General features: G+C 74.0%; 51 protein-coding genes (2 of these 51 cut by a window edge). 24 read left to right on the forward strand and 27 right to left on the reverse strand.

Annotated elements, in window-relative coordinates:
- Positions 1-30, forward strand: partial view of an esterase/lipase family protein gene (locus ACIGFK_RS30190; RefSeq protein ID WP_400054355.1) — the 3' end only. 831 nt of this gene lie to the left of the window's left edge; the window shows 30 of its 861 coding nt (coding positions 832-861); the start codon falls outside the window, past its left edge; its stop codon occupies positions 28-30.
- A gap of 57 nt (positions 31-87) precedes the next feature.
- Here ACIGFK_RS30190 and ACIGFK_RS30195 read toward each other — a convergent pair whose 3' ends face one another.
- Positions 88-1,116: a lytic polysaccharide monooxygenase gene (locus ACIGFK_RS30195; RefSeq protein WP_400054357.1), complete on the reverse strand. Its 1,029-nt coding sequence runs from the start codon at positions 1,114-1,116 to the stop codon at positions 88-90.
- Between the two features lie 279 nt (positions 1,117-1,395).
- Between ACIGFK_RS30195 and ACIGFK_RS30200 the strand changes: the two genes are divergently transcribed.
- From ACIGFK_RS30200 to ACIGFK_RS30210, 3 genes are read left to right on the forward strand one after another with little or no spacing between them, the layout of a single operon-like run.
- Positions 1,396-2,289 (forward strand): serine/threonine protein kinase, encoded by an 894-nt coding sequence (locus tag ACIGFK_RS30200; protein ID WP_376655956.1) that lies wholly within the window; start codon positions 1,396-1,398, stop codon positions 2,287-2,289.
- Positions 2,290-2,295: 6 nt separating this feature from the next.
- The gene (locus ACIGFK_RS30205; RefSeq protein WP_400054360.1) at positions 2,296-4,506 is read left to right on the forward strand and encodes a PQQ-binding-like beta-propeller repeat protein; all 2,211 of its coding nucleotides are present in this window, start codon (positions 2,296-2,298) and stop codon (positions 4,504-4,506) included.
- A gap of 23 nt (positions 4,507-4,529) precedes the next feature.
- Positions 4,530-6,620, forward strand: coding sequence for a protein kinase (locus tag ACIGFK_RS30210; RefSeq protein WP_400054362.1), 2,091 nt, complete (start codon positions 4,530-4,532; stop codon positions 6,618-6,620).
- A gap of 15 nt (positions 6,621-6,635) precedes the next feature.
- Here ACIGFK_RS30210 and ACIGFK_RS30215 read toward each other — a convergent pair whose 3' ends face one another.
- Positions 6,636-7,121 (reverse strand): DUF402 domain-containing protein, encoded by a 486-nt coding sequence (locus ACIGFK_RS30215; protein ID WP_386465713.1) that lies wholly within the window; start codon positions 7,119-7,121, stop codon positions 6,636-6,638.
- Positions 7,118-7,834, reverse strand: a complete 717-nt coding sequence (locus ACIGFK_RS30220; protein WP_400054365.1) for a GNAT family N-acetyltransferase — start codon at positions 7,832-7,834, stop codon at positions 7,118-7,120. The genes ACIGFK_RS30215 and ACIGFK_RS30220 overlap by 4 nt, the downstream gene beginning before the upstream one ends.
- 70 nt (positions 7,835-7,904) lie before the next feature.
- On the opposite strand from ACIGFK_RS30220, the gene ACIGFK_RS30225 reads away from it, so the two are divergent.
- Positions 7,905-8,294: a GntR family transcriptional regulator gene (locus ACIGFK_RS30225; protein ID WP_386465719.1), complete on the forward strand. Its 390-nt coding sequence runs from the start codon at positions 7,905-7,907 to the stop codon at positions 8,292-8,294.
- Positions 8,295-8,503: 209 nt separating this feature from the next.
- Here ACIGFK_RS30225 and ACIGFK_RS30230 read toward each other — a convergent pair whose 3' ends face one another.
- Positions 8,504-9,595: a DUF5925 domain-containing protein gene (locus tag ACIGFK_RS30230; RefSeq protein ID WP_400054367.1), complete on the reverse strand. Its 1,092-nt coding sequence runs from the start codon at positions 9,593-9,595 to the stop codon at positions 8,504-8,506.
- A gap of 242 nt (positions 9,596-9,837) precedes the next feature.
- Between ACIGFK_RS30230 and ACIGFK_RS30235 the strand changes: the two genes are divergently transcribed.
- Positions 9,838-10,638: an SGNH/GDSL hydrolase family protein gene (locus ACIGFK_RS30235; protein ID WP_376655970.1), complete on the forward strand. Its 801-nt coding sequence runs from the start codon at positions 9,838-9,840 to the stop codon at positions 10,636-10,638.
- On the opposite strand, the gene ACIGFK_RS30240 is transcribed toward ACIGFK_RS30235, so the two are convergent.
- On the reverse strand, positions 10,608-12,359 hold the full coding sequence (locus tag ACIGFK_RS30240; protein WP_400054369.1) for a serine/threonine-protein kinase: 1,752 nt from the start codon (positions 12,357-12,359) through the stop codon (positions 10,608-10,610). The two genes, ACIGFK_RS30235 and ACIGFK_RS30240, sit on opposite strands and share 31 nt — an antisense overlap.
- Positions 12,360-12,620: 261 nt before the next feature.
- Between ACIGFK_RS30240 and ACIGFK_RS30245 the strand changes: the two genes are divergently transcribed.
- Positions 12,621-12,890 carry a hypothetical protein gene (locus tag ACIGFK_RS30245; RefSeq protein WP_376655948.1) on the forward strand — a complete coding sequence of 90 codons (270 nt, stop codon included), beginning with the start codon at positions 12,621-12,623 and terminating at the stop codon, positions 12,888-12,890.
- Between the two features lie 57 nt (positions 12,891-12,947).
- Here ACIGFK_RS30245 and ACIGFK_RS30250 read toward each other — a convergent pair whose 3' ends face one another.
- The 3 genes from ACIGFK_RS30250 to ACIGFK_RS30260 all read right to left on the reverse strand — a co-directional run bounded on the left by ACIGFK_RS30250 (position 12,948) and on the right by ACIGFK_RS30260 (position 15,995).
- On the reverse strand, positions 12,948-14,168 hold the full coding sequence (locus ACIGFK_RS30250; RefSeq protein WP_376655947.1) for a CaiB/BaiF CoA transferase family protein: 1,221 nt from the start codon (positions 14,166-14,168) through the stop codon (positions 12,948-12,950).
- Between the two features lie 70 nt (positions 14,169-14,238).
- Complete coding sequence (locus ACIGFK_RS30255) at positions 14,239-15,030, reverse strand: ABC transporter permease (RefSeq protein ID WP_400054372.1); 792 nt, start codon at positions 15,028-15,030, stop codon at positions 14,239-14,241.
- On the reverse strand, positions 15,027-15,995 hold the full coding sequence (locus ACIGFK_RS30260; protein WP_376655945.1) for an ATP-binding cassette domain-containing protein: 969 nt from the start codon (positions 15,993-15,995) through the stop codon (positions 15,027-15,029). Before ACIGFK_RS30260 ends, ACIGFK_RS30255 begins: the two co-directional genes overlap by 4 nt.
- A gap of 73 nt (positions 15,996-16,068) precedes the next feature.
- Between ACIGFK_RS30260 and ACIGFK_RS30265 the strand changes: the two genes are divergently transcribed.
- The gene (locus ACIGFK_RS30265; RefSeq protein WP_376655944.1) at positions 16,069-16,797 is read left to right on the forward strand and encodes a TetR/AcrR family transcriptional regulator; all 729 of its coding nucleotides are present in this window, start codon (positions 16,069-16,071) and stop codon (positions 16,795-16,797) included.
- 122 nt (positions 16,798-16,919) lie between these two features.
- On the opposite strand, the gene ACIGFK_RS30270 is transcribed toward ACIGFK_RS30265, so the two are convergent.
- Positions 16,920-18,044: a type ISP restriction/modification enzyme gene (locus ACIGFK_RS30270; RefSeq protein ID WP_400054450.1), complete on the reverse strand. Its 1,125-nt coding sequence runs from the start codon at positions 18,042-18,044 to the stop codon at positions 16,920-16,922.
- A gap of 144 nt (positions 18,045-18,188) precedes the next feature.
- On the opposite strand from ACIGFK_RS30270, the gene ACIGFK_RS30275 reads away from it, so the two are divergent.
- Positions 18,189-18,356 carry a hypothetical protein gene (locus ACIGFK_RS30275; protein ID WP_400054375.1) on the forward strand — a complete coding sequence of 56 codons (168 nt, stop codon included), beginning with the start codon at positions 18,189-18,191 and terminating at the stop codon, positions 18,354-18,356.
- A 58-nt stretch (positions 18,357-18,414) separates the two neighbouring features.
- Here the strand turns inward: ACIGFK_RS30275 and ACIGFK_RS30280 are convergent, their stop codons facing one another.
- Together ACIGFK_RS30280 and hmgA are read right to left on the reverse strand one after the other, a co-directional pair.
- Positions 18,415-19,164: a GntR family transcriptional regulator gene (locus tag ACIGFK_RS30280; protein ID WP_376655942.1), complete on the reverse strand. Its 750-nt coding sequence runs from the start codon at positions 19,162-19,164 to the stop codon at positions 18,415-18,417.
- A gap of 48 nt (positions 19,165-19,212) precedes the next feature.
- On the reverse strand, positions 19,213-20,526 hold the full coding sequence (gene hmgA, locus ACIGFK_RS30285; RefSeq protein ID WP_400054377.1) for a homogentisate 1,2-dioxygenase: 1,314 nt from the start codon (positions 20,524-20,526) through the stop codon (positions 19,213-19,215).
- Between the two features lie 147 nt (positions 20,527-20,673).
- Here hmgA and ACIGFK_RS30290 point away from each other — a divergent pair, with 147 nt between their 5' ends.
- The 8 genes from ACIGFK_RS30290 to ACIGFK_RS30325 all read left to right on the forward strand — a co-directional run bounded on the left by ACIGFK_RS30290 (position 20,674) and on the right by ACIGFK_RS30325 (position 32,653).
- A complete protein-coding gene (locus tag ACIGFK_RS30290; RefSeq protein WP_400054379.1) occupies positions 20,674-22,812 on the forward strand; it encodes a right-handed parallel beta-helix repeat-containing protein in 2,139 nt (712 codons plus the stop codon).
- Entirely contained in the window at positions 22,809-23,747 is a 939-nt protein-coding gene (locus ACIGFK_RS30295; RefSeq protein ID WP_400054381.1) for a hypothetical protein, read from the forward strand. The genes ACIGFK_RS30290 and ACIGFK_RS30295 overlap by 4 nt, the downstream gene beginning before the upstream one ends.
- 334 nt (positions 23,748-24,081) lie before the next feature.
- Positions 24,082-25,383, forward strand: coding sequence for a hypothetical protein (locus ACIGFK_RS30300; RefSeq protein WP_400054452.1), 1,302 nt, complete (start codon positions 24,082-24,084; stop codon positions 25,381-25,383).
- Between the two features lie 54 nt (positions 25,384-25,437).
- Entirely contained in the window at positions 25,438-26,058 is a 621-nt protein-coding gene (locus ACIGFK_RS30305) for a TetR family transcriptional regulator (protein WP_386470915.1), read from the forward strand.
- Between the two features lie 206 nt (positions 26,059-26,264).
- Complete coding sequence (locus tag ACIGFK_RS30310; RefSeq protein ID WP_376655938.1) at positions 26,265-28,499, forward strand: molybdopterin oxidoreductase family protein; 2,235 nt, start codon at positions 26,265-26,267, stop codon at positions 28,497-28,499.
- A 73-nt stretch (positions 28,500-28,572) separates the two neighbouring features.
- A complete protein-coding gene (locus tag ACIGFK_RS30315) occupies positions 28,573-30,045 on the forward strand; it encodes a CitMHS family transporter (protein WP_376655937.1) in 1,473 nt (490 codons plus the stop codon).
- A 98-nt stretch (positions 30,046-30,143) separates the two neighbouring features.
- Positions 30,144-31,556 (forward strand): aldehyde dehydrogenase family protein, encoded by a 1,413-nt coding sequence (locus ACIGFK_RS30320; protein ID WP_376655936.1) that lies wholly within the window; start codon positions 30,144-30,146, stop codon positions 31,554-31,556.
- A gap of 17 nt (positions 31,557-31,573) precedes the next feature.
- Entirely contained in the window at positions 31,574-32,653 is a 1,080-nt protein-coding gene (locus tag ACIGFK_RS30325) for a Zn-dependent alcohol dehydrogenase (RefSeq protein WP_376655935.1), read from the forward strand.
- A 74-nt stretch (positions 32,654-32,727) separates the two neighbouring features.
- On the opposite strand, the gene ACIGFK_RS30330 is transcribed toward ACIGFK_RS30325, so the two are convergent.
- The 4 genes from ACIGFK_RS30330 to ACIGFK_RS30345 all read right to left on the reverse strand — a co-directional run bounded on the left by ACIGFK_RS30330 (position 32,728) and on the right by ACIGFK_RS30345 (position 38,806).
- Positions 32,728-33,930, reverse strand: coding sequence for an FAD-dependent monooxygenase (locus ACIGFK_RS30330; RefSeq protein ID WP_386470843.1), 1,203 nt, complete (start codon positions 33,928-33,930; stop codon positions 32,728-32,730).
- A 147-nt stretch (positions 33,931-34,077) separates the two neighbouring features.
- Positions 34,078-37,050, reverse strand: coding sequence for a BTAD domain-containing putative transcriptional regulator (locus ACIGFK_RS30335; protein WP_400054385.1), 2,973 nt, complete (start codon positions 37,048-37,050; stop codon positions 34,078-34,080).
- Between the two features lie 93 nt (positions 37,051-37,143).
- A complete protein-coding gene (locus ACIGFK_RS30340; RefSeq protein WP_400054388.1) occupies positions 37,144-37,938 on the reverse strand; it encodes an SDR family oxidoreductase in 795 nt (264 codons plus the stop codon).
- A 214-nt stretch (positions 37,939-38,152) separates the two neighbouring features.
- Positions 38,153-38,806 carry a TetR/AcrR family transcriptional regulator gene (locus ACIGFK_RS30345; protein ID WP_400054390.1) on the reverse strand — a complete coding sequence of 218 codons (654 nt, stop codon included), beginning with the start codon at positions 38,804-38,806 and terminating at the stop codon, positions 38,153-38,155.
- 90 nt (positions 38,807-38,896) lie between these two features.
- Between ACIGFK_RS30345 and ACIGFK_RS30350 the strand changes: the two genes are divergently transcribed.
- Genes ACIGFK_RS30350 through ACIGFK_RS30360 form a run of 3 tightly spaced genes read left to right on the forward strand, consistent with a single transcriptional unit; the run spans position 38,897 to position 41,112 of the window.
- Positions 38,897-40,048, forward strand: a complete 1,152-nt coding sequence (locus ACIGFK_RS30350) for an acyl-CoA dehydrogenase family protein (RefSeq protein WP_400054392.1) — start codon at positions 38,897-38,899, stop codon at positions 40,046-40,048.
- A 59-nt stretch (positions 40,049-40,107) separates the two neighbouring features.
- Positions 40,108-40,416 (forward strand): YiaA/YiaB family inner membrane protein, encoded by a 309-nt coding sequence (locus ACIGFK_RS30355; protein ID WP_376655929.1) that lies wholly within the window; start codon positions 40,108-40,110, stop codon positions 40,414-40,416.
- 60 nt (positions 40,417-40,476) lie between these two features.
- A complete protein-coding gene (locus tag ACIGFK_RS30360) occupies positions 40,477-41,112 on the forward strand; it encodes a TetR/AcrR family transcriptional regulator (protein WP_376655928.1) in 636 nt (211 codons plus the stop codon).
- Here the strand turns inward: ACIGFK_RS30360 and ACIGFK_RS30365 are convergent.
- A complete protein-coding gene (locus tag ACIGFK_RS30365; protein WP_376655927.1) occupies positions 41,103-41,564 on the reverse strand; it encodes a MaoC family dehydratase in 462 nt (153 codons plus the stop codon). The genes ACIGFK_RS30360 and ACIGFK_RS30365 overlap by 10 nt on opposite strands.
- A gap of 105 nt (positions 41,565-41,669) precedes the next feature.
- Here ACIGFK_RS30365 and soxR point away from each other — a divergent pair, with 105 nt between their 5' ends.
- Complete coding sequence (gene soxR, locus ACIGFK_RS30370) at positions 41,670-42,113, forward strand: redox-sensitive transcriptional activator SoxR (RefSeq protein WP_376655926.1); 444 nt, start codon at positions 41,670-41,672, stop codon at positions 42,111-42,113.
- On the opposite strand, the gene ACIGFK_RS30375 is transcribed toward soxR, so the two are convergent.
- The 4 genes from ACIGFK_RS30375 to ACIGFK_RS30390 all read right to left on the reverse strand — a co-directional run bounded on the left by ACIGFK_RS30375 (position 42,110) and on the right by ACIGFK_RS30390 (position 46,214).
- Positions 42,110-42,856: a 3-keto-5-aminohexanoate cleavage protein gene (locus ACIGFK_RS30375; protein ID WP_400054396.1), complete on the reverse strand. Its 747-nt coding sequence runs from the start codon at positions 42,854-42,856 to the stop codon at positions 42,110-42,112. The genes soxR and ACIGFK_RS30375 overlap by 4 nt on opposite strands.
- On the reverse strand, positions 42,853-43,473 hold the full coding sequence (locus ACIGFK_RS30380; RefSeq protein WP_376655924.1) for a hypothetical protein: 621 nt from the start codon (positions 43,471-43,473) through the stop codon (positions 42,853-42,855). The genes ACIGFK_RS30375 and ACIGFK_RS30380 overlap by 4 nt, the downstream gene beginning before the upstream one ends.
- Before the next feature lie 100 nt (positions 43,474-43,573).
- On the reverse strand, positions 43,574-44,887 hold the full coding sequence (locus ACIGFK_RS30385; RefSeq protein ID WP_376655923.1) for a serine-threonine protein kinase: 1,314 nt from the start codon (positions 44,885-44,887) through the stop codon (positions 43,574-43,576).
- Positions 44,888-44,978: 91 nt separating this feature from the next.
- The gene (locus ACIGFK_RS30390; RefSeq protein ID WP_386470856.1) at positions 44,979-46,214 is read right to left on the reverse strand and encodes an exo-beta-N-acetylmuramidase NamZ domain-containing protein; all 1,236 of its coding nucleotides are present in this window, start codon (positions 46,212-46,214) and stop codon (positions 44,979-44,981) included.
- Between the two features lie 98 nt (positions 46,215-46,312).
- On the opposite strand from ACIGFK_RS30390, the gene ACIGFK_RS30395 reads away from it, so the two are divergent.
- Genes ACIGFK_RS30395 through ACIGFK_RS30405 form a run of 3 tightly spaced genes read left to right on the forward strand, consistent with a single transcriptional unit; the run spans position 46,313 to position 49,500 of the window.
- The gene (locus ACIGFK_RS30395) at positions 46,313-47,077 is read left to right on the forward strand and encodes an SDR family oxidoreductase (protein WP_400054398.1); all 765 of its coding nucleotides are present in this window, start codon (positions 46,313-46,315) and stop codon (positions 47,075-47,077) included.
- Complete coding sequence (locus ACIGFK_RS30400; protein WP_376655920.1) at positions 47,062-48,843, forward strand: class I adenylate-forming enzyme family protein; 1,782 nt, start codon at positions 47,062-47,064, stop codon at positions 48,841-48,843. The genes ACIGFK_RS30395 and ACIGFK_RS30400 overlap by 16 nt, the downstream gene beginning before the upstream one ends.
- A 48-nt stretch (positions 48,844-48,891) precedes the next feature.
- Positions 48,892-49,500, forward strand: a complete 609-nt coding sequence (locus tag ACIGFK_RS30405; RefSeq protein WP_376655919.1) for a TetR/AcrR family transcriptional regulator — start codon at positions 48,892-48,894, stop codon at positions 49,498-49,500.
- Positions 49,501-49,823: 323 nt separating this feature from the next.
- Here ACIGFK_RS30405 and ACIGFK_RS30410 read toward each other — a convergent pair whose 3' ends face one another.
- The 7 genes from ACIGFK_RS30410 to ACIGFK_RS30440 all read right to left on the reverse strand — a co-directional run.
- On the reverse strand, positions 49,824-51,044 hold the full coding sequence (locus ACIGFK_RS30410; RefSeq protein WP_386470866.1) for an acyl-CoA dehydrogenase family protein: 1,221 nt from the start codon (positions 51,042-51,044) through the stop codon (positions 49,824-49,826).
- A 13-nt stretch (positions 51,045-51,057) separates the two neighbouring features.
- On the reverse strand, positions 51,058-52,110 hold the full coding sequence (locus ACIGFK_RS30415) for a phosphotransferase family protein (protein WP_400054402.1): 1,053 nt from the start codon (positions 52,108-52,110) through the stop codon (positions 51,058-51,060).
- A gap of 191 nt (positions 52,111-52,301) precedes the next feature.
- Positions 52,302-53,213, reverse strand: coding sequence for an MBL fold metallo-hydrolase (locus tag ACIGFK_RS30420; RefSeq protein ID WP_376655916.1), 912 nt, complete (start codon positions 53,211-53,213; stop codon positions 52,302-52,304).
- Positions 53,214-53,291: 78 nt separating this feature from the next.
- Positions 53,292-53,588, reverse strand: coding sequence for a hypothetical protein (locus ACIGFK_RS30425; RefSeq protein WP_376655915.1), 297 nt, complete (start codon positions 53,586-53,588; stop codon positions 53,292-53,294).
- Between the two features lie 101 nt (positions 53,589-53,689).
- Positions 53,690-54,007, reverse strand: coding sequence for a DUF202 domain-containing protein (locus tag ACIGFK_RS30430; protein ID WP_376655914.1), 318 nt, complete (start codon positions 54,005-54,007; stop codon positions 53,690-53,692).
- Between the two features lie 4 nt (positions 54,008-54,011).
- On the reverse strand, positions 54,012-54,407 hold the full coding sequence (locus ACIGFK_RS30435) for a YidH family protein (protein WP_376655913.1): 396 nt from the start codon (positions 54,405-54,407) through the stop codon (positions 54,012-54,014).
- A gap of 21 nt (positions 54,408-54,428) precedes the next feature.
- Positions 54,429-54,858: the 3' portion of an NUDIX domain-containing protein gene (locus ACIGFK_RS30440; RefSeq protein WP_400054405.1), read on the reverse strand. 101 nt of this gene lie beyond the right edge of the window; the window shows 430 of its 531 coding nt (coding positions 102-531); the start codon falls outside the window, past its right edge; it ends in the stop codon at positions 54,429-54,431.

The following is a 54,858-nucleotide window of genomic DNA, read 5'->3' on the forward strand; positions in this document are numbered from 1 at the left end:
CGGACCACCTGCGCCTCGGTCTTCGACTGACGGAAGACGGCGGCCGGCCGGCGACAGACCGGCGGCGGACCGTCGGCCGGCGGCCGGCTAGCGCCCGTGGCGGCCCGTCGCCGAGGAAGTGCGGCGGCGGGCCAGCCCGAACAGCACGGCCGCACCCACCGCGAGGACACCGGCCCCGGCGGCGGCGATCGCCGGGGTCGCGCCGTTGCCGCCGGTCTCCGCGAGGTTGTGGGCGGCGGAGGGCGTCGCGGCCGGCGCGGCGGTGGTGGGAAGCGCGCTCGCGTTCCCGTTCGTCTTCGGGTCGTTGTCGCCGTGCCCGTTGTGCTCCACCGTGGACTTGTCCGCCCCTTCGGCGATCTGCCGGTCCGTCGGCGCCGACGGGGCCGCACCGGCGCTCGCACCGGTCTGGGCGGTGGCCTTGGAGGTGGGCGTGGCCGTGGCCGTGGCCGTGCCGCCACCCGCGCCGGTGCCACCGCTGTCCTTCCCGAAGACGACGTCCGAGCAGGTGTAGAAGGCCTCCGGGCTGTCCGAGCGCTGCCAGATGCTGTAGATGAGGTGGCGGCCGGACTTCTTCGGGACGGTACCGGTGAACACGTAGTCACCGTTCTGCATGCCCGGGTCGGTGACCTTCGCGAACGGGGCCGGCTCCAGGTCGGACCACTTCAGCGGCTGCGAGGGGTCGTACCCGTCCTTCGTCACGTACAGCTCGAAGGAACCCTTGTGCGGGGCGGTCCCCTTGTAGCGGAAGGTGTGCGCGCCCGCCGTCATCGGGCTGGCCGGCCAGTCGGCGCGCGCCAGGTCCAGGCCCTGGTACTTGTCGTTGCCGGCGGAGCACAGCTGGCCGTTGGGGATCAACGCCCGGTGGTTCCCGGCCGCGTTGGCGATGTTCACCGCGTTCCAGTCGTAGAACGCCTGGGCCCCGCTCGCCGCGACGGCCGCCTTGCACGCCGCCGACTTCGGGGCCTCGGGCCCTTCCGCGTAGCACGCCGCCACCCGGCTGACCGGGTCCGTCATCGAGCCGTGCGCGGCCGCGGGAACGGCCGAGTACGCCGCCACCGCGAGCGGGACGAGGGCGACGCTGGCGATGCGGGTCACGGTACGGCTGCGTGCGGGCATGGCTGGGCTCCTTAGGGCACAAGGCAGGGATGCGCCGGCGGAATCGGGCTCAGCGGCGCCGCCCCCCGGCGGCGCCGCATCGGGCCCTTCCTGTCCTGGCCCAGCCAAGCTAGCCCCCCGGACCACGCCTTTCGCCGGATCCGGGCGCCCGGCGAGGATCCTTAGGCTCCGCTTAAGGAAGGGGTAAGCGGGGGCCAAGGAAACGCGTTTGCGGAGCCCGCGCGGCCCTTGAGTAGGCTGCTCCTGGATCATCACGGGCCGGGGGAGGGGAGAACGGGAATGGAGCGGCTGCGCCATGACGACCCCCTGCGGACCGGGCCCCACGTCAATCTGGGCCGTGTCGACGAGGATCGCGAACAGGCCGTCCCCGCACGCCGGTTCATCGCCCGCAGCGCGGACGGCGACCGTACGTTCCTCGCCTTCCTTCCGCGCGCCGACGCCGATCCGACCCGGTGGGCCGTCGAGGCGGAGGGCGCCCGGCGGCTCTCGGTGCCCGGGTTCCTGCCGGTCGGGGAGGCGGGCGGCACGGCGGAGCTCCCCTGGTGCACGGCGCCGTACGTCCCCGTCCTTCCGCTACCCGCCGCCCTGCGGGCCCACGGGGGGCCGCTGCCCGAGCGGTTCGTACGGACTCTGGGCGCCGCCCTCGCCCGGACGCTGGCCGGCGCCCACGCCCTCGGCGTGACGCACGCGGGGCTGTCCCCGGAAGCCGTACTGCTCACCCTCGAAGGCCCCCGCCTGAGCTGCTTCGGCGCGGTGCGGGCCGCGGCCCCGGACGGCGAGCGGCGCAGCGGCCTGCCGGGCCTCGACCCGGGCAGTCTCGCCCCGGAACAGGCGGCCGGCGGACGGCCGCGCCCGCTCGGCGACGTGTACGGCCTGGGGGCGGTGCTCGCGTACGCGGCAACCGGGCACACCGTCCCCGAGAGCGGCGAACTCCCCGATGCTCTGCGTGCACCGGTCACCGCGTGCCTCTCCCGGGATCCCGAGAGGCGACCGCAGGCCCACGAGGTCCTCGGCCGGCTGGAGTCGGCCGGGGGCGCGGCGGCGGCACATCGGGCCACCGTGCTCGACGCGGCCGCGCCGGTCCCCCTCCCGGCACCCGTGCTCGCCGCGCTCGCGCGCCAGTCGGCGCAGGTCCTCGAGACCGAACTCCCCGTTCCCGTTTCCCTGGACTGACGGCTGATGCTCTCCCCGCTCACCCACGACGACCCACACCGGCTCGGCACCTACCGCCTCATCGCCCGCCTGGGCAGCGGCGGCATGGGCACCGTCTACCTCGCCCGCTCGGCCACGGGCCGTACGGCCGCGCTGAAGACGGTGCACGCCCACATCGCCACCGACCCCGCCGTCCGCACCCGCTTCCGCCTGGAGGTGGACGCGGCCCGCGTCATCGGCCCCGTGCACGGCGCCCGTGTCTTCGACGCCGACCCGGTCGCCGAAACCCCCTGGCTGGCCACCGAGTACGTGCTCGGCCCGCCCCTCGACGACGCCGTCTCCGCCGTGGGACCGCTCCCCGAGCCCGCGGTACGCGCGCTGGGGGCCCTGCTCTGCGCGGCCCTGGCCCAGCTCCACGCCTCGGACGTCGTCCACCGCGACCTCAAGCCCTCCAACATCATGCTCACGGCGGACGGGCCCAAGGTCATCGACTTCGGCATCGCCCGCGCCATCGGCGACGACCGGCTCACCCGCACCGGTACCGCGGCGGGCACACCCGCCTTCATGTCCCCGGAGCAGGCGACCGGCCGGGAACACACCTCCGCCGGGGACGTCTTCGCCCTCGCCGGCGTCCTCACCTACGCGGCCACCGGCCACGGGCCCTTCGGCAGCGGACAGCACGCGGACCTCCTCTACCGCGTCCGCTACGCCGACCCCGACCTCACCGGAGTCCCCCCGGCCCTGCTGCCGGTCCTGGCCCGCTGCCTCGCCAAGAACCCCGCCGACCGCCCCACCACCGCGGAACTCGCCGCCCGGCTGGACGCGGGGCAGGACGGTTTCGCCGGACACCTCCCCGAGCCCCTCCTCATGGAGATCGCCCGCCGCGCCGGGGGCGTCTGGCACACCCCGCCCCACCGGCTCCCGGCCCCGCCGGAACACGGACTCGCCGAAACGCTCCCGAGCGGGGCCCCGACGGCACCCACCACCCCGGCAGGCCCGGCCGGCCTGTCCCGCCGCAGGCTCCTCGCCCTCGGCGGCGGTGCCGTACTCGGCGCGGCAGCGGTCGGAGCCGGCGCCTGGGCATGGTCGGGCCGCCACGGCACCGCAGCCCCGAAGCCGCCCGCCGCCGCGAAGGAACCCGCGTGGGACCTGCTCTGGCAGGTGCAGACCAGCTCCGCCGACCCCGTCGTCCCGCCCGCGGCGCTCGTCCTGGACGGACTGGTCGTCGTGGGCCAGTACGGCGCACAGGGCCTGGACCCCGCGACCGGAGCGGTCAAGTGGGGCGGCCCCGGCGGCTACTTCATGCACCGGACGGCCACGGACGGCAAGCAGATCCACACCGTCGGCCACACGATCCAGGAAGCCGATCCGCTCAGGGTCTCCACGGTCGATCCGGCCACGGGGGAGTCCGGGGCCCCGTTCAGCGAGCTGGCGGACCTGAGGGGGATCCTCTACGGAACCCAGCTGCTCTGCGCGACGGCCGATGCCGTCTACCTGGCGGGCGGCCGGGGCACGCATGCGCAGGGTGCCTTCCGCAAGGACCAGGCCTGGTTCCTGCTGGCCGTCGACGTCCGCTCCGGGCGCAGGCTGTGGGAGGTCCCGCTCCCAGCCCGCCCGGACAAGTCCACCCGCCTGCACTTCCTGTCCGCCCGGGCCGTCGGCGGCCACCTGGTCCTCGTCCGGCAGTCCGCCGACGGAGAACCGAGCCTCGCCGTCCACGACGCCCGCACGGGCAAGGCGCTGTGGGAGCGGCCCCTCGCCGGCAAGCAGCCTGCCTTCACCCGGGCCCAACTCGCCGTCGACGAGAAGCACGTGTACCCGGCCGCGGGTGAACTCACCGCACTCGCGCTCGCAGACGGCAAGCAGGCCTGGCGCTTCGCAGGACAGGCACAGGGAGCGCGCTTCGGCCCCCCGGCCGTCAAGGACGGTGCGGTGTACGCGGTCGAGGAGGGCCGGGGCCTGGTCGCCCTCGACGCCACGAGCGGCACACCGCGGTGGATGGAGAAGCCCCGGGAGGTCCCGGCCGAGGACCTCGACACCCCGCCCGCCGTGGGGACCGGGCACGTGTACGTGCACAGCAGGGCTTCGTCCGGGCTGCTGGCCGCGGACGTCCGGACCGGCGCCGTGTCCAGCCCCTTCAAAGCCGCCAAGGCGCGGTACTTCGCCCATCCGTCCGCCCGGCGGCTCATCGCCGTCGGCGGCCAGGGCGAGTACGCCGCCGCGTACCCCCTCGACTGAGCCCACAGAAAGCCGCACACGCAATGAAGCCCCTGGAATCCGGCGACCCGATCCGGCTCGGTCCGTACCGCATCCTCGCGGTGCTCGGCGAAGGAGGCATGGGCAAGGTCTACGTCGGCCAGGACGGCGAGGGGCACCCCGCCGCCGTGAAGGTGCTGCACCCCCATCTGGCGCACGACCAGAACCTCACGCAGCGCTTCGTCCGCGAAGCCCGGATGGCCGGCGCGGTCACCGGTCCCTCCGTGGCCCGGGTACTGGACGCCCGGACGGAGGGCGGGCGCCCGTGGATCGCCACCGAGTTCCTGACCGGGCCGACGCTCGCGGACGCCGTACGGGCCCACGGGCCGCTCGGCGAACCGGCGGTACGCGCCCTCGCGGCGGCGCTCGCCCACGCGCTCCGCGACATCCACGCCGCCGGCCTCGTCCACCGGGACCTGAAGCCCGCCAACATCGTGCTCACCGCGACGGGCCCCCGCGTCATCGACTTCGGCATCGCCCGCCCCGAACACGGCCTGACCCTCACCGCCACCGGCCAGGTCCCCGTCACCCCCGGCTACGGCGCGCCCGAGCAGGTCCTCGGGCAGCGCGTCGGCCCTCCGGCCGACGTGTTCTCCCTGGGCGCCGTCCTCGTGTACGCGGCGAGCGGGCAGCACGCGTACGAGGGGACGCACGTCGCCGCCGTGCAGTACGAGGTCGTCCACGGCGAACCGCGCCTCGACCGCGTACCGCCCGGCCTGCGGCCGCTGATCGGCCCCTGCCTCGCCAAGGACCCGGCGTCGCGGCCCCTGCCGGAGCAGATCGCCACCTCCTCCGCCCCGCCCCGGGGCGCCGGGCGGGTCTGGAGGAACGGGCCGATCGCGCAGGACATCACGACCCGCGAGGCCGGCCTGCACCGGCTGACGACGGTGCCGGGCGGGGTCGCACCGCGCTCCGTGTCGCGCCGCCGCCTGCTGACGGGCCTCGCGGCCGGCGGAGCCGTGCTCGTGGCCGGAGGCGGAGCCGCGTGGTGGATCCGCAGGGGCAGCGACCCCTTCGACATCCCCCCGGCCGTACGGACCCCGGCGGCCCGCGTCCTGGACCCGAAGAAGGGCGACTACATCCTCGGCGAGACCGCCAAGGCGCTCTGGAACGTCCCCTCGGCGGTCTCGGAGAAGACGCCCGCGCCCCTCCCCGTACGCGACGTCGTCATCGTCGGAGCGCCGGAGGGCGGCATCGCCGCGCGCAGCGTCGTCGACGGCACGCTCCGGTGGTCGGCGCCGGAGGCCGTGGCCGCCAACCGCTACCTGTCCCTCTCCGACCGGCTGGTGGCGGCCACCGACCGGAACGGCACCCTCACGACCTACGTCGCCTCGACCGGCGAACCCAAGTGGACCTCGCGCGCGGAGGCCGCCTCCCTCCTCGCCGCGGACGACGAGTCCGTCTACCTGATCACCACCGACGGGCGGGTGCGCTGCGTCCGCCGGTCCGATGCGAAGATCCGCTGGACGGTCGGCGTCGGCGCGGCACTCGGCACCGAGGCGGCGTCGCGGGGCCTGGCGGGCGAAGGCCGGCTGGTCGTCACGGCGTCGGACGGGGCGGTCGTCGCGCTGGACACGGCCGACGGCCGCACGGTGTGGGAGCGCCGCGAGCAGTCCGACGACGGCCGGGCCAAGGCCGCCCTCTCGGGGCGCTCCCTGTGCGTGACCGGCAAGAGCCTCACCGCCGTCGACGTCGTCGACGGCAAGGAGCTCTGGTCGACCGGGAACACCAAGGCGCCGGACGGCGGCGCGGTCTCCTGGGGTCCGGCGACCATCCACGGCGACCACGTGTACGCGACGGCCCGGACGTTCCCCCGCCGCCTCGACCTCCGCAGCGGCAGGGGTACCGACTGGACCTACGAGGGCCTGTTCGAATGCGACGCGCCCAGCCCGCTCGTCGTGCAGGGGAACGGCTTCTGGTCGGTCACGGTCAACCGGACCGACGGCGGCATCAACGTCATCGACCTGTCGCCCGAGAACCGGCCGCCGTGGATGTTCCCCGTCATCAAGAACCCCGACCGCTACTGGATCACGGGCGACGCGAACCGCGTGTTCCTCCTGGACGGCACGTCACTCGGAGCACTGCCCGTCTTCTGAGCGGGCGGCGCCCGGCTACGCGAGCAGCGCGGGCAGGCCGGCCGGGGTGCGGGCCTGTTCGTCCAGGGCGTCGAGGGCGCGGACGGCCTGGGCGGCGGCCTCCGGGTCGGTCGTGGCGAGGCCGCTCTCGGCGAACTCGTCCTCGTCCAGGCGCAGTACGGAGGTCCCGTCCGCCGAGACCCACAGGTCGAGGTCCAGGTCCTCCACCGTGATCACCCCCTCGCGCAGCACCGCCGGGCGGGTGACGTCGCAGTACCAGCCCTTGAGGACGCCGTCGCCGGTCCACACCTCCTTGACCGCGTACCACCGGGTGCGCCAGAAGTGCTCGACGAACACGTCCCCCGGCTCGAAGCGCACGAACCCGAAGTCGCGTACGCCCTCGGCCGCCCAGGGGGCGCGTACGGAGATCCGGTCGCCGTCGTCGGCCACCTGCGCGGCCGGGTAGCGGATCTTCACCCGTCCGGCCTTGACCAGGGCCACGGTCAGCTCCTGCACGCTCATGTCGTCTCCAGTTCCTTCGCGTAGCGCGTCTCGGTCGCGCAGATCTCGTATCCGAGCCGCCTGTTGACGGCGAGCATCGGACGGTTGCCGGTGAGCGCCTCCGTGTACCCGGCCGCGTCGTCGAACTCGGTTCCCACGTCGCCCGGTTCGTCGGAGGTGGTCTCCGCGTCGGCGGCGAACAGCGGCCGCGGGTCCGCGGCGAAGGCGGAACCCGGCCGGATCTCGACCCCGGCCGGGAGCACCTCCGGGAGCGGCGGCAGCGCGGCCTCCGCCAGGTCCAGCCGCAGGAAGTGCGAGGAACGGCCGGGGCGGTGGCCGCGGCGCTCGGCGAAGGCCCGGTGGGCGGGCTCGTCCAGGACCCAGGCGTACGTCTCCACCGCGCCCTGCGCCGCGAGGTACGTCTCGGCGGTGCGCAGCAGCAGGCCGCCGGCGCCGAGACCGCGGTGGGCGGGGTCGACGTGGACGTCGGCCTTCGACCGGCCGGGCTCGGGGCTGTCGTGGGCGATGCCGACCCGGGCGGCGCCGATGACGTGCCCGCCCTCCGTCTCCGCGACCAGGAGGCGGCACCGCTGGGCCGGGTGGGCGGAGGCCAGCTCGAAGGCCACGCCCTCGGCGGTGTGCAGCAGGAAGGGCAGCGCGCGGTGGCGCACCCGTACGACGGCCTCCGCGTCGGCGGGATCCCCCGGTCGGAGGTCGCGGATCGAAACGGTCATGCGGCCGACGCTACGTGCGGGTGGGGCCGGGCGCCCCCCAATTAACCGGCGATGGTGGACAATCACCCCCGTGACCTCGACGAACCTGAAGATCACCATCGACGTGCGGACCGGTTCGGCCGCGCCGTACGAGCAGCTGCGCGCGCAGATCGCCGACCGGGCCCGCACGGGAAAGCTGCCGGCCGGCTTCAAACTGCCGACCGTGCGGGGGCTGGCGGAGGAACTGGGGCTGGCCGCCAACACCGTCGCGAAGGCGTACCGGGCGCTGGAGGCGGACGGGGTGATCGAGACGCGGGGCCGGAACGGGACGTTCGTCGCGGCGGCGGGCGAGGGCGCCGCCCGCGAGGCCGCGTCCGCCGCTCAGGCCTACGCGGACCGGGCGCACCGGCTCGGGCTCACGGAGCCCGAGGCCCTCGCCGCCGCCGCCGAAGCCCTCCGGGCCAGGTACGCCGCCCAGTAACCTCGGGCGCGGCGCCGTTGCCGGGGCTCTGCCCCGTACCCCGCTCCGCAAACGCCGGAGGGGCTGGATCGTGCCGCCGTCCGGCTGCAAGTGCGCGCAGCGCAACCTTGCGGGGGCAATGTCAGACCCGCCGGCGTTCGAGGCGCGGGGTACGGGGCGGAGCCCCGGGGCCCTGGGCCGCCGCCGGACGACCGCCCGCCCGCCGGAGGCTAGAGGTAGAGCCCGGCCTCCGACTGGGCCTGCGGCGGCAGTACCGCCGGGCCCGTGCCCCGCCGCAGGGCGAAGAGTTCCGCGAGGCTCGCTCCCTCTCGGGACACGCCCTCGTCCGTGCCCAGCCAGTCCACCGCCTCGCGGTGCGTCAGCCGGCCGACCTCGATGCGCGCCAGGCACCGGCCCGGGCGGACCACCGCCGGGTGGAGGCGTTCGAGGTCCTCGTTGGTGGTGACGCCGACCAGGACGTTGCGGCCCTGGCCCAGCAGCCCGTCCGTGAGGTTCAGCAGCCGGGACAGCGCCTGCCCCGCCGTGTGCCGGGCCTCGCCGCGGATCAGCTCGTCGCAGTCCTCGAGCAGCAGCAGCCGCCAACGGCCCTTCGCCGTGCCCTCGTCCTCCCCGATCGCGATGTCCATCAGGTACCCGACGTCGTTGAACAGCCGCTCCGGGTCCAGGACGCAGTCCACCTGGCACCAGTCCCGCCAGGACCGGGCGAGGGTGCGCAGGGCCGAGGTCTTCCCCGTTCCCGGCGGCCCGTGGAGCAGCAGCAGCCGGCCCGCGATGTCGTCCGGGGTCACCTTCATCAGCCGGTCCATCGCCCCGGCCACCGGCGCCGTGTAGTTGGACCGGACCTCCTCCCAGGTGCCGGCGGCGATCTGGCGGGTCGTCCGGTACGGGCCCCGGCGCGGGGACACGTACCAGAAGCCCATCGTGACGTTCTCGGGCTGCGGTTCGGGCTCGTCCTGCGCGCCCTCCGTGGCATCGCCCAGCACGCTCTGCGCGAGTTCGTCGCTGACCGCCGTCACCGTGACGTCCGCACCCCGGCTCCAGCGCGAGACGAGCACGGTCCAGCCCTCGCCCTCCGCGAGGGTGGCGCTGCGGTCGCTGTCGCGCGCCGAGCGCAGGACGGTGGCCCCCGGCGGCAGGAGGGTGGCCTCCGCCTTCACCCGCTCGATCGACAGGCTGCGCGAGTACGGCTGTTCGCCGGACGCGAACCGGCCGAGGAACAACGCGTCCACGACATCCGACGGCGAATCGCTGTCGTCGACATTGAGCCGGATCGGCAGCGCGTCATACGGGTTGGCTGGCATGGCGCCCATGATCCGGCACACCGTGCCCTCTTGCACCCGTGTTTCGCCGGTTCGGGTGGCCAAGTTCCCTCTTCAAACGCCTGGCGGGTGAAGATTCGGCCCGGAAATCCGCCCCGAACATTCTTGGCATGGACACTTCCAGAAGGTCTCGGCTCCTTGTACCACGGACTCAGCAGTGACTCCGGAGTAACCCCACCGGAGCGACCCCCACACCCCCACAAGGGAGCCGCACGCCCATGAGCATGAGAATGACGCGTTTCGCCGCCTTGACGTCCTCCCTGTTACTCGCCGCGGGGACCGCCCTGTTCGGCGCGGGCCAGGCGTCCGCCGCGGCCGACTTCGGCTACGTCGCCCTCGGCGACTCGTACTCCTCCGGCGTCGGGGCCGGCAACTACGACAGCTCGAGCGGCAGCTGCAAGCGCACCACCCGGGCCTACCCCGCCCTGTGGGCCGCCGCCCACGCCCCGCAGACCTTCTCCTTCGCCGCGTGCTCGGGCGCCCGTACGGGTGACGTCCTGTCCGGGCAGCTCGGCTCGCTCAACTCCGGCACCGACCTGGTCAGCATCACCATCGGCGGCAACGACGCCGGATTCTCCGACGTCATGACGACCTGTGTGCTCCAGTCCGAGGCCACCTGCGTCGCCCGCGTCAACCAGGCGAAGGCCTACGTGGACAACACCCTCCCCGGCCAGCTCGACCAGGTGTACAACGCCATCTCCGGACGGGCGCCCTCCGCGCACGTCGTCGTCCTCGGCTACCCCCGCTTCTACAAGCTGAACGGCACCTGCGTCACCGGCCTGACCGAGGGCGAACGCTCCGCCATCAACGGCGCGGCCGACTACCTCAACGCGGCCATCGCCAAGCGCGCCGCCGACCACGGCTTCACCTTCGCCTCGGTCGCCGGTGCCTTCACCGGCCACGAGATCTGCTCCGGGGACGCCTGGCTGCACAGCGTCAACTGGCTGAACATCGGCGAGTCCTACCACCCGACCGCCGCCGGACAGTCCGGCGGCTACCTGCCCGTCTTCACCAACGCGGCCTGACCGGCCACCACGGGACCCGCCGCGGGACCTGCCTCGGGCCCTGCCGCGGGATCCGCCGCGGCGGGGCTCGGCGTCGGACTCGGTGACGGCACCGGCGACGGGCCCTGACCGGGGGAGGAGGCTCCGCTCGTCGGAGCCTCCTTCTCGCAGGTCACGGAGATGTCCACCCACTGCGTGGCCACCTCGGCCGGACCCCGCACCTCCAGCCGTACCGCATCGTCCCAGTCGGCGTCCGGTACGTACGTGAGCTCGCTGTGCTCCAGCCGCCGGCTCCTCGGCCCGCCCTCCTCGTACGTGACGGACTGCCAGCCGGGGCCGGAGCCCTTCCCGCTCCGCGTGGCCCACCGGTACTCCAGCGTCACCGGGGTGCGCTCCACCTCGAGCGTGGCGGTGAAGGCGGGTGCCCGGCCCTCGGGCGGCGGGCAGGAGCCGGTGTAGGAGGAGCGCACGACGTCCACGTACGCGAGCACCTGCCCGCCCGCCGCGCCCGACGGCGACGCCGGCGCGGACGTTGGAGCCGAAGCGGACGGCGCCGCCGAGGGTTTCGCCGTGGCGCTCTGCGAGGCGGTCGCCGAACCGGTCGGGCCCGCGCCCCGGCCGCCCGGCGAGCCCTGGCGGTCCTTCACCAGCAGCCACCCCAGCAGGGCCAGCGCCCCGAGCAGCACCACGATCCCGACGGTCAGCACCGCCCCGGCCCCGCCGCGCCGCTCCGCCTCGGATCCGTGCCCGGGTGCATCGAACGGCTGTCCGTGCTGCTGAGAGTGGCCGGGGCCGGGGCCGGGGCCGTGTCCGTGGTCGTGGTGGTGCGCGACGACCGTCGGCGAGTCCGGCCCCGACACCGGCCCGCCCGCGGCCCGTACGGTCCCGCCCGCACCCACCAGCCGCAGCATCCGGGCCGCCTCCGCCGCGGGCAGCCGGGCGGCCGGGTCCTTGCGCAGCAGCCCCTCCAGTACGGGTTCCAGCGGCCCCGCCCGGTGCGGCGGCGGCAACTCCCCGTCCACCACCGCCTGCAGGACCTCCAGCGGGCTTCCGCCCCGGAACGGGGGGACTCCTTCGACGGCGGTGTACAGCATGACCCCGAGCGACCACAGGTCCGACTCGGGGCCGGGCTCCTGCCCGAGGGCCCGCTCCGGGGCCAGGAACTCGGGGGAGCCGACCACCTCGCCCGTCATCGTGATCGCCGAGGAGCCCTCCAGGCTGGCGATCCCGAAGTCGCCCAGCACCACCCGGCCGTCATTGGCGATCAGCACGTTGCCGGGCTTGACGTCCCGGTGCAGCACCCCCGCGTCGTGCGCCGAGCGCAGCGCGGCCAGCACCTGCTCCCCGATGTGTGCGGCGCGCTGCGGGGGCATCGGCCCCTCGGCCTCCAGCAGCTCGGCCAGCGAGAGGCCCCGCACCAGCTCCATCACGATCCACGGCCGGCCGTCCTCGGAGGCCACGTCGTAGACCGTGACGACCCCGCGGTGCGAGACGCGGGCCGCGGCCCAGGCCTCCCGCTCCAGGCGCCGGTACATCCGGGCGAGTTCGCCGGCCTCCATCCAGGCCGGCGCCCGTACCTCCTTGACGGCGACCTCGCGGGCCAGCACCTCGTCCCGGGCCCGCCACACCACGCCCATCCCGCCCCGGCCGATGGGTTCCAGCAGCCGGTAGCGGCCGGAGACGACACGACCGGAGTGCGATTCGCCACCCGCGCCACCCGATCCACGCACGTTCCCGGTCACGCGAGCCTCCCATGCGTCATCAGGCGATCACTCCAAGTTAGCGCAGGGCGGGCGATGTGGCCCCTGTCGTGACGTGACCGGTGGCGGGGCGTTCCGAACTCGGCGCATCTATGCGGAGAGTGACGGTCGACTCCACTGAGTAATCGTCAACTCCCCGTCGCGATAGGGGTAATTCACACCACTGGGATACCCGGGGGCGTTGCGGGGACGATAGGGTTAACCTGCCCGGGCCGGGTGCCCTCGTACGGGTGGGGAGAGATCATGGAACAGATAGCAATGCGCAGCAGGCCGCCACGCGTGCCTGCCATCACCTGCGGCAGCAGCGCGAGCAGCTCGCGCCTCGACCGTCACCTCGCCGTGCTGGGCGGACCTGCCGTCCCGCACCGGGAGACCGCCGAGGCGACCCTGCTGATGCGCGAGCTCACCTCCCGCGACCACACGCACCGCCTGCGGAGCCGGAGCGCGCGCGTTTCGCTCTTCGCCCCGCTGCGCCGTCTGCGTCGCACGCTCTTCGGCAGCCGCCGCTCGTAACTGCCCGTCCGTCCCCGCCCGCAGCCGTCGGCCGACCCGGCCGCCGGTTCCCCGGCCCTACTCGAACACGCCCACCACACCGTCCCGGCGAAGGTCCGAGATCTGCGCGTCCGTCATCCCCAGGGCGCGCAGCAGGGCCCCGGTGTGTTCGCCCAGCGCGGGCACCGCACCCATGTGCGGTGCCGCGCCGCCCGGCAGCCCGATCGGCGGCAGCAGGGCCCGCAGCGGACCGGCAGGTGAATCCACCTCCCGCCAGCGGTCCCGGGCCGCCAGCTGCGGGTGCCCGGCGAGCTGGGCCACCGAGTTCAGCCGCGCGCAGGCGATGCCCGCAGCCTCCAGCCGCCCGATCGCCTCGTCCGCGCCCAGCATGCCCAGTGCCCCGGCCACCACCGCGTCGGTCTTCTCGCGGTTCGCGGTGCGCGCGGCGTTCGTCGCGTACGAAGGGTCCTCGGCCAGCTCGGGCCGCTCCAGCACCTGTCCGGCCAGCCGCCGCCACTCGCGGTCGTTCTGCACGGACAGCAGCACCCGGTCCCCGTCGGCCGTCGTGTAGGCGTCGTACGGCGCGATCACCGCGTGCGCGAGCCCCGTCCGCACGGGCTGCTCCCCGCCGTGCATCGTGTGGTGCAGCGGATGTCCCATCCACTCGGCGAGCGCGTCCAGCATGGACACCTCCACCCTGCCCCCGCGCCCGGTGATCCCGCGGCGCAGCAGCGCGGCGAGCACCCCCGAGAAGGCGTACATGGCCGCCGCGATGTCCGCGGCCGGGATGCCGGCCTTGACGGGCTGTTCCGGGGTGCCGGTCACCGACACCAGCCCGGCCTCGCACTGCACGAGCATGTCGTAGGCCCGCTTGTGCGCGTACGGTCCCTCCGCGCCGTAGCCGGAGACGTCCACGGCGACCAGCCGCGGGTAGCGCGCGCACAGTGCGGCCGAGTCGATCCCGAGCCGGGCGGCGGCCCCCTGCGCGAGGTTCTGCACGAAGACGTCGGCGTCCGCCAGCAGCCGGTGCAGGACCTCCAGGCCGCGCGGGTCCTTCAGGTCGAGCGCGATGGACTCCTTGCCGCGGTTGGCCCACACGAAGTGCGAGGCGAGGCCGTGGGCGGCGGTGTCGTACCCGCGCGCGAAGTCGCCGCCGTCGGGGCGCTCGACCTTGACCACCCGCGCGCCGAGATCGGCGAGCTGCCGGGTGGCGAAGGGGGCCGAGACGGCCTGTTCGACGGCGACGACGGTGATGCCGTCCAGCGGGAGCGGTTCGGGTACGGCGCTTTCGGTGTCCATGGCACCGATCCTTATCCCGTACGACCCCGGCCTGTCACCCCCTCCGGGGAGTTCCCCTCCGGGGAGCCGGTCAGCCCGCGGTGCCCCGGGCGAACCGCCGGGCCGCGAGCGGTGCGAAGACCGCGAGCAGCAGCGCCGACCAGAGCAGTGCCCCCGCCACCGGGTGCGCGGCGGGCCAGGCGGCGCCCGGCGCGGCCTCCGCCCCCGCGTTCCCGCACAAGTCCCGTACGGCGGTGGCGACGGCGCTGATCGGGTTCCACTCGGCGACCGTGCGCAGCCACCCGGGCAGCCCGGCCGTCGGCAGGTACGCGCTCGACAGCATCGGCAGCACGAAGGTGGCGCTGCCGAGCTGCCCCGCCGCCTCCTCGCTCCTGCTGAGCAGGCCGAGGCAGGTGCCGGCCCAGGCGGAGGCGAACCGGAACAGCAGGAGCACGCCCAGGGCCCCCAGCGCGCCCGGCAGTCCGGTCTCGACCCGCCAGCCCATCGCGAGCCCCACCAGCATCAGCGGCACCATCGAGACGGCGGTGGTGAGCAGGTCCGCCGCGGTCTGCCCGAGCGGGACGGCGGCGCGGCTCATGGGCAGGGTCCGGAAGCGGTCCATCACCCCGCGGTGGGCGTCCTGCGACGCCGTGAACATGCCGGTCATCAGCCCGTTCGCGGCGGTGGCGGCGAGCAGTCCGGGGACCAGGAACTCGCGGTACTCGGCCCCCGGCATGGCCAGCGCGCTGCCGAAGACGTAGCCGAAGAACAGCAGCATCGTGACCGGCATGGTCTGCGTGAGGATCAGCAGCGCCGGTGCGTGCCGGGCTTTCTGGAGCTGACGGGTCAGGACGGCGCCGCCGTCGGACAGCAGGGTGCTCATGCCGCGTTCTCCTTCGGGGCCGCGGGGGCGGGGATGCGGGTGAGGCGCAGGAAGACCTCGTCGAGGGTGGGCGGGCGCAGGCTCGCGTCGGTGACGGGCACCGCGGCGGTGTCGAGCTCGCGGATGATCCGCGGCAGCGTCAGCCCGGCGTCGAGGACGGTCACCCCGACGGTGAGGCGCTCCTCGTCGAGCACGGGCCGGCCGCCGGTGAGCCGGTCCAGTACGGCCGCCGCTCCCGGGAGGGCCTCCGGTACGGCGACCGTGACCTCGGCGCGGGCGCCGATCCGGGCCTTGAGCTCGGCCGGGGTGCCGTTCGCGACGGCCCGGCCGCGGTCGACGACCGCGATGTCGTCGGCGAGCCGGTCGGCCTCCTCCAGGTACTGCGTGGTGAGCAGCACCGTGGTGCCCTCGGCGGCGAGTTCTCGTACGGCGGTCCAGATGTGCTCGCGGGCCGACGGATCCAGGCCGGTGGTGGGCTCGTCGAGGAACAGCACGCAGGGGCGGGTGATCAGCCCGGCGGCCAGGTCGAGGCGGCGGCGCATCCCGCCGGACCAGGTGCCGGCGACCCGGTCCGCGGCCTCGCCGAGCCCGAAGCGCTCCAGCAGCCCGTCGGCGCGGGCCCGGCCCGCGGAGCCGCGCAGCCCGGCCAGCCGGGCGAAGAGCCGCAGGTTCTCCCGGCCGGTCAGGTCCCCGTCGACGGAGGCGTACTGGCCGGTGACCCCGATGGCGCGGCGGACGGTGGCCGGGTCGCGGGTGACGTCGTGGCCTGCGACGAGCGCGCGGCCCGCGGTGGGCGCGGTGAGCGTGGTCAGGATCCGCACGGCGGTGGTCTTGCCCGCGCCGTTGGGGCCGAGGAGGCCGCAGACCGTGCCCTCGGGCACGGCGAGATCGAGGCCGCGCAGGGCGTGGACCTCCCCGTAGTTCTTCTCCAACCCCTCACTAAGTACAGCGTACGTAGTAGTCATGTGCGGCACCCTACCCCACTACGTACGTCGTACGTAACTAAGATGGTGGCGAGACGACGAGGTGATCCGAGCGATGACAGCCGGCGGGCGACCCGCTGAACCCGAAGTGATCTGGTCCCGCCCGCAGCGGGCCGGCCGAGGCCCCAGGCCCGCGCACAGCCGCGAGTCGATCGCCGCCGAAGCGGTGCGCATCGCCGACGCGGAGGGGATCGAGGCCGTCTCCATGCGGCGCGTCGCCGCCGGGATCGGCGCCGGGACGATGTCCCTGTACAACTACGTGCCGCGCAAGGACGACCTGTACGAGCTGATGGTCGACGCGGTCGGCGGCGAGTACGAGTTCACGCCGCCGACCGGCGACTGGCGCGCCGACCTGCTCGCCCTGGCCCGCCAGACGCGGGACCTGATGCACCGCCACCCGTGGCTGCCGGGGCTCCTCAGCCCCGTCCACGGCTTCAGCCCGAACGCCCTCGCGTACCTGGAGCACAGCCTGGACTGCCTGGTCCCGCTGGACGCGCCGGACGGCGAGAAGCTGGAGCTCGTCGCCGCGGTCAACGGCATGGTGTCCACCTACGTGGCGAGCGAGCTGGCGCTGGCCGAGCGGGCCCGCTCCCTGCCGTGGAGCGAGGCCGCCGAAGCGGGCGCCCGGGCCGCCTGGCTCGGCTCACGGCTGGCCACCGGGCAGTACCCGCGCCTGGCCGCGGCCCTCACGGGCGGGGCGCAGCCCGTCCCCGGCCCGGAGCTGGACATGGCTGCCGTGTTCGACCGGTCGGTGTCCCGGCTGCTGGGGGCGTGGGGCGCGTAGGCAGGCCGGAGCCGCTCGGGGCGCGGGCCGCAGGCCGGCCGGAGGCGCTCGGGGCCCGGGGCGCGCAGGCCGCCGGAGCCGCTCGGGGCGGCACGGGCTGGGCGCGCTGCGTCCCTGGCCGCTCAGAGCAGCGCGAACTGCCCGCCGGGGCCCTCCTCCTGGTGGTCCAGCACCGAAGCGGGGCGTCGCGCCGAGCGCGGCGGCGGCAGCACCGCGGCCGCCCGCAGCGCGGCCGCGGGCAGGAGCGGGCCCGGCTCGAAGGCCGCCCGCTCCGGCGCCAGCTCCGCCAGCAGCGCCAGGGTCGTCACCAGCGCCAGCAGCTCCGAGGTCCAGGCCTGCGGCCACTCGGCCGGACCCAGCGCCACCAGCCCGTCCGCATCCGGAGCGCGGTGCGCCACCCGGGCCGCGAACCAGGCCTCCAGCACCCGGACGCCCTGCACCTCGTACTCCCAGGCCCCGGAGGGTACGGGGGAGACCGTGCCGGTGCCGAGGCCCAGGGTCTCGCCCTCCGCGTCGTACGACAGCCCCAGCGGCCACGCCCCGACCGCCGAGCGGACGTACGGCCGGCGCCCGCCGGGCAGCCGGGGCGGCTCACCGCCGCGCGCCCCGCGCAACTGGACGGTGAGCAGCCGGTGTCCGAGCTCCAGCCCGGCCCGCCAGCGCCCCGGGTCGGCCGCGAGCGGGACCTCGTACCCCCGCGGCCCGGGGCGGCCCGCCGCGAGGATCCAGCACAGCAGGTCCTCGGGGGTGACCCAGCCGCCGTAGCGCTCGCCGAGCAGGGGGAGCAGGCCGGGGGCGACATTGGGCTCGGCGCCGCCGGGGCGCCGGTGCAGGGGCCGGATCCGCCCGAGCCGGCCGGCCGGGAGGTGCGCGCTGACCAGCAGCTCGGGGGTCTCGACGGCGAACAGCTGGTGCTCGTCCAGGACCCGCCACAGCTCCGGGCGGGCCGAGTCGATGAGCCGCTGGTCGGGCAGCAGCCACTGCTCGTCGAAGGGCTCGCGGAGCACCCGTACGGGCTCCGGGCAGGGGCCGGGCTCGTCCGCGAAACGGGCCGTGGCCGCCGAACGCTGCCCCGGCAGCGCGGCCGCCCCGGAGGTGGGCGTACGCAGCCGGCTCGGGCGGAACAGCCGCTCCCGGTCGGCGCCTTCGGCACCGGTCAGGGCCGCCCAGCGGGCGCGCAGGGAAGCGGGATCGGGCGCGGCCACCCAGTCCCGGCCCAGGCGCAGGCCGCCCACGGACCAGGGCATCAGATCGTCCAGCAGCGGTACGTCTTCGCTCACGCCGCCGATGGTAGCGACGGGATCAGGCGGCCGGGCCGCGCCCAGGCCGAAGAGCTACGCTCCTTATGTACGCGCATGAGGCTTGTGCGCGCTATCGACCGAGGAGACGCCATGAGTCAGTACGACGAATACTCGACTCCGTCGCAGGCCGAGGGGGAGCGGCTCGACGAGGACATGGACGAGACCCAGATGCAGCAGACGCACCACCCGAAGACGACGCGCACCACGCCCTCCCAGGCCGAGGGCGAGCGGACCGCCGAGGACGACGAGAAGCGGTAGGAGCCGCGCGCAGCGGCGCGGTCGCCCGCAGGGGCGGGGTCGCCCACAGCGGCGCTCCTCAGTGCGCGTCGACCGTCACCGTGAAGGAGAACCGGTCGCCGCGGTAGCGGATCCGCGCCACGTCCACGACCCGGCCGTCCTCGTCGTACGTCACGCCCGTGTAGTGCAGGATCGGGCTGAGGAGCGGGACCTGGAGCAGCTCGGCCGTCTCCGGGTCGGCGAGCCGGGCCTCGACCGTGTCCGTGATCCGGCTGATGCGCACCCCGACGATGTCCCGCAGCACCTTCGTCATCGGCCACCGCTCGAGATCGGCGAGCTCCACGGACTCGGCGATCTCCGGAAGGACCGCGTTCTCCGCCCAGTTGCTGGGCTCGCCGCTCTCGCGGTCGTGGCGCAGCCTGCGGTACGTGACCACCTCCGGGGTGTCCGGGAAGTGGTCCAGCAGCTCCCCGGACACCGCCGTCCGCGCATGCCCGAGGATCGTCGTGAGCTCACCCGACTGCTGGGCCACGATCGTGTCGACCGAGCCCAGCAGCCGTACCGGGGCGGCCCGCCGGGCCCCCGGCTCGATGAAGGTGCCGCGCCGGCGGTGCCGGCTGATCAGCCCCTCGCCCTCCAGCTCCTTGAGCGCCTGCCGCATGGTCAGCACGCTCACCCCGTAGTGCTCGGCGAGCTGCTCCTCGGTGGGCAGCCGCAGTGAGGCGTCCGGCGTGCGCCCCAGTATCGAGGCGCGCAGCGACTGCGAGACCTGGTACCAGAGGGGAAGCTTCCGGTTCAGGACCAGCGAGTCGGGGGCGAAGGCGGTCACGGGTGCGGTCTCCGTAGGGCTGCTGACAGGGGCGGTGTCCTGCGCATATTAGGCACGGAAGTGGCGCTGGAGCCCCTGCCAGACGTCGTCGTATCCGCGCTGGAGGTGGTCCGCGCCGGCCGCCTGGGCGGTGGCGGTGATCGGCCAGCGGGTCTCGAACATGAAGGCCAGGCCGTCGTCGATCTTCTGCGGCTTCAGCTCGGCGGCGCTCGCCCGGTCGAAGGTCTCCCGGTCCGGGCCGTGCGCGGACATCATGTTGTGGAGCGAGCCGCCGCCGGGCACGAACCCCTCGGCCTTGGCGTCGTAGGCCCCCTCGATCAGGCCCATGTACTCGCTCATCACGTTGCGGTGGAAGTAGGGCGGGCGGAAGGTGTCCTCGCCGACGAGCCAGCGCGGGGCGAAGACCACGAAGTCCACGCCCGCCAGCCCGGGGGTGTCGGTGGGCGCGGTCAGCACGGTGAAGATCGACGGGTCCGGGTGGTCGTAGCTGATGGACCCGATCACGTTGAACCGGCGCAGGTCGTAGACGTACGGGACGTGGGTGCCGTGCCAGGCGACCACGTCCAGCGGGGAGTGGTCGTAGGTGGCCGACCAGAGGTTGCCGCAGAACTTGTTGACCACCTCGGTCGGGCGCTCGACGTCCTCGTACGCGGCGACCGGGGCCCGGAAGTCCCGTGCGGCGGCGAGGCCGTTGGCGCCGATCGGGCCCAGGTTCGGCAGCTCGAAGGGCTGGCCGTAGTTCTCGCAGACGTAGCCGCGGGCGTCGTCCCCGAGGAGCTCGACGCGGAAGCGGATGCCGCGGGGGATCAGGGCGACCTCGCCGGGGCCGGCGCTGAGCAGGCCGAGCTCGGTGCGCAGGAGCAGCCCGCCGCGCTCCGGGACGATCAGGAGCTCGCCGTCGGAGTCGCTGAAGACCCGGTCGGTCATGTCGGCGTTGGCGGAGTAGAGGTGGACGGCCATCCCGGTGCGCTGGGTCGCGTCGCCGTTGCCGCCCAGGGTCCACAGGCCGGCCAGGAAGTCGGTTCCGGGGGCCGGGTCGGGCAGCGGGTTCCAGCGCAGCCGGTTCGGGTCCGGGACGGACTCGGTGAAGGGCGCGGTGCGCAGGACCCCGTTGTCCACGCGGGTGAAGGGCGGGTGCGCGGCCGAGGGGCGGATCCGGTAGAGCCAGGACCGGCGGTTGTGCGTGCGGGGCTCGGTGAAGGCGCTGCCGCTGAGCTGCTCCGCGTACAGGCCGAGAGCGGCCCGCTGGGGCGAGTTCCGGCCGAGCGGAAGTGCGCCGGGCACGGCCTCCGAGCTGTGCTCGTTGCCGAAGCCGGTGAGGTACTCGAGTGCCTCCGCCGTCTTCCTGGCCTGCTCGCTCATCTGCTGCTCCCGCTCCGTCGAAGGAATCCTATGCCTGACAGTAGGATTCCGCGGCCCGTGCGTCAACGGGGGGTGATCCGCGCGGGCGCCATCGGATTCGCGCGGAGGGGGATCCCAAAAGTTGAACAATGCTCTACTCTCACGCGCATGTCGTGGACCCGCAGGTTTCCTGCCGTGCCGGCGGCGCTCCTCGCCGCCCTCCTCGCCCTCCTGTCCCTCCTCGTCGCCGCGCCCGCCGCGAGCGCACACGAGGAGCGCCCCGTCACCCTCCCCGACGGCACCGGATCCGTGCCCGAATACCGCAAGGCGGAGCCGGACCTGCTCGTCTGCAAGACGGACCGGTCCGACTTCGAACGCCGGACGTCCGCCTTCCCGCAGGAACTCCGGGACCGCAACCTCGCCCTGTTCGAACGGTGCGAGAAGAGCGGCTACCGCCACCTCCAGGAGGCCGTCGACGCCGTCGACCGGCCCGGGATGAACATCGCGATCCTCCCCGGCCTGTACGAGGAGGAGCCCTCACTGGGCAAGCCGACGGGGGAGTGCGCCACGCTCAAGGCCCCGAACTCCTCGCTCGGCTACCAGATCCTGAGCTACGAACAGCAGGTGGCCTGCCGCCACAACCAGAACCTCGTCGCCATCCTCGGCAAGACGAACCTGCAGATCGAGGGCACCGGCGCCGCGCGCACGGACGTCGTCATCGACGCCAAGTACCAGAAGCTGAACGGCATCCGCGCCGACAAGTCCAACGGCATCTACTTCCGCAACTTCACCGCCCAGCGCACCACCTTCAACTCGCTGTACGTGCTCGCGGGCGACGGCTTCGTCATCGACGACGTGCTGACCCGCTGGAACGACGAGTACGGCTTCCTGACCTTCGCCAGCGACCACGGGCTCTACAAGAACTGCGAGTCGTACGGGAACGGCGACTCCGGCATCTACCCCGGCAGCGCCTCCAACATCAACGACGGCCGCGGCTACGACGTCCCCCGGTACTCCATCGAGATCACCGGCTGCCACAGCCACCACAACATGGTCGGCTACTCCGGCACCGCGGGCGACTCCGTGTGGGTGCACGACAACGAGTTCGACCAGAACATGGGCGGCGCCTCGATGGACAGCGCCTTCCCCGGCCACCCCGGACTCCCGCAGAACCACGCCAAGTTCGAGCGGAACCTCATCCACGACAACAACCAGGACTACTACGGCCACGTCGCCGACGGCACGTGCGCCAAGCCCCCGATCGAGCGCGGCTACGAGCGGGGCGTGGTCTGCCCGCAGATCTCCATGCCCCCGGGCACCGGCATCATCACCGCGGGCGGCAACTGGAACCTCTACGAGAACAACTGGGTGTACGGGCACGAGCGCGCGGGCTTCTTCCTCAGCGCCGTCCCCGCCTTCATCCGGGGCGAGGAGGCGTGGTCCAAGCAGACGGACACCTCCCACCACAACCGGTACGCGGGCAACATCCTCGGCAAGGACAAGTCCGGAGCCGCCCGTCCCAACGGCATGGACGTGTGGTGGGACGGCCAGGGCCGTGACAACTGCTGGCAGAACGGCCCCGACGGCTCCACCCCGGGCACGGTCCCGCAGTGCGGCGGTGCGCGCGGCGAGGTCTCGGGCGCCTCGGCCCGCCTGGTCGGCGAACCGGTCAAGCTGGTCCAGCTCCTCGTCTGCGCCGACTACAGCGTCCAGGCGCGCAAGCTCCCGGCCGGCTGCGACTGGTACGGCGCGCGCGGCCTGGAGCGGGTGGAGACCCAGATCGCGCTGGCCGTGGCGGCAGTACTGCTCCTGGTCGGCGGGGCCCTGTGGCGGCGCCGCCTGCGCGGCTCCCGCCTGGGCACGGCCGCCTCGCTGCTGGGCCTGGCGGGCCTGGCCCTGGACGTGGCCGGCTCCACCATGCCGCTGACCGCGACCTTCGTCCCCGCGCTCGCCCTCCTCCTGCTCGGCCTGTGGTGGACGGGCGTGGGCATCGCCCTGCGCCCCACCCGCCCCTGGCTGGCCCGCCTGACCCTGCTGCTCGCCGGGCTGACCTTGCTGGACGCCTTCGACAAGGCGGTCCTGATGATCCCCTGGACCCCCCTGAGCCCCGCCTGGGTACGGGCGCTGGCGGCCCTGGTCTGGGTCCTCTGGGCCGCGGTGGCCTCGGCCCGCCCCGGTACTCCCGCCCGCCCTGCGGGCCCGGGCGGCGACCCGGCCGGCGACCGCTCCCCGGTCCCGGCGGGCCCCTCCTCGTCCCTGAGCGCGACAGCTCCCGAACCCCCGTCGAACCCGGAGCACACCGCATGACCCTCCACCCCATCGCGCCCCGGCCCCCCGAACGGATCCGGTGCGACGTCTGTGCCGCCCCGCCCGTCCGGCCGCGCAGGCGCGGCCGGACCACCCGGGGTGCGGCCCTGCTCGCCCTCGTCCTGCTCCTCGCGGGCGGCGCGGCGACCGGCTGCGGCGGGCGGGCCACCACCCACCACAAACCCGGCACCAGCCACGAGCAGGCCTCCGGCAGCGCGGGAACCCTGCTCACCGCCGACGACGGCGCGGGCCACCGCCTGCGCGAGGTCCCGGCCGAAGGCGCGCCGGAGGTCCAGCTCACCGCCCGCCCGGACTCCGAGGACGGCTGGAACCTCCAGCTGGCGGTGAAGAACTACCGCTTCACCCCCGACAGCACCGGCGGCGGAGCCCTCCCGGGCGCCGGCCACGCACACCTGGAGCTCGACGGGCACAAGCTGGCCCGGCTGTACGGCCCCTGGTTCCACCTGCCCGCCGCACAGGTCCCCGAGGGCGCGCACACCCTGACCGTCCGCCTCTACGCGGACGACCACACCGCCTGGGCGGTGGCGGGCAAGGCGATCGAGGGCTCGGTGCAGCTCACCGCCGCCGCCCCCGGCCAGGCGGGTGGCCACAGCCACCCCACGACGACGGCCGCGCCGACGTCCCCGCCGCCTTCCCAGGCGGCGCCGGAGGCGGACCGCACGGTCACCGTCACCGTCCGGGACGGCAAGGTCAGCCCCGCCCCGGCCCGCACCGAGCTGCGGCGCGGCGAACGCGTCGCCTTGCGCGTCACCAGCGACCGCGCGGACACCCTGCACGTCCACGGCTACGACAAGGAACTCGCCCTGCTCGCAGGCCAGGAGGCCACCCTGATCCTGACGGCCGACCGTACGGGCCTCTTCGAGGTCGAGACCCACGAGTCCGGCCTCGTCCTGACCCAGCTCCTCGTCCGATGACCCGCCACCCGCACGCAGTGTCCCCAGAGCACCCGCACCCGGGGCACCACGAGCACCCGCAGGCCCACTGCCACCCGCACGCGGGGCCCCACCGCCACCCACAGGCCCACCGCCACCCGCGGCCGGGGCCCCACCGCCACCCACAGGCCCACCGCCACCCGCAGCCGGTGCCCCACCGCCACCCGCAGCCGTGGCTCCCCGGACTCGGGCCCGAGTCCGGGACGCCCGGCCGCGCCGACGGTGCGGCACCGACTCCGGCAGGCCGGTGGTGAGCCCCGTCGGGCCGGGGCCGGTGCCGGGCGCGGGCGGTGGCGTCGGCGGCGCCGGCCAGGGCGTGGTCCTTCACCCGGCCGATCCGCTCACCACCCTCGCGCACGGGATCGGATCCCAGCACGACCTTCCGATCTCTCCCTTCTACGCATTCGCGGGCGCCTTCGCCGCACTGTTCGTCTCCTTCCTCGCCCTGGGCCTGCTCTGGTCGACCTCCCGCTTCCGCGGAGACCGCTCGGGGCTCGCCCTCCCCGCCGCCCTCCAGCGGGCCGCCGACGCACCGGCCATCCGCACCGCCCTGCGCGTACTCGGCCTCGCCGCCGCACTCGCCGTCCTCCTCCACCTCCTCCTCGGTCCCGACGACCCCTCGCGCAACCCCGCTCCCGGCGCCGTCTACGTGCTCCTCTGGGTCGGACTCGTCCCCGCCTCCCTCCTCCTCGGCCCCGTCTGGCGCCGGCTCAACCCGCTCCGCACCCTGTACCTCCTGCTCGCCCGCGCCCTGCACCGCAGCACCCCCGGCCGCCCCCTCCCCGCCCGGCTCGGCCAATGGCCAGCGGCTGCCGGGCTGTTCGCCTTCACCTGGCTCGAACTCGTCGCTCCCGATCCCGCATCCACCACCACCCTCCTGATCGCCCTCACCCTGTACGCCACCGCCCAGCTGCTGCTCGCCGCCCGCTACGGCGAGCGCTGGTTCGACGACGGAGACGCCTTCGAGGCGTACTCCGCCCTCTCGGCCCGGCTCTCCCCCCTCGGCCGCCGCAGCGACGGCCGCCTCGTCCTGCGCAACCCGTTCCACGGACTCGACGCGACGCCCGAGCGGCCCGGACTCGTCGCCACCGTCTGCGTCCTCCTCGGCTCCACCGCCTACGACGGCTTCTCCGACAACCCCTCCTGGATCGACACCCTTCAGACCTCCCCCCTCGGCCGCACCCCCACGGCCACCCTCGGACTGCTCGCTTCCATCGCCCTCGTCGCCACCCTGTACTGCCTCTGCGCGGCGGCCACCCGACTCGTCAGCGGCCCGCACTCCGGCCCGCTGACCGCCTTCGCGCACTCACTGGTGCCGATCGCGCTCGGCTATCTCGTCGCCCACTACTTCTCCCTCCTGGTAGTCGAAGGACCACGCACAGTCATCATGGCAGCGGGCACTGACAACGCCCCCGAACCCTTGCAGCCACTGGGTCCCGGGGGCCTCGCCACCCTCCAGGTCGTCGCCGTCGTCACCGGCCACGTGCTCGGCGTCGTCGCGGCCCACGACCGCTCCGTACGCCTCTTCCCGCCGGCGAAAGCGGTGGCCGGACAGCTCCCGCTGCTCGCGCTGATGATCACGTACACCATCGGAGGGCTGAGCCTCCTGCTGAACTAGACCGGGGCCAGTGAGTCGAGGCCCCCGCCGAACCCGGAAGCGAGGAGCGGCATGATGGACCCCGTGCCTCCCGCCCACCCCATGCGCCGTACACCCATCCAGCAGCGCAGCGCCGACCGGCTCGCCCGGATCCTCGACGCCTGCGCCGAACTCCTGGACGAGACCGGGTACGAGAACCTCAGCACCCGGGCCGTCGCCCTCCGCGCCGGCGTGCCGATCGGCTCGGTCTACCGCTTCTTCGGCAACAAGCGGGCCATGGCCACGGCCCTCGCCCACCGCAACCTCGACACCTACGCCGACGGCATCGCGGAACGCCTCGCAGATCTCCCCGCCACCCACTGGCGGCCCGTCGTCGACGCGGTGCTGGACGAATACCTCGCCATGAAGCGCACCGTCCCCGGTTTCGCGCTCGTCGACTTCGGCGTGCCCGCGCCGCCGACCGAGGGCCCGGCCTCCGACCCCAACAACATGGTCGCCGCCCGACTCACCGAACTGCTCTGCGGGCACCTGGGCCTGACCCCCGACGCCACCCTCGACCGGGCCGTCCTGGTCGCCGTCGAAGCCACGGACGCGCTGATCCAGCTGGCCTTCCGCCTCGACCCGGAGGGCGACCCCGCGATCGTGACCGAGATCCGCGTGATGATGCAGGCCTACCTCGCCCGCGTACTGGACTGACCGGCCCCGCTCCGCCACGCCCGCCCGACCCCAGGCGGGAGCCCGGCCCCTCCCGCCCCCGGGGCGCCCCCCCGGGTCGCGGGGAGAACCCCGCCGGGCGCCGGGGCGAGCCCGGCCCCGCAGGACCCTCCCCGCCGTCCGTACCGGTCGGTATGCTCGGTGCTCCCCGTGTGCCCGTGTCGCAGCCTGCCGCCCCTGGAGGGCCCATGCCCCGCACCGCCCTGCGCATCTGTCCCCTCTGCGAAGCCACCTGCGGCCTCACCCTCACCATCGAGGGCACCGCCGTCACCGGCGCCCGGGGTGACCGCGAAGACGTCTTCAGCCACGGCTTCATCTGTCCCAAGGGCGCCGCCTTCGGGCAGCTCGATGCCGACCCCGACCGGCTGCGCCACCCCCTCGTCCGCCGCGACGGCCGCCTCCGGGAAGCCACCTGGGAGGAGGCCTTCGACGCCATCGCCGCCGCCGTCCCCGCCCTCGTCCGGGAACACGGGGCCCAGTCGGTGGGCGTGGTCCTCGGCAACCCGAACGCGCACACCATGGCGGGCGCCCTCTACCCGCCGCTGCTCCTCAAGGCCCTCGGCACCCGCAACCTCTTCACCGCCAGCACCCTCGACCAGATGCCCAAACACGTCTCCAGCGGCCTGCTCTACGGCGACCCGTTCGCCATCCCGGTCCCCGACCTCGACAGGACCGACTTCCTGCTGCTCCTGGGCGCGAACCCGGTCGAATCCAACGGCTCCCTGTGCACCGCCCCCGACTTCCCCGGCCGGCTCAAAGCCCTGCGCGCCCGCGGCGGCACCCTCGTCGTCGTCGACCCGCGCCGCACCCGCACCGCCGCCCTCGCCGACCGCCACCTCGCGCCGCGCCCCGGCAGCGACGCCCTGCTGCTCGCCGCCCTCGCGCACACCCTGCTCGCAGAGAAACTCACCGCCGTCGGCGAAGCGGACGAAACGACCGAGGGGCTCGGGGAACTCGCAGCCGCACTCGAGAGTTTCACTCCTGAGGCCGTTGCACCCGCCTGCGACCTCCCGGCCGACGAGATCCGCACCCTCGCCCGCGAGCTGGCGGCTGCGCCCACGGCAGCCGTCTACGGCCGGATCGGCAGCTGCACCGTCGAGCACGGCACCCTCGCCAGCTGGCTGGTCGACGTACTGAACATCCTCACCGGCAACCTCGACCGGCCCGGCGGAGTCCTCTTCCCGCTCCCGGCCGCCGGACCGCGGCCGCGCCCCGCCGGGCCCGGCAAGGGCTTCGCGCTCGGCCGCTGGCACAGCCGGGTCAGCGGTCACCCCGAGGCCAAGAGCGAACTGCCCACCGTCGCCCTGGCCGAGGAGATCGAGACCCCGGGGGAGGGGCGGATCCGCGCCCTGATCTCCATCGCCGCGAATCCGGTCCTGTCCGCACCCGACGGCGACCGGCTCGACCGGGCGCTGGCCGACCTGGACTTCATGGTCTCGATCGACCCGTACCTGAACGAGACCTCACGCCACGCGCACGTCGTACTGCCCCCGCCGCCGTCCTCGCAGACCCCGCACCACGACTTCGCCTTCAACGGCTTCGCCATCCGCAACCAGGTGCGCTACACCCGCGCCGCCGTCCCCCTCGAAACGGGCCGACCCGACGAGTGCGAGATCCACGCACGCCTCGTCCTCGCCGTCTCCGGCATGCACGGAGCCGCAGGTCCGGAAGCCGTCGACGAACTGGCCGTCCAGAGCGCCCTCGCCAAGGAGACCGCCGACCCTCGCTCCCCGCTGCACGGGCAGGATCCGGCCCGCCTCGCCGGCCTGCTCACGGGCGAGAGCGGACCCGAGCGCCGCCTGGACCTGATGCTCCGACTCGGCCCGTACGGAGACCTGTTCGGCGCTGCCGCCGAAGGGCACGGGCTCAGCCTGGAGCGGCTGCTCGCGCACCCGCACGGCATTGACCTGGGTCCGCTGCGCCCCCGGCTCCCGGGCGTGCTGAGGACCCGCAGCGGCAGGATCGAGCTGCTGCCGGACCCGATCGCGGCCGAGCTCCCCAGGCTGCGCGCGGCGCTCGCCGACCGCCCCACGGCCCTCGTGCTCGTGGGCCGCCGCCACCTGCGGTCCAACAACAGCTGGTTGCACAACGTCCCGGCCCTCACCGGAGGTTCCAACCGCTGCACCCTCCAGGTGCACCCCGAGGACGCGGGGCGGCTGGGCCTCGCCGACGGGGGCCGGGCCCGGATCACCGCCGCCGGCGGGAGCCTGGAGGTTCCCGTCGAGGTCTCCGACGCCGTCCGCACCGGAGTGGTGAGCCTTCCGCACGGCTGGGGCCACGACCGGGCCGGCACCCGGCTCTCGGTGGCCTCCGTCGTGCCCGGAGTCAACGTCAACCAGCTCCTCGACGGCACCCTGCTCGACCCGCTGTCCGGCACAGCGGTGCTCAACGGCTTCCCCGTCGAGCTTGCACCCCTGCCCTGAGCTGGGGTTTTGCTCGTATTGCTCACGGCTCGACGTCTTGTTGGCCCAAGGAGGCGGCACCTACCTTCCCCCCATGCTGACCTTCCTCGGCTTCGCCATGATCGCGACTTTCCTGGTCCTGATCATGCTGAAGAAAATGTCGCCCATCGCGGCGCTCGTCCTCATTCCCGCCCTGTTCTGCGTCTTCGCAGGACAGGGTGCGCACCTCGGCGACTACGTCATCGAGGGCGTCGGGAAACTCGCCCCCACCGCCGCCATGCTGATGTTCGCCATCGTCTACTTCGGCGTGATGATCGACGTCGGCCTCTTCGACCCGATCGTGCGGGGCATCCTGCGCTTCTGCAAGGCCGACCCCGTCCGGGTGGTGGTCGGCACCGCTGTCCTCGCCGCGATCGTCTCGCTCGACGGCGACGGATCGACCACCTTCATGATCACGGTGTCGGCCATGTACCCGCTCTACAAGCGTCTCGGCCTGAGCCTGGTGGTCATGACGGGGGTCGCCGCCACGGCGAACGGAGTCATGAACACCCTTCCCTGGGGCGGCCCGACGGCCCGGGCCGCGACGGCGCTCAAGCTCGACGCCGCCGACATCTTCGTCCCGATGATCCCGGCGCTCGCCGTGGGACTCCTCTTCGTCTTCGTCCTCGCGTACGTCCTCGGCCTGAAGGAACGCCGCCGTGTCGGCCTCCTCGTGCTGCCGGGCGCCGACGTGGCGGAAGAGGACGAGCGGGTCCTGGCCGCCTCCGGGACGGGCCCGGGCGAGGCCGCCACCGGCTCCGCCGCAGGCAGCACCGGGTCCGCCGCGCGCGCCGCCGACTCCGCCTCGGGCGCTGCACGCGCCGCCGGCCCGGCCCCGGTCGCGGCAGGCGTCGGAGGCTCCACCGCTGGCGCCCCCGAGGGCGGCTTCCAGGGCCTCGACCCGCACCGCCCGACCCTCCGGCCGCGCCTGTACTGGTTCAACGCCGCCCTCACCGTCGCCCTCCTGACCGCGATGATCATGGAGCTGCTGCCCATCCCGGTGCTGTTCCTGCTCGGAGCCGCCCTCGCCCTCACCGTGAACTTCCCGCACATGCCCGACCAGAAGGCCCGGATCGCAGCACATGCCGACAACGTCCTGAACGTCGCCGGCATGGTCTTCGCCGCAGCCGTCTTCACCGGCGTCCTGACCGGTACCGGCATGGTCAAGCACATGGCCGACTGGCTCGTCGGCGCCATCCCCGAGGGCATGGGCCCGCACATGGCGCTGGTCACCGGCCTGCTCAGCCTGCCGCTCACCTACTTCATGTCCAACGACGGCTTCTACTTCGGCGTCCTCCCCGTCCTCGCCGAGGCCGGCGCCGCCCACGGGGTCTCCCCGCTCGAGATCGCCCGCGCCTCCCTCGTCGGCCAGGCCCTGCACATGTCCAGCCCGCTGGTTCCGGCCGTATACGTCCTCGTCGGCATGGCGAAGGTCGAGTTCGGCGACCACACCCGGTTCACCGTGAAATGGGCGGCGCTGACCTCCCTCGTCGTCCTCGCGGCAGGGATGCTTTTCGGCATCATCTGATCCCCGCCGCCCCTGGCGCACAGAAAACTACCGGCGCTAGTTTGTAGGGTGTCCGCGAGGTCTGGTCTACGCACTCGTGCGTGCTCGGGAGGAATGGCATGAAGGCCCACGACGGGATGTACATCGGCGGCGCATGGCGGCCCGCCGCCGGAAGCGACCGCATCGAGGTCGTCAACCCGGCCGACGAGCAGGTCATCGCCTCGGTGCCGGCCGGCACCGAGGAGGACGTGGACGCGGCCGTACGGGCGGCCCGCGCCGCCCTGCCCGGCTGGGCGGCGACGCCCGCGCCCGAGCGGGCGGCCCTGATCGGCGCGCTGCGCGACGTACTGGTCACCCGCAAGAGCGAGATCGCCGAGACCATCACCGCCGAACTGGGCTCCCCGCTCGGTTTCGCGGAGATGGTCCACGTCGGATCGCCGATCGCCGTGGCCTCCTCGTACGCCGAACTCGGGGCCTCGTACGCCTTCGAGGAGCGGATAGGGAACTCCACCGTGCTGCTGGAGCCCGTCGGGGTGGTCGGCGCCATCACCCCCTGGAACTATCCGCTGCACCAGGTCGTTGCCAAGGTGGCACCCGCTCTCGCCGCCGGCTGCACCCTCGTACTCAAGCCGGCCGAGGACACCCCGCTGACCGCGCAGCTCTTCGCCGAAGCCGTGCACGAGGCGGGCATCCCGGCCGGAGTCTTCAACCTGGTGACCGGAACCGGCCCGGTCGCCGGTCAGGCCCTGGCCGCGCACGAGGGAGTCGACCTGGTCTCCTTCACCGGCTCCACCGCCGTCGGCAAGAAGATCGGCGCCACGGCCGGCGCCGCCGTCAAGCGGGTCGCCCTCGAGCTGGGCGGCAAATCGGCCAACGTCATCCTGCCCGGCGCCGATCTGGCCAAGGCCGTCGCGGCAGGCGTCGGCCACGTCATGAACAACGCCGGCCAGAGCTGCAACGCGCTCACCCGGATGCTCGTCCACCGGGACCACTACGAGGAGGCCGTCTCGCTCGCGGCCGCCGCCGTCGCCAAGTACCCCACCGGCGACCCCCGCACGCCGGAGACCCGCCTCGGCCCGGTGGTCAACGCCAAGCAGCACGAACGCGTCCGCGGCTACATCGCCAAGGGAGTGGAGGAGGGCGCGCGTCTCGTCGCCGGCGGCCCCGACGCCCCGCACGAACAGGGCTACTTCATCGCCCCGACCGTGTTCGCCGACGTCACGCCCGACATGACCATCGCCCAGGAGGAGATCTTCGGCCCCGTGCTGTCGATCCTGCCGTACGAGGACGAGGAGGAGGCCCTGCGCATCGCCAACGGCACCGTCTACGGCCTCGGCGGAGCCGTCTGGGCCGAGGACGATGAGACGGCCGTGGCGTTCGCCCGCCGCATGGACACCGGCCAGGTGGACATCAACGGCGGCCGCTTCAACGTGCTCGCGCCCTTCGGCGGCTACAAGCAGTCGGGCGTCGGCCGCGAGCTGGGCCCCCACGGCCTGACGGAGTACCTCCAGACCAAGTCCCTGCAGTTCTGAACACGGAGACGACGAACATGGTCCGCGCCGCCATCCTGCCCGCCGTCGGAGCTCCGCTGGAGATAAGGGAGATCGTGCTGCCCGATCCAGGCCCCGGGCAGGTCCGGGTACGGCTCACCGCAGCCGGGGTCTGCCACTCCGACCTCTCCCTCACCAACGGCACCATGCGGGTCCCCGTCCCCGCCGTCCTCGGCCACGAGGGCGCGGGCACGGTCCTCGCGGTGGGCGAGGGCGTCACCCACGTCGCCCCCGGCGACGGGGTCGTACTCAACTGGGCCCCGTCCTGCGGGCAGTGCCACCACTGCGGCATCGGCGAAGTGTGGCTCTGCGCCGACGCGCTCACCGGGGTCGGGGCCGTCTACGCGCACGACGCGCAGGGCGCCCCGCTCCACCCCGGGCTGAACGTGGCCGCCTTCGCCGAGGAGACCGTCGTCGCGGCCAACTGCGTGCTGCCCGCACCCGCCGGGATCCCGCTCGCCGAGGCCGCCCTGCTCGGCTGCGCCGTGCTCACCGGCTACGGCGCCGTGCACCACAGTGCCCAGGTCCGCCCCGGCGAATCCGTCGCCGTCTTCGGAGTCGGCGGGGTCGGCCTGGCCGCGCTCCAGGCCGCGCGCATCGCGGGGGCGGCCCCGATCGTGGCCGTGGACGTCTCCCCGGCCAAGGAGGAGCTGGCGCGGGCGGCCGGAGCCACCGAGTTCGTGCTCGCCTCCGACACCACGGCGAAGGAGATCCGGGCCCTCACCGGCGGCCGGGGCGCGGACGTCGCCGTGGAGTGCGTGGGCCGGGCCGAGACCATTCGGGGGGCCTGGGAGTCCACCCGGCGCGGGGGCCGCACCACGGTCGTCGGCATCGGCGGCAAGGAGCAGCAGGTCACCTTCCACGCCCTGGAGATCTTCCACTTCGCCCGCACCCTCACCGGCTGCGTCTACGGGAACAGCGACCCCGCCCGCGACCTCCCGGTGATCGCCGAACACGTCCGCGCGGGCCGCCTCGACCTCGGCGCCCTGGTCACCGACCGCATCACCCTCGACGGCATCCCGGCGGCGTTCGACGCGATGCTGGCGGGCAAGGGCGGCCGCTCCCTGGTCGTCTTCTAGGCAGCACCCGGGCGGCATCCAGGCCGACCCGGCCCGGCGGGACACCCCACCGGGCCGAGTCGGCAGGAGAGCGGCTATGCACGGAGGGCGCCCCGCGCGCCGTAGTCCCGCAGCACGATGTTCTCGGCCGTCCTGCGGGCGATCTTCGCGGCCATGTTCTTCCCGGGCAGGTAGGGCATGACCTTGCTGTAGCGGTTGAGCAGCCCCGCCATGAAACGGCTTCCGGGGACCATGAGCTGCGCCACGCCGTCGCCCATCTTCCGGCAGCCCTCCGCGTACTCCCGCAGCGCCTCCTCGTAGCGGCCGAAGGCGACCCGGTGGTCGCCGCCGGCGGTCGCCAGTTCCCCCGCCAGGACGTACGCCCCGACCAGCGCGAGCCCCGTACCCATGCCCGAGAGCGAAGAAGGGCAGTAGGCGGCGTCGCCGACCAGGGCGATCCGGCCCCGGCTCCAGGAGTCCATCCGGACCTGCCCGACCGCATCGAAGTAGAAGTCGGGCGCGTAGCGCATGTCCCGCAGCAGCCGGTCGCACTCCCACCCGGTGCCGGCGAACTGCTCGGCGAGGACGGCCTGCTGCCGCGCCACCTCGCGCCGGCCGAGGTCCAGCGCCGGAGAGGCGAAGTAGAAGACGGCCTTGGCCTCGGTGTTGTTGCGGGCGCTGTACATCGCGACGAGCTTGCCCGCGGTGCGGTAGGCGTGTCCGGTGCGGTCGAGCCCGAGGTGGTTGGCCGTGGTGAAGATCGCGCAGTGGACCCCGAGGTGCTTCACGAACCGGTCCTCCGGCCCGAACGCCAGGCGGCGGGTGTCCGAGTGCATTCCGTCGGCCCCGATCACCAGGTCGAACCGGCGCGGGGCGCCCCGTTCGAAGGTGACGGCGACGCCGTCGGCGTCCTCGGTGAGGGAGGTGACGGAGTCGCCGAAGACGTACTCCGTGTACGGCGCGGTCGCGTCGTAGAGGATCCGCGCCAGATCGCCCCGGAGGATCTCGACGTCCCCGGCGAACAGGTCGGCCGGCAGTTTCGCCTGCACCTTGCCCGCGCTGTTGACGTAGGACATGGAGCCCGTGCCGGTCCGGGCGCCTTCGACGGCGTCCAGGATGCCCATGCCGCGCAGCACCGACAGGTGCGCCTCGCCCCGGAAGTCGACGGCGTAGCCGCCGTCGCGCAGTGCGGGGGCGCGTTCCACGATCGTGGGGTTGAAGCCGTGGCGGTGGAGCCAGTAGGCGAGCGCGGGGCCCGCGACGGAGGAGCCGGAGATGAGGACGTCGAGGTTCTTCATGCGGCGACCTTCCCGGGGAGCGCTCACCGCACGCTCACCGCCGGCTCACCTCGCACACCGACCGGCTCACCTCGCACACCGACCGGCCCACCGCGCTCGCGGACCTCGCCGCGCTCGCGGACCGGCTCGCCGCGCTCGCCGAGCGGGTCAGCCCGCCGGGCCCGCCGACCCGACCACGCTGCCCACTACGTCCTCGGGGACGCCCAGCAGCCGGAGCACCTCCAAGGTGTCGGCGCCCATCACGGCCGCTCCCTCCGCGGCCTCCCGGTAGTGCTCCCGGGCCGCGGCGCGGTCGCCGCGCGCCTCGGCGACGCGGCCGAGCCCGGCGAGCGTACGGACCCGGGTCGCGACGCTCTTGACCCAGTGCGGGTCGACCCGCTCCAGCGCCTCCGCGTACAGCCGCTGCGCCTCCGGCAGGTCCGCGTCGAGCACGGCCAGGTCGCCGAGGCCGCGCAGGGCCGCCGCCAGGCCGGTGGAGCTGCCGGCCCGGCGGGCGAGGGCGGCCGCCCTGCCGTAGTCGGCCCGGGCCGCCGCCGGGTCTTCGCCGACGAGGTGGTCGCCCCGGTTGACCAGCAGATCCGCGCTGTCCTCCAGGGCGTCGAGCTGTTCCGTGAGTACGAGGGCCTCGTCGGTCAGCGCGATCGCCCGCGCCCGGTCGCCGCGCCCACCCGCCAGGCCTGCCAGCGTGTCCAGGGCCAGCGCGGTGCCCCAGCGGTCACCGAGTGCGCGGAATTCCTCCACGGCCGCGCCGAACTCCCGGCCGGCCCGTTCGGTGTCCCCCTCGCCGAGCGGCCCGAATCCCGACACGTACCGGGCGGCGGCCCGCGCCCACGGCTCGGAGCAGTCGCGCTGCGACGAGACGAGATCGAAGGCGCAACGCGGGTCGGCCTCGCCCGCGTTCCGCATCATCCACAGGAACAGGGCGACGGGATGGCGGCCCGGCCGGTCGCCCGGCCACGCCGCGGCCAGGGACGACCCGGCCGCCGCCCGGTGACGCTGCCACACCGGCCGCCCGCCGGCGCCGGACGCCGCCAGTAGCACGCACAGGACGTACCCCTCGCCGAGCCCGGCCGGCGGGACGCCGCCCGAGGCATCGCCGGGGGCGTCACCAAGCCCGCCGTCCACCCCGCCGTCCACCCCGCCGACCACCCCGCCGCCCAGGGCATCCAGCAGCGCGATGGCCTGCGGCGCGACCGACGCGGCCACGCCCCGGATCCACAGGTAGTGCGAGGCCGCGGCGAGCAGCTCCAGGCCCGCCTCCACGTTCCGCGACTCGACCGCCAGGCCCAGGGCCGCCAGGAAGTTGCCGTGCTCGGCCGTGAGGACGGGCAGCCACTCCAGCTGCTCCGCCCGCCGAAGGTGCGGGTCGGCGGTCCGCACCAGTTCCAGCAGCCACCGGGCGTGGGCGAGCCGTACGGAGTCCCGTTCGCCCGCCGCGTCGAGGCGTTCACCGCCGTACGCGCCGATCGTCTCCAGCATCCGGTAGCGGCCGCCCGCCAGCTCCAGCAGCGATTTGTCGACCAGCGATTCCAGCAGTTCCTCGTCGGCGCCGCACACCCGCAGCGCGGCCCCGGCCGTCGCGCCGCCGGCGAAGACCGTGAACCGCCGGGCGGCCCGCTGCTCGGCCTCCGACAGCAGCTCCCAGCTCCACGCGACCACCGAACGCAGCGTCCGGTGCCGCCCGTCGGCCGTACGGCTGCCGCGCGCCGCGACCCCGAGCCGGTCGTCCAGCCGTCCCGCGAGGTCCTCGACGTCCAGGGTCCTGATGCGCGCCGCCGCGAGCTCGATGGCCAGCGGCAGGTCGTCCAGGGCCGCGCAGATGCGCCGTACGACCAGGGGGTCGGCGGTGAAACCGCGCCGCACGGCTCGCGCCCGGTCCGTGAAGAGGCGTACGGCCGCGTCGCCGTCGAGGGGCCGCACCTGCCGGATGCTCTCACCGATGATGCCGAGCGGCTCCCGGCTCGTCGCCAGGACGCGCAGCCGGGGGCAGGCGGCCAACAGGCGTGCCGCCAGCGCCGCGACCTCGTCGACGACGTGCTCGCAGTTGTCCAGTACGAGCAGCAGCATCCGGTCGGACAGCGCCGCCAGCAGCCGGTCGACCGGCGACTGCCCGCCGTCGCCCAGGGTGAGCCCGTTCTCGCGCAGACCGAGCGCGCCGAGCAGTGCCTGCGCCACTCCCGTACCGTCGCGCAGCGGAGCCAGTTCCACGAAGCACACTTCGTCGGCCAGGGCGCCCGCCACCTCGACGGACAGCCTGGTCTTGCCCACGCCGCCGGGGCCGGTCAGCGTGACCAGCCGGGCCACCCGCAGCAGCCCCGCGACCTCGGACACCTCGTTGCCGCGGCCGACGAACGCCGTCAGCTGGGCGGGCGGTGCGGCGGGCGCGGGGGAGGGGTCGGCGCTCAGCAACTCCCGGTGCAGTGCCACCAGTTCCGCCGACGGATCGGCGCCCAGCTCCTCGGCCAGGTGCCGTCTGGCCTCCTCGAACACCACCAGCGCGGCGGCCTGCGCGCCCTCTGCGAACAGTGCCCGCATCAGCAGCCCCGCCGCCCGTTCGCGCAGCGGATGGAGGCCGACCAGCTCGCGCAGCTCCGGTACGGCGGCGTGGTGCCCGCCGAGCAGGCACTCGGCCTCGATCCGGTCCTCGAGCGCGCCGAGCCGGCGTTCCTCCAGCCGTACGGCGGCGGGCCGGGCGGGCTCGCTCTCGGTGAGGCCGTCCAGCGCAGGCCCCCGCCACAGCTCCAGGGCCTCGCGCAGCAGAGCCGCCGCCCGTTCGGCTTCCCCGGAGCGCAGCGCGGCCCGCCCTTCCTGGGCCAGCCGCTCGAACCGGCACGCGTCCACGTCGTCCCGCGCCACCACGATCCGGTAGCCCGCCCCGGCCTGCTCGATGGCGGCCGCCGTGCCGAGGGCCTTGCGCAGCCTCGACACCTGGGACTGCAGGGCGTGCGCCGACAGTGCTCCGGCCGGGTCGAGGGCGTCGGCCAGCCGGTCCGCCGAGACGGCCTCCCCCGGGTTCAGCAGGAGCAGGGCCAGCAGGGCGCGGCGGGCCGGTCCGCCCAGCGGCACCTCGGTGCCGTCGTCGTGCCACGCCCGGGTCTCGCCGAGTATTCCGAACAGCATGTCGGTGATTATCCACCGGAGTTGACCGGGAGCCGGTCCGCACATCGCCAGCGGGAGTCGATCCCGGGCCCGTCCGCAGGGGATGCGGACCGGTCAGGCGTGGGCGATCGGGCCGAGGTAGGTTCCGCCCGACACGTCGATGGTCTGGCCGGTCACCCACCGGCCCTGCGGACCCGCCAGGAATCCGACGACGTCGGCTACGTCCTCGGGTTCGCCGAGCCGGCCGAGGGCGGTGATCGATTCGAGCCCGGCGACCACCTCGGGGATGGAGGTGTAGCCGGCGGTCATGTCGGTCCGGATCGCGCCGGGTGCCACGGTGTTCACCGTGATGCCCCGGCTGCCGAGCTCGTTGGCCAGCGACGGGGTCATCGACTCCAGCGCCGCCTTGCTGATGGTGTAGCCGATCTGGGTGGAGACCGCGAACCGGCTCGCCGTCGAGCCCATGTTGACGATGCGGCCGCCGTCGTTCATGAGGGGCAGCGCGCGCTGGACCACGAAGAACGGCGTGCTGACGTTGATCGCGAGCAGTCGGTCGAGCTCCTCCTGCGTCACCTGCGCGATCGAGTTGCCCGAGATGATGCCCGCGTTGTTGACCACGATGTCCAGCCCGCGGCCCGCCAGCCCCGCGGTCAGGCCTTCGAACAGCCGGTCCACGGCGCCGTCCTCGCCGAACCGGGCCCGCACGGCGAACGCCCGGCCGCCCGCCTCCTCGATCGCGGCCACGGTCTCCTCGGCCGCCTCGTCGTTACTGCCGTAGTGGACCGCGACCAGCGCGCCCTCGGCGGCGAGGCGCAGCGCCACCGCCCGGCCGATCCCGCGGGATCCGCCCGTCACCAGCGCCGTCTTGCCCGCCAGGTCGCCCGTCAGAATGCTCGTCACGATGCCCATGGCCTGCTCCTCGTCAGCGGCCGGTCCGCGGTGGATCCGGCGATGAGGGAACAGTGGCCGCCCCCGCTCACCGCCTGCTCACCGCCCGCTCACCGGGCCCCGGACGGGCTCGAACCAGCCCTGGAACCAGCCCTCGAACCGGGTCGAGCGCCCGCCCGGCCCCGCCCTCGAACCGGCCCTGCGCCGCCCCCGCACACGTCGGCCGGGTCTTCCGTCAGCGGGCGGTTTCGCGCAGCGCCTCGTACTGCAGGGCCAGCCCGTCCAGGAGGGCCGTCAGCCCCGTCTCGAACGCGCCCTCGTCCACCTCGCGGCGGCGTTCCGCCAGGAGGTGCGCCTGGCCCAGGTGGGGGTAGTCCGCCGGGTCGTACGCCGTCTCGTCGTCCACGAAACCACCGGCGAACGAGGCCACCGCCGAGCCGAGGATGAAGTACCGCATCAGCGCGCCGATCCGGGTCGCCTGCCCCGGGGGCCAGCCCGCCGCCGTCATCGCGCCGAACACCGCGTCCGCCAGCCGCAGGCCGGCCGGCCTGCGGCCCGGGCCCCGCGCCAGCACCGGCACGATGTTCGGATGGTCCGACAGGGCGTCCCGGTAGGAGTGCGCCCACGTGTGCAGCGCCCCCCGCCAGTCCCCGGCGTCCTCGAACATCGACAGGTCGACCCGCGCGCTCACCGCGTCCGCGACCGCCTCCAGGATCTCGTCCTTCGTCCGGAAGTGGTTGTACAGCGACGGCCCGCTGACGCCCAGCGCAGCCGCCAGCCGCCGCGTCGACACCGCCTCCAGCCCCTCCGCGTCCACCAGTGCACCGGCCGCCTCGACGATGCGGGCTCTGCTGAGGAGGGGCTTGCGCGGTCTGGCCATGCGCCACATAGTAGGGCCTGCCCGCCATAAACTACCGGTGCTAGTTAACCGGAGGGCGAGGCGGCCGCGGACGACCCACGACACGCCCGGAGGTGCCCGGTGGACATGGAGCTGAGCGAGGAGCAGGCCGCCGTACGCAGGCTCGCCCGCGAGTTCACCGAGCGCGAGGTGGCCCCGTACGCCGCCGACTGGGACCGTGCCGAGAGCGTGGACCGGGCGATCGTGAAGAAGCTCGGCGCCCTCGGCTTCCTCGGCCTGACCGTCCCCGAGGAGTACGGCGGCTCCGGCGGCGACCACCTCGCCTACGTCCTGGTCACCGAGGAACTCGGCCGCGGGGACTCCTCCGTGCGCGGCATCGTCTCCGTCTCCCTCGGCCTCGTCGCCAAGACCGTCGCCGCCTGGGGGACCGAGGAGCAGAAGAACGACTGGCTGCCCCGGCTGTGCTCCGGCGACGCCCTCGGCTGCTTCGGCCTGACCGAGCCCGGGACCGGCTCCGACGCCGGCAGCCTCACCACCCGCGCCGTGCGCGAGGGCGACTCGTACGTCGTCACCGGCGGCAAGACCTTCATCACCAACGGCACCTGGGCCGACGTGGTGCTGCTCTTCGCCCGCACCGACGACCGGCCGGGACACCGCGGGATCTCCGCCTTCCTCGTGCCCACCGACACCCCCGGACTCACCCGCCGCGAGATCCACGGCAAGCTCGGGCTGCGCGGCCAGGCCACCGCCGAACTCGTCTTCGACGGTGTCCGCGTGCCCGCTTCCGCGATGCTCGGCCCCGAGGGCAAGGGTTTCTCGGTCGCCATGTCCGCGCTGGCCAAGGGGCGGATGTCGGTCGCCGCCGGGTGCGTCGGCATCGCCCAGGCGGCCCTGGACTCCGCCGTCTCCTACGCCGCTCAGCGCGAGCAGTTCGGCAAGCCGATCGCCCACCACCAGCTGGTCCAGGAACTGATCGCCGACATCTCCGTCGACGTGGACGCGGCCCGACTGCTGACCTGGCGGGTCGCCGACCTCATCGACCGGGGGCAGCCCTTCGCCACCGAGTCCTCCACCGCGAAGCTCTTCGCCTCCGAGGCCGCCGTGCGCGCCGCGAGCAACGCCCTCCAGGTCCACGGCGGTTACGGCTACATAGACGAGTACCCGGCCGGCAAACTGCTGCGCGACGCCCGCGTGATGACCCTGTACGAGGGCACGAGCCAGATCCAGAAGCTCCTCATCGGCCGTGCCCGCACGGGGGTTTCGGCCTTCTGAGTACGTACGTGAGTACGCGCACCCATGTGCCCGCGGCGCCCCCGCCCGAAGCTGGACCCATGAACGAGACACCGGTCAAGCAGCAGAACACGGGAGCCTTCTACGCCCAGGCCGTCGCCTCCTTCGGCGTCGCCACCGCCGCCGTGGCCCTGGGGATCTACAACCTGGACACCAACGCCTGGGTCCGGTCCTTCCTCGGCATCGCGGTGCTCTACCTGACGACCTCGGCCTTCACCCTCGCCAAGGTGATCCGCGACCGCCAGGAGGTCGGCCAGATCGTCAGCCGGGTCGACCAGGCCCGGATGGAGAAGATCATGACGAACTACGACCCCTTCGCTCCGAAGCAGCCCGGGGCCCAGGATCGCTAAGCGCTTGCTCACCCTCCGGTAAGGTGTTCATTCCTACAAGGCGAAGAGGGTGAGCGAGCGATGGACAGCGCGGAAACCGGCGGCTACCGGCCGTGGTCGGAGGTCACCCCCGACGCGGCGAGGCGGCTGCTCGTGGCCGCCGTCGACGCCTTCGCCGAGCGCGGCTACCACGCCACCACCACGCGTGACATCGCGGGCCGTGCCGGGATGAGCCCGGCCGCGCTCTACATCCACTACAAGACCAAGGAAGAGCTGCTCCACCGGATCAGCCGGATCGGCCACGACAAGGCCCTCGAGATCCTGACCTCGGCCGCCGAGGGGCCCGGCTCCGCCGCGCAGCGGCTCGACGCCGCCGTGCGCTCCTTCGTGGGATGGCACGCGGCGCACCACACCACCGCGCGCGTGGTCCAGTACGAGCTCGACGCTCTCGCTCCGGAACACCGCTCCGAAATCGTCATGCTGCGCCGGCAGAGCGACGCCGCCGTCCGCCGCATCCTGGCCGACGGGGTCACGACGGGTGAGTTCGACGTCCCCGACGTGCCGGGCACCACCCTCGCCGTGCTCTCGCTGTGCATCGACGTGGCCCGCTGGTTCAGCGCGGCCGGCAACCGCACGCCCGACGAGGTCGGCGCGCTCTACGCCGACCTCGTGCTCCGCATGGTGGGCACCCGCCCGGGCGCCGTCCCTCAGAAGTAGTAGCGGGACACGGACTCCGCCACGCACACCGGCTTGTCGCCGCCCTCGCGCTCCACCGTGACGGTCGCCGTGACCTGCACGCCGCCGCCCGCCTCGGTGACCTCCGTGATCACGGCGGTGGAGCGCAGCCGTGAGCCGACGGGCACCGGTGCCGGGAAGCGCACCTTGTTCGTCCCGTAGTTGATGCCCATCCGCATGCCCTCGACGCGCATGATCTGCGGCACCAGGCTGGGCAGCAGCGACAGGGTCAGGTAGCCGTGCGCGATGGTCGAACCGAAGGGTCCGTCCGCCGCCCGCTCCGGGTCCACGTGGATCCACTGGTGATCGCCCGTGGCGTCCGCGAAGAGGTCGATCCGCTTCTGGTCCACCTCCAGCCAGCCGCTCGGGCCGAGCGGCTCGCCGATCCCGGCGCGCAGCTCCTCGGCGGACGTGAAGACCCTCGGCTCGGCCATGCCCTGCTCCTACCTGTCGGTGCACATGAACAGACGAATAAGCGTTTGCTCAGCATGCTGGGACCGTATGTGTATGTCAACGGACCTCCGACTACGCTCGGCCGGGTGCCGCAGATTCCCGAGAACGTCCACGAACTCACCGTCGGCCAGTTGTCCGCCCGCAGCGGCGTCGCCGTCTCAGCGCTCCACTTCTACGAGACGAAGGGCCTGATCAACAGCCGCCGCACCACCGGAAACCAGCGCCGCTACACCCGCGACGCCCTGCGCCGGGTCGCCTTCGTACGCGCCGCACAGCGCGTGGGGATCCCCCTCGCCAGCATCCGCGAGGCACTGGCACGGCTCCCCGAGGAACGCACCCCCAACCGCGAGGACTGGGCCCGCCTTTCGGAGGCCTGGCGCAAGGAGCTCGACGAGCGGATCAGCCGACTCCGCCGCCTGCGCGACCACCTGACGGACTGCATCGGCTGCGGCTGCCTCTCGATGAAGACCTGCGCCCTGTCCAACCCGGACGACGTCATCGGCGAACGGGTCACCGGATCCCGCCTCTAGAACCTCCCGCCCGGTCCCGGGTCCGCCGTCTCCCGCAGCGCCACCCGGGCCGCCGCCACCAGTTCCGCGTTCGACCGGGCCGGCCGCCCGTCCGGCAGGTGCAGTACGTCGCCCGCGCCCGTCCGCGCGCCCGTGCCGCACCGCCCGGCCAGCCGCAGCACCGGCCACGCGGCGGCATCCCGCCCGAACAGCAGCACCTCCACCGGGGGCAGCCCGGGCAACCCGGCCACCAGCGACGGATCGGCCGAGGCGAGCTCCGCGACCAGCCGAACCCGGCCCGGCTCGCGCACCGGCCAGGCCAGGAACCGCGCCATCGGATCCGGCCCGACCGGCCCGCCCAGCGGCACCACCGCGTCCACCGCCACACCCCGCTCCAGCAAGGCCGCCGCCAGCTCCCGCGCCCCCGGCTCCGCGAAGTGCACCACCGCCCGGTCCGGCAGCACCGTCCACGACCGCACCCGCTCCAGCCGCTCCGCAGCACCGGGCTCGGCCGCGACGGCCGCCGGCACCACCAGCGGTACGCCGGCCCCCGCGCCCCGCAGCGTCTCCAGCAGCGGCCCGACCACGCGGGGCGAGAGGCTCTCCCGCCCGCACGGGGTCCTCGGGTGCACCAGCACCTCCCCGGCCCCCGCGGCGACCGCAGCCAGCGCCGCCCCCGCCAGGTCGGCCGGGGACAAGGGCACGGCCGGGCCGTCGGCGGCGCTCCGGGCGCCGTTCACCGACGCCAGCAGCACCGGCGTCACGCGGCCCCGGCCCGCACGGAAGCCGACGGACCTGCCGGAGCCCCCGAAGCCGAGGGGGCGCCCGCCAGCGCCGGTCTGGGCACCACGATCCCGCAGCCCGCGCACACCGGCCCGTCCCACGCCCAGGCCCCTTCCCAATGGCCGACCCGCACCACCGCCGGCCACCGCAGCTCGCTCTCCCCGCACACCGGGCATCCCGTACCCGGCTCCGACTCAAGCGCCTTCACCAGCCGCCGCAGCACCTCGCCCAGCGTCCCCTCGGGCCGCACCCCCGGGTCCGCGCACCGCACCACCGCGTCCCCGCTGCCGCCCCACGCCCACTCCGGCCGGCGCAGCCCGTCGTGCTTCTCCCGGCGCCGCCGTTCCGCGAACTGCCGTTCGTACTCGAGCCACACCGCCCGCGCGTCCTCCAACTCCTCCAACGCGGCCACCAGCCGCAGCGGATCGGCCCCCCGGTCCTCGGGGGCGATCCCGTGCCGGTCGCACAGGTGCCACCACGTGGCCCGGTGCCCGTACGGCGCGAACCGCTCCAGACAGCGGCGCAGCGAATGGCGCCGCAGGGCCCTGTCGTTGCGCGCGTCGCGCACCTGGTAGGCCAGACTCCGGAAACCCGCCATCACACTTTCACCTCCACCTGCACCGATGTGCCCAACATGCCCGGCGGGCAGCGGGCGCATGCAGGGCGGACGAGGCGTGCGGGTGGCACATGGCCGGAACTCAGCGCCCCATGCGCCCCGCGACGACCACGAGTTCGGCCAGCTCGGCGTGGCAGATGTCGCTGTGCGCCCCCGAAGGGGCCCCGCCGCGCCGCACGACGGAACCGGCGTCCACGCTGACACACCCTGACGTCGGCAACCCCCCGCGCAGGGCCCCGTCCAGCGAGAGCCGCGGTGCGCCCGGTACCGCCTGCACGCCGTCGTGCCCGATCGCGCCCCACCGTTCGTCGAAACCGAGCAGACCGGCCGAATCCCCGGCCATCCGGGAGGCCAGCGGGTAGAACACCTTCAAGGCCGAGTCGTACGGGGAATGGCAGGCGACCACCGGTCCGTCCACCCGGCGCTGGAGGCCGCGCAGGGCGCCCCCGTGCCCCTTGTCGTGCGGCAGCCGGTCGCAGAACGCGTAGTGGGAGAAGGCCCCCTGGAGCAGGGTCAGCGACGTGACGTACCGGGCCCCGTCCGGCACCGCGCGCAGCGAGAACGACACCAGGCGGGCCCCGAAGCTGTGCCCGATCAGGTGGACCCGCAGGGCCGGCCGGGCCGCCGCCAGTTCCGCCAGGACGGGACCCAGGCCCCGCTCGCCGACCACCCCGGCCCGCTTCTTCATCTGGTAGTACGAGGCCTGCCGCAGCAGCTCCTTCGCACCGCCCCACAAGCCGCGCAGCCCGCCGCCGACCGTGAGGCCCCGGCCGTCCCCGCCGCAACCGCCCGGTGCCGGACCGCCCGCCTCCACCAGCGCCAGGGCGAGGGACCGGCACACCTCCACGGCGTCCCCGGCGAACAGGGCGGGTACCTCCTGCGACGCCGCCGCGGACCCGCCGTCCACCCCGGCCAGCCGCCGTACGAGCGCACCGAACTCGGTGAACGCCTCCGCGGACTCCGGGCGTTCCTCCAGCAACTCCGCGACCCGGTCGAGCTCCGCGCCGCACCCCGGCCAGAACTCCCCGAGGGCACGGCGGGTGGCGGGGTCGAGCGCCGTGCCGAAGCCGGGCTCCGCGAGCGCGCCGGGCGGGTCGAAGTCCGGTATCGGCTCGTCGGCGAACCGGATCGAGGGCCATACGACCCCCACGTACCCCAGCCGCACCCCCGGCCCCACCAGCCCCGGGAAAGGGGCGAAGAACCGGTCGTAGAGCCGGGTCGAGGTGGAGCGGTCGCTGTTCCAGCCGTGCGCGAAGACCAGCAGATCCGTGGCCTCCATCCGCTCCACCGGCCCGTACGTCGCCCGGTCCGCGTCCCCGTCGGAGTCGAAGGTCAGCTCCGCGTACGGCCCGACGCCGATCCCGGCCACGTTCTCCGCCATGAGGTCCCCCTCCATGCCGTGCATCCGTGTGTGCGCATCCCGTGCGTCCCGCGGATCCAGCATCCTGCGGCCGCCCCCGCCCGGCCATACCCGCGACGCCACCGGCTCAGCCGTAGAGCAGGTACTTCCCGCGCACCGCCTCGAACCGGGCCAGTCCCGCCGCCCAGGCGCCCGCGATCTCCTCCACCCCGGCCCCCGCGTCCACCATCGTCCGCACCCGGTCCGAGCCGGTCAGCTTGTCGATCCAGTGGTCCGCACGCCAGCCGAAGCCGCTCCACGCCCGGCGCGCGGTCACCAGCAGCCCGATCCCGGCCCGGACCGGGTCGAAGGCCTCCCGGTCGTGCACGATCAGCCGGACCCCGCCGCACGTCTTCCCCGCGTGCTTGGAGAAGGACGGGGTGAAGTACGCCTCCCGGAACCACACGCCCGGCAGCCCCAGGGCGTTCGCCGCCTCCGCCCACCGCCGGTCGATCCCCTCCGCGCCCACCACCTCGAAGGGCGTGGTCGTCCCGCGCCCCTCGGAGAGGTTCGTCCCTTCGAACAGGCAGGTGCCGGCGTACGCGAGGGCCGTGTCCGGGGTCGGCATGTTCGGGCTCGGCGGCACCCAGGGAAGCCCGGTCTCGCCGAAGAAGGACCCCCGCCGCCAGCCCGACATCGCGACCGTCCGCAGCCTGACCGGTCCGCCGGTCAGGAACTCGCCGTTGAAGAGCAGTGCCAGCTCGGCCACCGTCATCCCGTGCGCGAGCGCAATCGGCTCCCGGCCCACGAAACTCGCGTACGCGGGCTCCAGCACGGGCCCCGCCGCCCGCCGGCCGCCCACCGGGTTGGGCCGGTCCAGCACCACCATCGCCTTGCCCGCGAGGGCGGCCGCGCGCATGCAGTCGTACAGGGTCCAGATGTAGGTGTAGAAGCGCGCCCCGACGTCCTGGATGTCGAAGACGACGGTGTCCACCCCCGACGCCGTGAACACCTCCGCGAGCCGCGCCCCGCTCGTGTCGTACGTGTCGTACACCGGCAGCCCGGTCGCCGGATCCCGTCCGGCGCCCTCCGAACCGCCCGCCTGGGCCGTCCCCCGGAAGCCGTGCTCGGGCCCGAACACCGCGATCAGGTCCACCCGTTCCTCGGCGTGCAGTACGTCGACCAGGTGGCGGGCGTCCGCGGTGATCCCGGTCGGGTTGGTGACCACCCCCACCTTCTGCCCGGCCAGCACCCCGTACCCGCCCGCGGCGAGCCGCTCGAACCCGGTGCGCACGCGCTCCGCCCGGGGCGCGGCCGCGCCGACCGCCCCCACGGCCCCGGCCGCACCCGCCAGTCCCAGCAGCCCCCGTCGCGACAGACTCATGCGGCCACGCTAGGCCGCGGCCCTCTTCCACCCTGACATACCGACCGGTTAGTCTGCCCGGCATCGGCAGTCGGTGTCCGTCCCCGAAGGGTGATCCCGTGAGCGCGTACCAGGACCAGCGAGTCGTCGTCACCGGCGCGGGCGGCGGCATCGGCGCCGCCCTCGCCCACCGCTTCGCGGCCGAGGGCGCCACGGTGGTGGTCAACGACCTCGACCCCGCCAAGGCCGCCGCGGTGGCCGGGGAGATCGGAGCCCGGGCCATCGCGGTACCCGGCGACGCCTCGGCGATCGTCGCCGAGGCCCGCGAGGCGCTGGGCGGGACGGTCGACGTCTACTGCGCCAACGCCGGACTCGCCTCAGGTGGCGACGCGTTCGCCGACGAGGCCGTGTGGGAGGCCGCCTGGGACGTCAACGTCATGGCGCACGTCCGCGCCGCCCGGCTGCTGCTGCCGCACTGGCTGGAGCGGGGCAGTGGCCGCTTCGTCTCCACCGTCTCGGCCGCAGGGCTGCTGACCATGATCGGAGCGGCCCCGTACAGTGTCACCAAGCACGGTGCGCTCGCCTTCGCCGAATGGCTCTCGCTGACCTACCGCCACCGCGGGGTCCGGGTCCACGCCATCTGCCCGCAGGGAGTGCGCACCGACATGCTGACCGCCGCGGGCTCGGCGGGCGAACTCGTCCTCGCGCCGACCGCGATCGAGCCGGACGCGGTCGCGGACGCACTGTTCGACGGCATGGAGAAGGGCCGGTTCTTGATCCTCCCGCACCCCGAGGTGGCGGACTTCTACGCCGCCCGGGCCACCGACCCGGACCGCTGGCTGAGCGGCATGAACCACCTCCAGCGGAAATGGGAAGCCGAGTGAGCTCCCGCTCCGGCGCCGGCCCCGACCTCGGCTCCCGCCCCGGCCCCGGCTCCCGTTACGCGGCCAAGCCCTGGCTCGGCCTGCTCAGCCCGGCGCAGCGCACCCCCCTCGTGCCGCCGCCCACCGTGCTGCACGCCTTCCGGGAAGCCGTCGCCCGGGCCCCCGAGCGCACCGCGCTGGCGTACTTCGACGGCAGGATCGGCTACGCGCAGGCGGACGCGCTCTCCGACTCGGTCGCCGGCCACCTCGCCGCGCGGGGCGTCCGGCGCGGGGACCGGGTCGCCGTCATGCTCCAGAACACCCCGCACTTCGTGCTCTCCGTACTCGCCGCCTGGAAGGCGGGGGCGGTCGTCGTCCCGCTCAACCCGATGTACAAGTCCGCCGAGGCCGGGCACATCCTGCGCGACTCGGGTGCGGCCGTGCTGGTGTGCGAGGGCGGTGCGTGGGAGGCGTACCTGCGGGAGGCGGTGCGGGGGAGCGGTGTGCGGGCCGTCCTGACCGCGCGGGACACGGACTTCCAGACCCGCAACGACCCCCGGGTCTTCCCCGGGGCGGCCGCCACACCGGCGGGGCTGATGGAAACGCCCGCGGGGCAGGGGGATGCTCACGTACCGGCGGACCCTTCGGCGGTTCGGGAGCCGGTGGTGCTGGACCTGTACGGCGTGGCGCGCGAGGGCCGGGCCGGGCCCGCAGACCCGGGGCTGACCGGGGACGACATCGCCCTCATCGGCTACACCTCCGGCACCAGCGGCACCCCCAAGGGCGCGATGAACCCGCACGGCGCGCTCACCCACAACGCCGTGCGCCAGGTCACCGGCCATCCCGTTCCCGAGGGCGCCGGCTACTTCGCCCTCGCCCCGCTCTTCCACATCACCGGCATGGTCTGCGAGCTCGCCGCCTGCTTCGTCAACGCCGGCACCCTCGTCCTCGCCCACCGCTTCGAGGCCGGAGCCGTCCTCGACGCCTTCCTCGAACACCGCCCCGCCTACACGGTCGGCCCCGCCACCGCCTTCATGGCCCTCGCCGCCCACCCCGCCGTCACCCGGGACCACTTCGCCTCCTTCCAGGTGGTCTCCTCCGGCGGAGCACCCCTCCCGCCCGCGCTCGTCGACCGCCTGCGCACCGCCTTCGGGTTCTACTTGCGCAACGGCTACGGGCTCACCGAAACCACCGCCGCCTCCGCCTCCGTGCCCGTGCACCTCGAAGCCCCCGTCGACCCGGACTCCGGCACCCTCTCCGTGGGGCTGCCCGGCGCCGACACCGTCGTAAGGATCCTCGACGAGCAGGGCGCCGAGGTCCCCTTCGGGGAGACCGGGGAGATAGCGGTCCGCGGCCCCCAGGTCGTGCCCGGCTACTGGGGCCTGCCCGCCGACACCGCCGAGGCCTTCCCCGGGGGCGAGCTGCGCACCGGGGACGTCGGGTTCATGGACGCGGAAGGCTGGCTCTACGTCGTCGACCGCAAGAAGGACATGATCAACGCCTCCGGCTTCAAGGTCTGGCCGCGCGAGGTCGAGGACGTCCTCTACGCGCACCCCGCCGTCCGCGAGGCGGCCGTGGTCGGCGTCCCGGACCCGTACCGCGGGGAGAGCGTCAAGGCGTACGTCAGCCTTCGCCCGGGGGCCTCGGCAGCACCGGAGGAACTCGCCGCGCACTGCGCCGCGCGCCTGGCCGCGTACAAGTACCCGCGTCAGGTGGAGATCCTGCCTGTCCTTCCGAAGACGACCAGTGGCAAGATCCTGCGACGGGAACTGCGCGACCGCGGCTGAAAAGAGTCGGACGGTCGTACGAAGGACTGCGAAGGGAAGGTCAGCGCCATGGCGGCTGCCAAGACGACGGAGCCCGAGGGCACGCACGAAGCGCCGGTACCGCAGCGGCTGCTGGCCGTCGCCACGCGGCTGTTCGCCGAGCGCGGCTACGACCGTACGTCGGTCCAGGAGATCGTCGAGGCGGCCGGGGTCACCAAGGGGGCCTTGTACCACTACTTCGGCTCCAAGGACGATCTGCTGCACGAGGTGTACGCCCGGATGCTGCGCCTCCAGCAGCAGCGGCTCGACGCGGTGGCCGAATCCGACGCGCCCGTCGAGGAGCGGCTGCGCGCGGCGGCCGCGGACGTGGTGGTCACCACCATCGAGAACCTCGACGACGCGATGATCTTCTTCCGGTCGATGCACCAGCTCAGTCCGGAGAAGTACAAGCAGGTCCGGGCGGAACGGCGGCGCTACCACGAGCGCTTCCGGGCACTGGTCGAGGAGGGCCAGCGCACCGGCGTGTTCTCCACCGCCACACCCGCCGACCTGGTGGTGGACTACCACTTCGGGTCCGTGCACCACCTGTCCACCTGGTACCGGACGGACGGCCCGCTCACACCGCAGCAGGTCGCCGATCACCTCGCCGACCTGCTGCTGCGCGCGCTGCGCCCCTGAGTCCGGCCGGGCTCAGACCAGCGGGAGCACCGTGCGGCCCCAGGTCTCCGCGCCCACCCCGGCGCGCGCCCGCCCCCGACGCCCCACCCTGCGGCCCGCCCCCGGCTGGGGTGCCGCTGCGCGGGGCTGGTCCCCTACCCGCCCTTCCTCCCCCAGCTACCGCTGGGAGGTGCCCCCGGTTCCCCGGGGCTCCGCCCCGGACCCCGGTCCTCAAACGCCGGCGAGGCTGGGGGTGTCGCCGGCGGCGGCCCGAGGGTGGTGGTCCGGCGGCGGTCCGAGGGTGGGGTGTGGCGGCGGTGCCTCGCCCGGACCTCGCCGGGAGGCTACAGAAAACGCTTCAGTTCGCGTCGCGCCAGCGACCGCTGGTGGACCTCGTCCGGGCCGTCCGCCAGCCGCAGCGTCCGCGCCGCCGCCCACAGCTCGGCCAGCGGGAAGTCCTGGCTCACCCCGCCCGCGCCGTGCAGCTGCACCGCGTCGTCCAGGATCCGCACCACCGCCCGCGGAGTCGCGATCTTGATGGCCTGGATCTCGGTGTGCGCGCCCTTGTTCCCGGCCGTGTCCATCAGCCAGGCCGTCTTGAGCACCAGCAGCCGCAGCTGCTCCACCGTCACCCGGGCGTCCGCGATCCAGTTCTGGACGACGCCCTGCGCGGCCAGCGGCTTGCCGAACGCCGTACGCTCCACCGCGCGCCGGCACATCAGCTCGACGGCCCGCTCCGCCATGCCGATCAGCCGCATGCAGTGGTGGATGCGGCCCGGCCCGAGCCGCGCCTGGGCGATGGCGAAGCCGGACCCCTCCTCGCCGATCAGGTTCGCCGCCGGGACCCGCACCCCGTCGAAGACCACCTCGGCGTGACCGCCGTGGTCGTGGTCCTCGTACCCGTACACCGTCATCGCGCGCCGCACCTCCACGCCCGGGGTGTCGCGCGGGACCAGGATCATCGACTGCTGGCGGCGCGGATCGGCGCCCTCCGGATCGGTCTTGCCCATCACGATGAAGATCCGGCAATCCGGGTTCATCGCCCCGGAGATGAACCACTTGCGCCCGGTGATCACGTACTCGGACCCGTCCGCCGACCGCTCGATCCGCGTCTCGATGTTCGTCGCGTCCGAGGAGGCCACCTCGGGCTCGGTCATCGCGAACGCGGACCGGATCTCCCCGGCCAGCAGCGGCTCCAGCCACTGCTTCTTCTGCTCCTCGTTCCCGAACTGCGCGAGCAGCTCCATGTTCCCGGTGTCCGGAGCCGCGCAGTTGGTCGCCATCGGCGCCAGGTGCGGGCTGCGGCCGGTGATCTCGGCGAGCGGGGCGTACTGGAGGTTGGTCAGCCCCGCGCCGTACTCGCCGTCGGGCAGGAAGAGGTTCCACAGGCCCTGACGGCGTGCTTCGGCCTTCAGTTCACCGAACACGGCCGGGGTGTCCCAGGGCGAGGCCAGCCGCGCGCGCTGCTCGGCGGCGACGGGCTCCGCCGGGTAGACGTACTCCTCCATGAACGCGAGCAGCCGCCCGCGGAGTTCCTCGGTCCGGGCGTCGAATGCGAAGTCCATGCTGATCGGCTCCTCAGCCTTGCTGCAGTTCGTGGAGGGTGGTCAGGCCGTGCTCGATGAAGACCGGCACCAGCTCGCCGATCCGGTCGAAGCCCGCCCCGACGGTCTGCCCGAGCGTGTAGCGGTAGTGGATGCCCTCGAGGATCACCGCGAGCTTGAACCAGGCGAAGGCCGTGTACCAGGCGATGGCGCCGGTGTCCCGGCCGGAGCGCGCGGCGTACCGTTCGATCAGCTCGGCGGGCGCCGGATGCCCCGGTGCGCCGCTCGTCGTACTGACGGGCGACTCGGTCAGGCCCAGGTCCGAGCTGTACATCACCAGCAGCCCGAGGTCGGTCAGCGGATCCCCGAGCGTGGACATCTCCCAGTCCAGCACCGCCCGGATCGTGTCGTCCGGACCGCCGATCAGTACGTTGTCCAGCCGGAAGTCCCCGTGCACCACGGTCGGCGCGGGGGAGTCGGGCAGCGCCCGGCCGAGCGAGCCGTGCAGCTCGTCGATCCCGGCGAGCTCCCGCCCCCGCGAGGCGGCGAGCTGCTTGCCCCAGCGGCGCAGCTGCCGGTCGAGGAAGCCCTCCGGCCGGCCGAAGTCGCCCAGGCCCACCGCCTCCGGATCCACGGCGTGCAGCTCGACCAGGGTGTCGACCAGGCCCAGCACCGCGCGGCGGGTGCGCTCGGGCCCGATCGCGGCGAGCTGCCCGGCTGTCCGGTACGGCACCCCGTCCACGTACTCCATCATGTAGAACGGCGCCCCGAGCACCGACTCGTCCTCGCACAGCAGCAGCGGCTCCGGCACCGGGACCGCCGTGCCGTGCAGCGCCGCGATCACCCGGTGTTCGCGCCGCATGTCGTGCGCGGTGGCCAGCACATGGCCGAGCGGGGGCCGGCGCACCACCCAGCGGGAGGCCCCGTCGGTGACCTCGTACGTGAGGTTCGAGCGGCCGCCCTCGATCAGCCGGCCGCGCAGCGCCCCGGCCGCGAGGCCCGGCCGCGCCCGGTCGAGATGGCCGCGCAGCCGCTCCAGATCCAGGCCTCGTGGATCGGCTGACGCTGAGGCCGATGCTGACGTCATGCTGCGCACCTCCGTGCGGAGTCGGCGACGGGTGTCCGTGAGCCATCATGCCGACCAGTCGGTATGTCGTCCAGAGTGCAGGCCGAAAGAACTCCCCGGCCCGAGCCGCTGCCCGGACTCCCGGCCGCTGCCCGGACTCCCGGCCCCGGCCCGGGACCGCTCGCCCCGGGCCCCGGACCAGCGCTCGGCGGTCAGGCGTGGCAGAGGATCGGCGTCCCGCCGTTCATCACCGTCATGTCCCGGAGCACCGCCAGGATGTCCAGCGGAACGCCCTCCGGCTCCCCGGCCAGCTCCGCGTACGCCCGGTGCAGGTTCGCCACCAGCCGCTCGCTCTCGCGCCAGGCGGCGAACTCGCCGAGGTCGGCCTGCCGGGCGGCCTCCAGCGGGGTCATCCCCTTGTCCCGGCCCTCCCGGGCGAGCTCGGCCACGTACCGCAGATAGCGCTCGGTGGAGTCGTAGGCCGACGGGTCGGTCAGCGGGCCGTGCCCCGGCACGACCGTCTCCGCGTCCAGCGAGCGCAGCAGCTCCAGCGCCCGCAGCGAACCGGCCAGCGAGCCCATCGCCAGGAACGGGGTGCCCTCGGCGAAGACCAGGTCGCCGGTGAACACCACGCGCTGCCCGGGCAGCCACACGATCGAGTCCCCGGTGGTGTGCGCGACGCCCGGGTGCACGACCTGCACCTCCGTCCCGCCGAGGTGGAGGGCCGTCCGCTCGCTGTACGTCAGATCGGGCGCGGTGATCTCTATCGCGCCGAAGTCCGTCGCGGGCCAGATCATCTCCAGCTGGTGCCCGGCGGCGAGCTGCTCGGCCCGCGCGTTCTCGTGCCCGAGTATCAGCGCCTCGGGGGCGAACAGGCTGTTGCCGTAGGTGTGGTCGCCGTGGTGGTGGGTGTTCACGACGGTGCGGGGGAGCGGCACCCCGGCCGACACGACCGCCTCGCGCAGGGCCAGGGCCCGCCGCTCGGTGGCGGCCGTGTCGACGAGGAGGGTGCGTCCGCCGTCGCTCACGAATCCGGCGTTGTTGAGGCACCAGCCGCCGTCCGGCTGCACGTAGGCGTACACCCCCGGTGCGGGCTGGACGAGGTACGGAACGTCGGCGGTCATCTGCGGTCTCCCCGGGTCGCGTTGACAGGCGCCTCGCATCCTGTCAGCCGCCGCCGCGCCGGGGGCGGGCGGGTGGGGTCAGTGGTCGTCGTAGTGGCCGTCGTGCGCGGCGTGCCGGTGGCCGTCGTGCAGGTAGTCGACGTGGTCCCCGTGCTGCACCGCCTCGTGCCCGCAGTCCGCGCCGTGGGCGTGGTCGTGGCCTTCGTGGGCGGTGTGGCCCGTGGTCTCGCACTCGTCCCAGTGCCCGGAGTGCTCCCGGTGCAGGTGGCCGTCGTGCGCGTAGTCGACGTGGTCGCCGTGCGGGACCGCCCGGTGGCCGCAGCCGGCGCCGTGCGCGTGCTCGTGCGTGCCGTGTTCCTGGTGCAGGGTCGTCATGGCGCCGAGGCTAGTGCGGATCGTCCGGCATCATCCCGCAACACCCGTTGTGTCGCGCCGGTACGAGGAAGCCCGATCATCCGGATCATCCGACCGAAGGGTCAGATGATCACGGTCATCGCGAACACCGCGAGCGCCACCGTGCAGGCGACCGCAGCCACCGCCGCCCGCGGTGCGAGCGTCTGCGGCCGGTCCGTCGCCAGCGCCCGGATGCGCCGGTGCGCCACCCACAGGAACAGCAGCCAGACGAGCGCGATCACCGCCACCCCGGCCAGCTCCACCGGCTTCCCGGACCCGCGCAGCGCCTGCCGCAGGGCGAGCACCGCCACGACCGAGGAGGCCAGCGTCGTGCGCCGCCACGCCAGCCGGGTCCGCTCCGGCTGGAGGCCCGCATCGTGCCCCTCGCCGTACCTGCTCACGCACTCACCGCTTCGTCCAGCCCAGCAGTACGACCGCCACCATCGCCAGCGCCACGATCCCCACGCCCAGGCTCAGCACCACCGGGAACCGCGACAGCGGCAGGTCCTCGCCGTGCCGCATCGCCCGCTCGCACCGCACCCAGTGGTTCACCGCCCGCAGGGCGCACGCCGCGCCCACCGCCAGCAGCGCGAGCGCCATCCCGACCCGCACCCCCCAGCGCAGGTCCGGCAGGAACTGGTCGACCGCGAAGCCGCCGCCGACCAGGGCCAGGGCGGTGCGGATCCAGGCCAGGAAGGTCCGTTCGTTGGCCAGCGAGAAGCGGTAGTCGGGGGTCTCGCCCTCGTCCCTCAGCTTCGAGGGTGCGAACCACAGGCGCACGTCCTTGACGAAGTCGATCACCCGCCCAATGTACGGGGCGTGCTACGCGTTGCGCCGCCGGTACTCCTCCAGCCTCCGGTGCGCCTCCAGCCCGTCCGGCACCCAGGGCCAGTCGCCCCCGGCGACCCGCCGGGCGAGCTCGTCCTCCGTCAGGAAGGCGTGCCACGCGACCTCGGACTCCTGCGGCCGCACGGCCGCCTCGCACCGCACCTCGTGCACGTACGACCACCAGGAGCCGCCCGGGCCCTCGTACAGGAACTTGAACAGCGGCTCCGGCTGCGGCAGTCCGCGTACGCCCAACTCCTCCTCGGCCTCGCGCAGCGCGGCCTCCTCGTAGCTCTCCCCGGCGCCCAGCACCCCGCCCACGAACATGTCGTAGTACGAGGGGAAGACCAGCTTCGACGCGGTCCGCCGGTGCACGAAGATCCGGCCCTCCGCGTCGCGCGCCCGCACGAACACGCAGCGGTGGATC

Source organism: Streptomyces sp. NPDC085524, assembly GCF_044541755.1.
In the GTDB taxonomy this organism is placed as follows: domain Bacteria; phylum Actinomycetota; class Actinomycetes; order Streptomycetales; family Streptomycetaceae; genus Streptomyces.

Excerpts from the sequence above, each read along its gene's own strand:
- ACIGFK_RS30195 (WP_400054357.1), bottom strand. The coding sequence starts at position 1,116 with ATGCCCGCACGCAGCCGTACCGTGACCCGCATCGCCAGCGTCGCCCTC.
- ACIGFK_RS30200 (WP_376655956.1), top strand. The coding sequence starts at position 1,396 with ATGGAGCGGCTGCGCCATGACGACCCCCTGCGGACCGGGCCCCACGTC.
- ACIGFK_RS30205 (WP_400054360.1), top strand. The coding sequence starts at position 2,296 with ATGCTCTCCCCGCTCACCCACGACGACCCACACCGGCTCGGCACCTAC.
- ACIGFK_RS30210 (WP_400054362.1), top strand. The coding sequence starts at position 4,530 with ATGAAGCCCCTGGAATCCGGCGACCCGATCCGGCTCGGTCCGTACCGC.
- ACIGFK_RS30215 (WP_386465713.1), bottom strand. The coding sequence starts at position 7,121 with ATGAGCGTGCAGGAGCTGACCGTGGCCCTGGTCAAGGCCGGACGGGTG.
- ACIGFK_RS30220 (WP_400054365.1), bottom strand. The coding sequence starts at position 7,834 with ATGACCGTTTCGATCCGCGACCTCCGACCGGGGGATCCCGCCGACGCG.
- ACIGFK_RS30230 (WP_400054367.1), bottom strand. The coding sequence starts at position 9,595 with ATGCCAGCCAACCCGTATGACGCGCTGCCGATCCGGCTCAATGTCGAC.
- ACIGFK_RS30235 (WP_376655970.1), top strand. The coding sequence starts at position 9,838 with ATGAGAATGACGCGTTTCGCCGCCTTGACGTCCTCCCTGTTACTCGCC.
- ACIGFK_RS30245 (WP_376655948.1), top strand. The coding sequence starts at position 12,621 with ATGGAACAGATAGCAATGCGCAGCAGGCCGCCACGCGTGCCTGCCATC.
- ACIGFK_RS30250 (WP_376655947.1), bottom strand. The coding sequence starts at position 14,168 with ATGGACACCGAAAGCGCCGTACCCGAACCGCTCCCGCTGGACGGCATC.
- ACIGFK_RS30255 (WP_400054372.1), bottom strand. The coding sequence starts at position 15,030 with ATGAGCACCCTGCTGTCCGACGGCGGCGCCGTCCTGACCCGTCAGCTC.
- ACIGFK_RS30260 (WP_376655945.1), bottom strand. The coding sequence starts at position 15,995 with ATGACTACTACGTACGCTGTACTTAGTGAGGGGTTGGAGAAGAACTAC.
- ACIGFK_RS30265 (WP_376655944.1), top strand. The coding sequence starts at position 16,069 with ATGACAGCCGGCGGGCGACCCGCTGAACCCGAAGTGATCTGGTCCCGC.
- ACIGFK_RS30270 (WP_400054450.1), bottom strand. The coding sequence starts at position 18,044 with ATGCCCTGGTCCGTGGGCGGCCTGCGCCTGGGCCGGGACTGGGTGGCC.
- ACIGFK_RS30275 (WP_400054375.1), top strand. The coding sequence starts at position 18,189 with ATGAGTCAGTACGACGAATACTCGACTCCGTCGCAGGCCGAGGGGGAG.
- hmgA (WP_400054377.1), bottom strand. The coding sequence starts at position 20,526 with ATGAGCGAGCAGGCCAGGAAGACGGCGGAGGCACTCGAGTACCTCACC.
- ACIGFK_RS30290 (WP_400054379.1), top strand. The coding sequence starts at position 20,674 with ATGTCGTGGACCCGCAGGTTTCCTGCCGTGCCGGCGGCGCTCCTCGCC.
- ACIGFK_RS30295 (WP_400054381.1), top strand. The coding sequence starts at position 22,809 with ATGACCCTCCACCCCATCGCGCCCCGGCCCCCCGAACGGATCCGGTGC.
- ACIGFK_RS30305 (WP_386470915.1), top strand. The coding sequence starts at position 25,438 with ATGGACCCCGTGCCTCCCGCCCACCCCATGCGCCGTACACCCATCCAG.
- ACIGFK_RS30310 (WP_376655938.1), top strand. The coding sequence starts at position 26,265 with ATGCCCCGCACCGCCCTGCGCATCTGTCCCCTCTGCGAAGCCACCTGC.
- ACIGFK_RS30315 (WP_376655937.1), top strand. The coding sequence starts at position 28,573 with ATGCTGACCTTCCTCGGCTTCGCCATGATCGCGACTTTCCTGGTCCTG.
- ACIGFK_RS30320 (WP_376655936.1), top strand. The coding sequence starts at position 30,144 with ATGAAGGCCCACGACGGGATGTACATCGGCGGCGCATGGCGGCCCGCC.
- ACIGFK_RS30325 (WP_376655935.1), top strand. The coding sequence starts at position 31,574 with ATGGTCCGCGCCGCCATCCTGCCCGCCGTCGGAGCTCCGCTGGAGATA.
- ACIGFK_RS30330 (WP_386470843.1), bottom strand. The coding sequence starts at position 33,930 with ATGAAGAACCTCGACGTCCTCATCTCCGGCTCCTCCGTCGCGGGCCCC.
- ACIGFK_RS30335 (WP_400054385.1), bottom strand. The coding sequence starts at position 37,050 with ATGCTGTTCGGAATACTCGGCGAGACCCGGGCGTGGCACGACGACGGC.
- ACIGFK_RS30340 (WP_400054388.1), bottom strand. The coding sequence starts at position 37,938 with ATGGGCATCGTGACGAGCATTCTGACGGGCGACCTGGCGGGCAAGACG.
- ACIGFK_RS30345 (WP_400054390.1), bottom strand. The coding sequence starts at position 38,806 with ATGTGGCGCATGGCCAGACCGCGCAAGCCCCTCCTCAGCAGAGCCCGC.
- ACIGFK_RS30355 (WP_376655929.1), top strand. The coding sequence starts at position 40,108 with ATGAACGAGACACCGGTCAAGCAGCAGAACACGGGAGCCTTCTACGCC.
- ACIGFK_RS30360 (WP_376655928.1), top strand. The coding sequence starts at position 40,477 with ATGGACAGCGCGGAAACCGGCGGCTACCGGCCGTGGTCGGAGGTCACC.
- ACIGFK_RS30365 (WP_376655927.1), bottom strand. The coding sequence starts at position 41,564 with ATGGCCGAGCCGAGGGTCTTCACGTCCGCCGAGGAGCTGCGCGCCGGG.
- ACIGFK_RS30380 (WP_376655924.1), bottom strand. The coding sequence starts at position 43,473 with ATGGCGGGTTTCCGGAGTCTGGCCTACCAGGTGCGCGACGCGCGCAAC.
- ACIGFK_RS30385 (WP_376655923.1), bottom strand. The coding sequence starts at position 44,887 with ATGGAGGGGGACCTCATGGCGGAGAACGTGGCCGGGATCGGCGTCGGG.
- ACIGFK_RS30390 (WP_386470856.1), bottom strand. The coding sequence starts at position 46,214 with ATGAGTCTGTCGCGACGGGGGCTGCTGGGACTGGCGGGTGCGGCCGGG.
- ACIGFK_RS30400 (WP_376655920.1), top strand. The coding sequence starts at position 47,062 with ATGGGAAGCCGAGTGAGCTCCCGCTCCGGCGCCGGCCCCGACCTCGGC.
- ACIGFK_RS30405 (WP_376655919.1), top strand. The coding sequence starts at position 48,892 with ATGGCGGCTGCCAAGACGACGGAGCCCGAGGGCACGCACGAAGCGCCG.
- ACIGFK_RS30410 (WP_386470866.1), bottom strand. The coding sequence starts at position 51,044 with ATGGACTTCGCATTCGACGCCCGGACCGAGGAACTCCGCGGGCGGCTG.
- ACIGFK_RS30415 (WP_400054402.1), bottom strand. The coding sequence starts at position 52,110 with ATGACGTCAGCATCGGCCTCAGCGTCAGCCGATCCACGAGGCCTGGAT.
- ACIGFK_RS30420 (WP_376655916.1), bottom strand. The coding sequence starts at position 53,213 with ATGACCGCCGACGTTCCGTACCTCGTCCAGCCCGCACCGGGGGTGTAC.
- ACIGFK_RS30425 (WP_376655915.1), bottom strand. The coding sequence starts at position 53,588 with ATGACGACCCTGCACCAGGAACACGGCACGCACGAGCACGCGCACGGC.